Here is a 57,012-nt window from a genome sequence, read left to right as displayed (position 1 = left end):
TGGGCGGTGCGCACATGGCCGATTCACACATGGTCGGTCCGCACATGGGCCGTCCGCATGTGGGCGGTACGCACACAGCCGGTCCGCACATGGCCCGCCCGCACATAGGCGACGCCCCCATAGGCGCCCCGCACGCGGGCGCCCCGCGCGCGATCACCTCGCACGGTCAGCCCGCGCGGTGCACCACCGCGTCGCACATCTCCGCCAGGGCCGCCTTCGCGTACCCCTCGGGCAGCGGCGCCAGCATCGCGCGCGCCTCCTCGGCGTACCGCAGCGTGTCCTGCCGGGCCCGCTCCAGGGCCGGGTGGACCCGCAGCCGGGCGAGGGCCTCGGCGTGCCGGGCGTCGTCGGTCAGGTCGCCGTCGATGAGGGCGAGCAGGTCGAGGTCCTCGGGCCGCCGCTCGGCGGCGGCCGCGGCGCGCAGGTAGAGCACCGGCAGGGTGGGCACGCCCTCGCGGAGGTCGGTGCCCGGGGTCTTGCCGGACTCGTGGGAGTCGGAGGCGATGTCGAGGACGTCGTCGGCGAGCTGGAAGGCGACGCCGAGCCGCTCCCCGTACTGGGTGAGGATCTCGACGGCGGACTCGTCGGCCCCGGCCATCATGGCGCCGAAGCGGCAGGAGACGGCGACGAGCGAACCGGTCTTGCCGCTGAGGACGTCGAGGTAGTGCGCGACCGGGTCGCGGCCCTCCTGCGGGCCGGCGGTCTCCAGGATCTGGCCGGTCACGAGCCGCTCGAACGCCTCGGCCTGGATCCGGACGGCCTCGGGGCCGAGGTCCGCGAGGGTGTGGCTGGCGCGGGCGAAGAGGAAGTCGCCGGTGAGGACGGCCAGCGAGTTGCCCCAGCGGCTGTTGGCGCTGTCGACACCGCGCCGTACGGCCGCCTCGTCCATGACGTCGTCGTGGTAGAGCGTCGCGAGGTGGGTCAGTTCGACGACGACGGCCGAGGGCACGACGCCCGGGGCGTAGGGGTCGCCGAACTGGGCCGCGAGCATCACGAGGAGCGGACGGAACCGCTTGCCGCCCGCCAGCACCAGGTGCTGGGCGGCCTCGGTGATGAACGGCACCTCGCTCTTGGTGGCCTCCAGGAGGCCGGCCTCCACGGCGGCCAGACCGGTCTGGACATCGGCTTCGAGAGCCTGGTCCCGCACGCTAAGACCGAACGGCCCGACGACGGTCACGAGGGGATCTCCTGTCTGCTGAAGCCTGGCTACTGCGCTGTCCGTACGGACGCCGACACTCGCACGTCACCCGGATGGTCACTCGGATTGTCGATGTGTCGGTCGATTCACTCAAGCCAGCGTATCCGGTCATGTTTCGATCACTGTGGGCACCCGCCCGTCGCCCTACATGTCTTTGATCACATAATCTGCCAATAAATGAGCGTTTTGTTCTCACTGCTGCACGGTCGCCGCGCGGACCCGGCGGAGCCGGTACGACGGCCTCCGTTTCCGGCCCTCGGCCCGGGGTGGGACAAGGGCGAGACGGTGGCGCGGCGGGGGTCGGGCGGACAGGGGGGCGGAGCCGCACCAGGGGCCGGACGCGCGGACCGGATCCCCGTCCACGCGGACAAGCCACCCGCGACCCGGCCGAGATCCGTCCACTCTCCTGCGGTACCGGTGTTGACGTACGCGTCCACGGAGCGGCCCACCCGGAGACCGGACGACCCCCGCCCCCATGCCGCCGGCCGTGCGTCGCGAAGAGCGCAGGCATCGCACGCTCGGCACGAACACTGTTCGGATTGCGGTGTCTTGCCCGTCACCCACGGTATGTTCCTGATCATCTGATACGACCAAGAGCACGTATTTTGTCCCGACCGTCAGTCGACCCGAGCCCGAGCCCTGAGTACCGAGTCCTGAGTACCGAGGTGACCCGCCGATGACGAAGATCCGCACCGACTTCCCCTACGACACCCGCCACGAGGATCTCCGGATCCCGCTGCCGGACGGGACCGGGCTGTACGCGCGCGTATGGCGACCGCTCACCGACACCCCCGTACCGGCACTGCTCGAATACCTGCCGTACCGCCTCACCGACCGGACCGCGGCACGGGACTGGCAGCGCCATCCCTGGTACGCGGGCCACGGCTACACCTCCGTACGCGTCGACGTACGCGGCCACGGCAACAGCGAGGGGCTGCCCGGCGACGCGTACGACGCCGTCGAACTCGCCGACGGTGTCGCCGTCGTCGAATGGCTCGCCGCACAGCCCTGGTGCGACGGAAACGTCGGCATGCTGGGCATCGGGTGGGGCGGCTCCAACGCGCTCCGGATCGCCGCCCTCGCGCCCGAGCCGCTGAAGGCGGTCGTCACCGTCTGCTCGACCGACGACCGCTACGACGACGGCACGCACTACCTCGGCGGCTCCGTCCTCGCCGCCGGCATGCCCGCCTGGGCCGCGACGCTGCTCGCCTTCGCCGCCCGCCCGCCGGACCCCCGGTACGCGGGCGAGAAGTGGCGCGCGATGTGGCTCGAACGCCTGGCGGCCCTGCGGCCCTTCCTCCCCACCTGGCTCGCCCACCAGACCCGCGACGCCTACTGGCGGCGCGGCGGCGTCCGCGAGAACCACTCCGCGATCCGGGCCGCCGTGCTCGCCGTCGGCGGCCGGCACGACCCGTACCGCGACACCGTCCTCCGGCTCGTCGAGTACCTGCCCCAGGACCGGGTGCGCGGCATCATCGGGCCCTGGGCGCACCACTATCCGGACCGCGGGCTGCCGCCCGGCCCGGCGATCGGCTTCCTTCAAGAGACGCTGCGCTGGTGGGACCACCACCTCAAGGGCGTGGACAACGACGTGATGGCCGAACCGCTGCTGCGCTCGTGGATCAGCGCGTCGCACCCGCCCGCCACGGTGGACGAAGAGCCGGCGGGTCGCTGGGTCACCGACCCGGCCTGGCCGTCGCCGCACGTCACGCCCGTCGCGTACGCCCTCCGGGGCGTGCCGGTCGTCGTGGACTCGCCGCAGCACACCGGGCTGGACGCGGGCCGCTTCCTCCCCTGCGGCGACGACGGCGACCCGCCGCCCGACCAGCGCGCCGAGGACGCCTACTCGGCCTGCTTCGACTTCCCCGTTCCGGGAGCGGGAGCGGGAGGGGAAGAGGGCGGGGGCGGGGGTGAGGCAGGGGGCGAAGGCGGGGACGGGCGCGGGGCGGCGATCGAGATCCTGGGGCGGCCGGCGGTACGGCTCTCGCTGCGCGCGCACGCGCCGACCGGGCAGGTCGTGGCCCGGCTGTGCGACGTCGCTCCCGACGGCACGTCCACCCTCGTCACCCGCGGCGCGCTCAACCTCTCGGCCCGCTACGGCCGGGACCGGGCCGTCGAGGCGGATGTCGGCGCGTGGGAGGACTACGTCTTCGAACTGAACGGCACCGGCCACGCCTTCCCGCCCGGCCACCGCATCCGGCTGGCCGTCTCCTCCGCGTACTGGCCCTGGCTGTGGCCCCAGCCCGACACGGGTGGTTTCACCCTGGACCCGGCCGGTTCATCGCTCACGCTGCCCCTACGCGCGCGTACGGAGGACGCGGTCGAGTTCGGCGAACCCGAGCAGGCCGCGCCGCTGGGCGTGAGCCGGCCCGCCACCCTGGAGGAGCCCCGGCCGGAGCGGCTGGTGGTGCGGGACGTCGCGAAGGGCGAGTGGCGGCTGGAGGACGGCCCGCGCCGCGGAGGAACCCGGGTCCATCCGGACGGCCTGGAGTTCACGGAGGACGCCGTCGAGACGTACACGATCGACGAGAAGGACCCGCTGTCCGCCCGTACCCGGTCGCGGTGGTCGATCCGGCTGCACCGGCCCGAGACGGCCTGGGACGTACGGATCGAGACCCGGTCGGAGATCGCGTGCGACGCGGACGCGTTCCTGACGTCGGACGAGGTGATCTGCCGGGAGGGCGAAGAGGTCGTGTTCCACCGGACTTGGGAGGAACGGATTCCGCGGACGGCGGGGTGAGCCGGGCGCCGCCCGGCCGAGGGCCCGTGCGGCGGGCGTCATCCACCGCACGGGCCCAGCGCAAAGGGGCTGTTCCGGAATTCCGGAACAGCCCCTCGCGCACTGCTTCAGCTCACCGGCTCTTCACGAGCGCGGGTACGCGCACGAGCCGTTCGCCTCGGTTCGGCGATCAGGCACCCATGCCGGCCTTGCGGCGGCGGACCATCACCATCGCGCCCGCGCCCAGGACCACGGCCGCGCCGCCCGCGAGGGCGAACGGGAGGGCAGACGGGCCGGCGCCGGTGTTGGCGAGGCTGCCGCTGGAGGTGGTGTTCACCGGGGTGGTGGAGGTGCCGCCCTGCGGGGTGCTGTTGCCGTTCCCGCTGTTCGAGCCACCGGTGGAACCGTTGTCGCTGTGACCGCCGTTGGTGCCGTTGTCGTTGCCGGAACCGGGCTTGGCGGGCTTGCCGATCCGGAAGGTGGCCTGGGAGTACTCCGTGGCCTCCCCGCACGAGCCGTCGGCGCTCACTCGCGCTCCGAAGCCCATGACCATGCCCTCGCCAGGCGTGGCCTTCGAGTTGACATCGACCTTCAGCTTGAAGTCGAAGGACTTGCCGCCGGCCAGCTTGGCGCCGCTGCTGAAGAAGCCCCCCTCCTCCTCCTCGTCGCCGAGGACGACCGGCTGCCACTTCGGGCTGTTGACGGAGGACCACGAGACCTTGAGGTCGTCGGACCACACGTCCGTCCGGAACGCGACCGCGCCGCCGCCGACCTCTTCGAAGGTGGTGGTGCCCTTGTTGGTGATCCGGAAGGTGAACACGCCGCTGGAGCCGGGGGCGATCTTGCTCGGACCGGTGAGGGACGTAGAGAGATCCTTGTCCACGACGCAGTCGTCGCCCTCCAGCGCCTTCTCGGCGTCGGCGAGGGCCTTCTTCGCCGTGTCGAGCGCCTTCTTGGCCTCGTCCATGTTCTTCTCGGCGGCCGAGATCGTTTGGAAGGCTGCAGCGCGCGCGTTGGCCAAGTCGGTCTTCGCGGCGGTAGCCGCGGCGGCCTTGGTGTCGGCGGTGACCTTGGCGGCGTCGGCGTCGGTCTTGGCAGCGGCGGCCTTGACCTTGGCGGCGTCGACGGCCTCCTTGGCCTTGGTCGACTCCTCCTCGGTGGCCTCGTCGGACAGTTCGGCCAGCGCCTTCTCGGCGTCGGCCAGCGCCGCGTCCGCGGTGGCCAGAGCCGCGTCTGCGGCGGTCTTCGCGGCGGCCGCGTCCTTGGACGCCTGGAGGGCTTCCTTGGCGGCGACGGCCAGCGGGTGCTTCTCGTCCTTCAGGATGACAAGGGCGTCCGCAGTCGCCTTCGTGTGCGCGGCGACAGCCGCTTCGTACTTGGCCTGAGCGGCCTTGACCGCCAGTTCCAGCTGCTCGATGGGCGCGTCGACGGTCTGGCTCGCACCGGTGGCCGGCTTGGTGTCGGCGAACGCGGGCACGGCGGAAAGGAACAGAGCCGGAGCGGTCACGGCGGCGGCCACGGCGGTCGCGGCAATACGACGAATCTTCACAAGGGACCTCTTCTGGTCGGACGAAGAAAATACGGCCAGTTGTATGTAGGTGACTGCGCCAGCGGGTCAACTCACGCGGCGCGGCGTCCCGGTAATCGTATGACTGGAATAAGGCTGCGAAATAGGCGCATTGAGGCGTGTGGCGCTGGCATATGTCGACACGATGACTTCACTCGAGTCGCATATGCCGCACACCGGGACAGTTGCCCACGGAGGCCGCACTTTCTGTGTGACTCATGTCATCTGCTCCTCGGCGCCGCATCGGCGGCAAGGACGGGCGCTCCCGACACTCCCTCAGCCCTCTGCCGCTGGACGGAACCGCTGGTGGCACTGGAGTGGGCGACAGTCGGGGCATTCGCGCCGGAGTGACGGCCGGGGCCATCTGGGCACGGTCGAGACGTACACGGCCCACGGGACGGACTCGGCGCCCACCCCTGGCCGCTGGAAGCGGAAGGGCCGTATTTCACTCGGCGCGGGAAGAGTCAATTCCACATGCGGTGGGCCGTCGAGTCAAGCGGCTGACCGAAAGTCACTACCGCTCCACAGAAAGAGAATTACATGCATGATCCAACGAGATGAGGGGCCGTCCCGGAATTCCGGAACGGCCCCTTCTGCGCTGCTTCAGCTCAACGGCTCTTCACAAGCCGTCCACATCCGCGCTCAGGCGCTCGTGCCCGCCTTGCGGCGACGGACCATCACCATCGCGCCCGCGCCCAGCACCACGGCCGTACCGCCCGCCAGAGCGAACGGAAGCGTGGAGGTGCCCGCGCCCGTGCTCGCGAGGTTGCCGCCGGTGGAGGTGGTGTTCACCGGGGTGGTGCCGGAACCGCCCTGCGGGGAGCTGCTGCCGTTCCCGTGGCTGCCCGAACCACCGGTGGAACCGTTGGTGTCATGACCACCGTTGGTGCCGTTGCCGTTGCCGTTGCCGTTGCCGGAACCGGGCTTGCCCGCCTTGACGACGTCGAACCAGGCGGACTGGCTGTCGGACCGGCCGCAGGTCGTCTCGTCGTTCCTCCACTCGGCGAACGTGGTGATCGTGCCCTGGTCGAGAGCGGACTTGGCGTCGATCGAGAACTTCAGCTTGAGATCGACGGACTTGCCCGAGGCCAGGGCTCCGATGGAGAACGCCTGCCCCTTTGCCGGAACCGGCTTCCACGCGGAGCTGCCGGCGAACGCCCACTCCATGGGGAGGGCCTCCGTGCGCCCGCCCTCGCGCCCGAAGACGTCGGCGTAGACGGAGACCGCCTTGAAGGAGGTGCTGCCCGCGTTGGTCAGGCGGTAGGTGTACACGGCGCTGGAACCGCGCGCGATCTCCTTGGCCCCGGTGAGGGCGGCGGTGAATTCCCCGCTCTTCCAGGCGCACTCCGGCTGCGGCTCGGGCGGCAGCGTCTCGCCGCCCTCCTCGGCCAAGGCCGAGGCGAGCGCCGCCTTGGCCTCGTCCAGTGCCTTCTCCGCGTCGGCCAGCTTCCGCTCGGCCGCTCCCGCGACCCGGGTGACGGCGACCTGCCAGTCCACGTAAGCATCGCCCGCGACCTCGGCCTCGGCGGCCTTGGTGTCGGCGGTTGCCTTGGCGGCGGCGGCCGTGTCCTTGGCGGTGTCGACGGCCTTCCGGGCCTCGGCCTTCTCCGCCTCGGTGGCATCCTCGGGCAGCGCGGCAAGATCCTGCTCGGCCTTGATGACGGCCGCGTCGGCGGCGGTCTTCGCGGCAGCCGCGTCCTTGGACGCCTGCTTGGCCTTCTCGGAGGCCACGGCCAGCGGCTGGGTCTTGTCCTCCAGGTACGCGATGGCCTCGTCGCTGGTCTTCTTACGGACGACTACCGCCTTGTCGTACTCCGCCTGGGCATCGGCGACCGCCTGCCTCAGCTCCTCGACGGACTTCTGGGCGGTCTGGCTCGCACCGGCGGCCGGCTTGGTGTCGGCGAACGCGGGCGCGGCGGAAAGGAACAGGGCCGGAGCGGTCACGGCGGCGGCCACGGCGGTCGCTGCGATACGACGAATCTTCACAGGGGACCTTTTCTGGTCGGACGAAGAAGCAATAAAGCCAGTTGTCTGAGGGGGGGCCGCACCAGCGGGTCAACTCACGCGGTGCGGCATCGCGTTCATCGTAGGGCGGCGAAATGTTCACAGAAGGGGGGGTGCGGACGCGCGCGGCTCCGGCATATGCCAAGAATCCGGTCAGTTGCCCACGGAGGCCGCACTTTCTGTGTGACACATGCCATTCACCCGCTACGGACCGCCCACACGGCACGAGGCCGCCCCGGCTTCCCGGAACGGCCCCGTGGTCACTGTTTCAGCACGTCACGCGCATGCTCAGGCGCTCGCGCCGGCCTTCCGCCGACGGACCATCACCATCGCGCCCGCGCCCAGCACCACGGCCGTACCGCCCGCCAGAGCGAACGGAAGCGTGGACGAACCGGCACCCGTGCTCGCGAGGTTGCCGCCGGTGGAGGTGGTGTTCACCGGGGTGGTGCCGGAACCGCCCTGCGGGGAGCTGCTGCCGTTCCCGCCGCTGTTCGCGCCACTGTTGGAACCGCTGGAACCGCTGCCGCCCTGACCACCGGTGCCGGAACCGGGCTTGCCAGCCTTGACGACCTTGAAGGTGGGCCAGGTGTCATCGAAGGACTCGACGCAGGACTTGTCGTCGTTCCAGCCCATGACCTCGGTGTAGAGCCAGCCCTTGGTGGCCGTGGTCGTGGCGCCGATCGAGACCTTGAGCTTGAACTCGAACGACTTGCCCGGGGCCAGCCGGGCACCGCTGCGGAGCGGTCCGGTGGGCCGGACCTCCTTCCACGACGGGCTGGTGGAGGAGGACCACTGCAGGGAGAGGTGATCCCCCTTCTTGGCGTGATCCAGGGAAGCGCCGACAAAGCCGCCGACTTCGGCGTACGAGGTGCTGCCCGCGTTGGTCAGGCGGAGCGTGAAGACCCCGCCGGAACCGACGGCGATCTCCTTCGGCCCGGTGAGGGAGGCACGGAAGTTCTTGTCGAGGGAGCACCCCGAGCCTTCCTCGCCTGTCGTGCCCTCGGCGGCCTTGAGCGCCCTCCTGGCCTCGTCGCGCACCGCCTCGGCGGCGTCCCGGTCCTGTTCGGCCAGGTGCATGGCCCGGGCGGCGGCGACGCGCGCGTCGTCGCAGGTCTTCACCGCGGCGGCGGCCTTGGCGGTCGCGGTGGCCTGGGCGGCGGTGGCGGCGGTCTTCGCGTCCGTGACCGCCTGCTCGGCCTGGGCCTTCTGCTCGTCGGTGGCGTCCCCGGGCAGTGCGGCCAGATCCTGCTCGGCCTTGACGACGGCCGCGTCCGCGGCGGTCTTCGCGGCGGACGCGTCCTTGGACGCCTGAACGGCCGCCGCGGCGGCGACCGCCAGCGGGTGGTCGTCCTTGGTGACGGCCTCCACCGCGGCGATGGCCTCTCCGAATGCCTTCTCGGCCTTGTCGTACGCGGCCTGGGCGGCGGCGAGCTCCTGCTTCAGCTCCTCGACGGACTTCTGGGCGGTCCGGCTCGCACCGGCGGCCGGCTTGCCGTCCGCGAACGCGGGCACGGCGGAAAGGAACAGAGCCGGAGCGGTCACGGCGGCGGCCACGGCGGTCGCTGCGATACGACGCATCTTCACTGGGGACCTTTTCTGGTCGGACGAAGAGATTCAGCCTGCGGCGTGGGGGGCCCGCGCCGGCGGAAGGACTCACGCGGCGCGACGCTGCGGCAATCGTATGACCGTAATCAGGGCGTGGAGTAAGGGCGTTACGGCGCGGAAGTGGCATAGGACGACACGACACTCCCGCCGCCCTGGCATATGCCAAGAATCCCGGCAGTTGCTCACAGAGGCCGCACTTTCCGTGTGACACATGTCATCCGCGTCTCGGCGCCGGACCCGTAACGTGTCCCCCAACACACCAGGAAAGCGAGGTCAGCACGATGTCCACGCCGATGCCGAAGCCTGAGCGGAGCCCGCTCGACCTGCCCGAGGGCGACCCCTTCGGCCCGCACAACCTGCCCTACGGCGTGTTCTCCACGGCCGACGAACCCGAGCGACGCCGGCTCGGCGTCCGGATCGGCGGATACGTCCTCGACGCCGGCGCCGCCGCCCACGCGCTCGGCTCCCCGTACTCCACGCTGCTCGACCAGCCCAGCCTCAACCCGCTGCTCGCGGCGGGCCGCACCGCCTGGCGCGACGTGCGCCGCGCGCTCACCGGCTGGGTGACCGTCCCCGCGCACCGGCCCGTCGTGGAGCCGCTGCTGCACCCGCTGGACACGGTCACGCTGCACCTGCCGTACGAGGTCGCCGACTACGTCGACTTCTACGCCAGCGAGCACCACGCCACCAACGTCGGACACATCTTCCGCCCCGACGGCGACGCGCTCACCCCCAACTGGAAGCACCTGCCGATCGGTTACCACGGCCGGGCGGGCACCGTCGTGGTGTCCGGCACCGATGTCGTACGGCCCGCCGGGCAGCGCAAGACGCCCGGCGACCCGGCACCGGTCTTCGGCCCGTCCGTCAAGCTGGACATCGAGGCGGAGGTCGGCTTCCTCGTCGGCACCCCGTCCACGATGGGCAGCCCGGTCGGCCTCGGCGACTTCCGCGAGCACGTCTTCGGTCTGACGCTGCTCAACGACTGGTCGGCGCGCGACATCCAGGCGTGGGAGTACGTGCCGCTCGGCCCGTTCCTCGGCAAGTCCTTCCAGACCTCCGTCTCCGCGTGGGTGACCCCGCTGGAGGCCCTGGACGCGGCCCGGGTCGCGCCGCCGGCCCGGGACTTCGCGCTCCAGCCGTACCTCGACGACTCCGGCGAGGACGAGCCCGGCGGCTTCGACCTGCGGATCTCCGTCGCGATCAACGGTGAGGTGGTGGCCGAGCCGCCGTTCTCCACCATGTACTGGACGGCCGCCCAGCAGCTCGCCCACATGACCGTCAACGGCGCCTCGCTGCGCACCGGCGACCTCTACGGCTCCGGTACGGTCTCCGGCCCCGAGGTCGGCCAGCGCGGCTCGCTGCTCGAACTGACCTGGAACGGGCGCGACCCGATCGACCTGGAGGGCGGCAAGCGCACCTTCCTGGAGGACGGCGACGAGGTCACCCTGACCGCCTGGGCCCCGGGCCCGGACGGCACGCGGGTGGCGCTCGGCGAGGTCACGGGACGGATCGCCCCGAACGCCGGCTGACGGCCCGGGGCCGAGAGGCTGACGACCGCAGGCCGCCAGGCCGCCAGGCCGACGGGCGTACGTGAACGGCCGAGGGCCCGCTCCCGGAAAGGGGGTGGGCCCTCGGCCGTTCTTCCGCGCACGCCCCTCCGCACTCCCCCCGAACGAGGGAAGCCTGGTAGAGGCACCCCGGCCGCGCGGTACATACCCGCGTGTGGCACCCATCCGTGCCGGCCGCGCGGCCACCCGTCCGGATGTGCCCGCGGCACCGAAGACCTCACCAGGAGAACCGATTCATGTTGAGGACCAGCCGTGCCCGGCGCGGGCTCGTCTCCTCCCTCGCCGGCCTCGCCCTGGCCGCCGGCACCGTCACGGGCCTCGGCACGCTGGGGACCACCGCCGCGCACGCGACCACCCCGCCGCCGGCGGCCGGCGCGGCCGACGTACCGCCGTCGGACGCCGTCCCCCTCCCCCACCGGACCGCCGAGACCGCCCTCTACGCCGCGATGCGCCAGCTGTGGGCCCAGCACGTGCACTGGACGTACTCCACCTTCGAGGCCTTCTTCCACAACCCGGCCGCCCTCCAGCCGACGGCGAACCGGCTGCTGCAGAACCAGCACGACATCGGCGACGCGCTCGCCCCGTACTACGGCCGCGCCGCCGCCGACCAGCTGACCGATCTGCTGATCACCCACATCAACGACGCCGTCCCGGTCCTCCAGGCCCTGAAGGACGGCAACGCCACCGCCCTGAAGAACGCGACGGCGGCCTGGTACGCCAACGCCAAGCAGATCGCGGACTTCCTCTCCGCCGCGAACCCCCATCACTGGCCCCGGCCGGTGATGGAAGCGGCGTTCAAGACCCACATCACGCAGACCGGCGTCTACGCCACCGACCTGTTCCGCGCCGACTACACGAAGGCGATCACCGACTTCGACGCGGCGGAGGAACACATGGAGATGGTCTCCGACCTGCTCAGCAAGGGGATCGTGGCCCAGTTCCCGGGCCGCTTCACCCACTAGCCCCCACCACCTCCACCCACCCCGCACCCCCCTCAAGCGGGAGGGGTGCGGGGTGGTGCGCAGACGACGGGCGGGAGCGGGGGACGGGAAGGGGGTCGTGTTCGAAACGTAAAGCGTGATGTGTGGCGCGGAGGAAGGGCGCTTCGCGCACTACACAGGTCATCCGCGCCGTAAATCATGCAGTGCAGAACACGACCCCCGCACCGGCCCACGCGCACCCACCCAGAACCCCAGCGCACCACCCCGCAATCCCGAACGCCCCCCTCCAACACCGCCGGCGTCCACAACATCGAGTGGGGCGGGCACGTCTACCTCTGTACCGGGCCACGCCGCCCCTGGGGTGACATCCGGCCCGGACTGCGGCATGACACGTAGCTCCACGCGCGCGTACGGCCAGACTCGTCGCCATGAGCGGACGAGCGGCCTCCGGAAGCGCGGGGGGACCCACGGCGGGTGGACTCACGACGGCGGCCCCCGTGCCCCCCGTACCGGACCGGCGGCGGATCTGGCCGTTGTACGCGGCCGGGTTCACCACCGCCTTCGGCGCGCACGGCATCGCGGCCAATCTGGGCGCGGACCTGGGTGCGGGCGGCTCCGGCGCGGGCGGCGCGGAGTTGGCGCGGTCGGTGCTGTACCTGGGGGTGCTGCTCGCGCTGTACGACGCGGCGGAGGTCGTCCTCAAGCCGGTGTTCGGCACGCTCGCCGACCGGATCGGGGCCCGGCCGGTGCTGCTGGGCGGGCTCGTCGCGTTCGCCGCCGCGTCGGCGCTGTACGTGGCGGTGCGCGAGCCGGGCTGGCTGTGGGCGGCGCGGCTGGGGCAGGGGGCGGCGGCGTCGGCGTTCTCGCCGGCCGCGTCGGCGCTGCTGGTACGGCTGAACCCGGCGGTCCGGCACGGGCGGGCGTTCGGCTCGTACGGCTTCTGGAAGAGCGCCGGGTTCACGGCGGGGCCGCTGCTCGGCGGCGTGCTGGTGTGGGCGGGCGGGCTGACGCTGCTGTTCGGCGTGATGACGGCGCTGGCCGCGGCGGTCGCGGTGTGGGCCGCGCTCGCCGTACCGGCCGTACCGCCGCTGCCGAGGGCCCGGCAGACGCTCGCGGACCTGGCCCGCCGGCTGGCCGACGGAGCGTTCGTGCGGCCGGTGCTGGCCCTGGCGGCGGCCACCGCCGCGCTGTCGGTCGGCGTCGGGTTCCTGCCGTTGTCCGGGCGGGCGGACGGGCTGTCGCCGGTCGCGACCGGGGCGGCGGTGTCCGCGCTCGCCGCGTGCGCGGCCTTCGTACAGCCGTGGGCCGGGCGGGCCCTGGACGCCGGGCGGCTGACCCTGCGGACCGGGCTGTCCGCCGGGCTCGCCGTGACCGCGTGCGGCATGGCCGCCGCCGTCCTGCCCGGGGTGGCCGGACTGCTCGTCGCCGCCCTCCTGACCGGCGCGGGCACCGGCCTCATCACCCCGCTCGGCTTCGCCGCGCTCGCCGCCACGACCCCCCAAGCGCGGGTCGGGCAGACCATGGGGACGGCCGAGATCGGGCGCGAACTGGGCGACTCCGGCGGCCCGTTGTTCGTCGCCGCGATCGCCACCGGCGCGGGCCTGGCGTGGGGCTTCACGGCGCTCGCGCTGCTCACGGCACTCCTGATCCCGCTGGCCCTGACGACCCCGCGCGCGGCCGTGCCGGCCTGAGCCAGGCCACGGGGGGTGGGTGCGACCGGCCCTGCGCGTCACTGGATCAGATCGATGTGCGGATGCGCGGGAGAGGCCGGGCACACGTAGATCTGCATATTGTCGGTGCTGCCCACCTCGACCGCTGTCGGCTGATCGGGCCTCCGGGCGGCGTAGTAGTCGCCGTAGGCGGCGGCCCGGTCCTCGTACGGCGCCCAGCCGCGCCCCTCGTCACCGTCCCACTCGAAGGAGGCGATGGTCAGCAGGGGCACCATCGTCGTCTCGCAGACGTCGCAGTCCCAGGGGTACGCGTCGGTGCGGCCCCACGGCGGCCAACCCCCGGCCTTCCAGCCCGGGGCGTGGGCCAGAAGCGCGTCGTAGAACTCCACGGGATAGTCCGCGCAGGAGCCGTCCAACTCGACCCCGGCCGCCTGCCATCTGCCCCGGTCCGCCACCAACTCCCGTACCTCTGGGGCGAGATCGAGACTGTCGGGGTACTCGGTGATCGCTTCCGGCGCCAGCAGGCACGGCTCCGGCAGATAGCCCTCCCCGTTCACCTCGTACGGCTCCGGCGGAGCGTCGAGGACATCGACGACCTCGGCGGCCGAGCGCCAGAACAGCGCGGTCGCGGGCTTGGGGTCGGGATCGTGGTCGTAGGGGCACCAGAGGACCTGGAGCACATCGGCGTCGCCGGGCGGCCGCAGCAGGGGCACGTCCCGCACGTACAGCTGGGCCACGGGCAGCAGGGGGACCGGGCACTCCGCAGGCTGCGGGGCGAGGGCGCGGCGCGCCGCGAGTCGCGCGGCGGCGCGTTCCCTGAGCGCCACCTCCTCGGGCGTCGGCTCGACGCCACCGGAATCGGGGTGCCGTCGGGCCCGCAGGCGTCTCTCCAGCCGCACCTCCTCGGGCGACTGGCGGAACCCGCTGTCGATGTGCAGGTGCGAGTCCTGGCAGAGCGGCCACGGCTCCCCGGCGGGCCACAGCAACGGCCCTCCGACCGAACTGTCCCCGACCGTGGGCGATCCCGGGCGGGGATGCAGCCGGATCGCGGGACGCGCCAGCGGAGCCAGCTCGGGAAAGACCTCGGCCACCTCGACGGGCCGCGGCGGAGTCGTACGTACGAAGTCCATGCCGGTGATCCTGACACCGGCCACTGACAGACCCCCGCCCGGCCCTCCGCCTCAACCGGCTTCAGGACGCCTCTGCTTGTTCGCATCGGCGGCGGCTCTACGATCGTGCGTCATGACCTCCGCGCTGATCCTCATCGACCTGATGCCACGCATCATCGACCTTCCTCTCGCCCCGCACACTGGTGACGAAGTACTGGGCCGCTGCCGCGAGTTGGCCGCATCCTTCCGGGCGAGCGGACGACCGGTGGTGCAGGTCCGGGTGGAGCGCCCGAACGTCGACGAGCAGCCGCCGGGCAGCGGCTTCGCCCCCGGCCTCGTCCACGGTGACGACATCGTGGTGGTCAAGCGCACCATCGGCGCGTTCTACGGCACGAATCTGGACGAGCGGCTGCGCGAACGGGGTGTGGACACCGTGGTGATCGCCGGGCTGGTCACCACGATGGGCGTCGAGTCCACCGCGCGGGCAGCGGCGGACCACGGCTACCGGCTGGAGTTCGTGGCCGACGCGATGTCCGGACTCGCCGCGGACGAGCACGAGTTCGCCGTGGAGCGGGTCTTCCCGCGCTTCGGCGAGGTGCGGAAGACCGCCGACTACAGCTGACGCCGCCATACCGGGACCGGCCCGCCGGGCCGGTCCCGAGTGGATCGCCCCGCCCCCGGACGCCACGGCGTCCGGCCCTGGCACGGGAATTCCCCCATAATCGAACACATGTATGAGATGCTGCCGCCGGGGAGCGCCGCGCGCGACGGCATACGGCTGAACCCCGCCCCCCGCACCGGTCACGACACCCGGCGTCCGGCCGGATCCCGGGCCGACCGGCCGATCATGGACGCACCGATGAGATTCTCCGGCGCGGAGAGTCTCACCCCCTGTTGTCCGACGACACGGAGGAACACGTGGCCCAGCTCCTGAAAGTGCAGAACTTCAACGTCTCCAGCGACGGCGTCGCCGCCGGTTTCGACGCGGACCAGAGCCTTCAGAGCCCCTTCGGGATCGACAAGCCCGAGCGGCTGTTCGGCTGGGCCGGCGCCACCGCGAGCTGGCCCAATCGAACCGACCCCGGCGGCAGCCGGGGGCTCGACGACTACCTCACCCGGGACTTCCACCACAACATCGGCGCCGAGATCATGGGCCGCAACAAGTTCGGCCCGCAGCGCGGGCCTTGGGAGAACGAGGACTGGCAGGGCTGGTGGGGCGACAACCCGCCGTTCCACACACCGGTGTTCGTGCTGACCCACCACACCCGGCCGTCGATCACGCTCTCCGACACCACGTTCCACTTCGTCGACGCCGACCCGGCCACGGCGCTCGCCCAGGCCAAGGAGGCGGCGCGGGGCAAGGACGTGCGGCTCGGCGGCGGGGTGAGCACCATCCGGGAGTTCCTCGACGCCGACCTGGTCGACACCCTGCATGTGGCGGTCTCTCCGTTCGCGCTCGGGGAGGGGCAGCGGCTGTGGGACTCCCCCGAGGACCTGCTCGACCGCTTCCACCGGGACGTGGTGCCCAGCCCGAGCGGCGTGACGCACCACCTGTTCTGGCGGAAGTGAACACGTCTGCCCGCCCGGCCTGTTGAAGGCCGGGCGGGCAGATGGACACATCCCGGGGCCGACGTGCGCGCCCCGCGCACACGCCCTACCCGCGCGCCCTCGCGGGCGTCCTCGCGGGTGCCTCGACGCAGTGGTCGTAGCCGGTGCCGTAGTCGGGCTCGCACGGGTACTCGGGCGGCGTCGGCGGCACCGGCGGACCCACCGGGACGACCTCCCACGCCGCATGGATGGTGCCGCTGGTGCCCATCGCGACATTGCCGACCCACGGCGGCATCGCGGCGGAGATGGTGAACTGCGCCGAGCTCTCACCGGGCTGCAGCGTCACGTCATGCCAGCCCTCGAACCCGAGCTCGATGTACGGGGCGATCGTGCCCTCCAGCCACAGACCCTCGAAGAACACCTCCATCGGCCGGTCGGTGTGGTTGACGACGACACCGGTCCAGCTGTCCCGCCAGCCCGGCTGAATGTTGTCGGCCCCCGGCGTGGAGAGCGGGATCTCGATCCCCCCTGTGGCGAGCGGGATCGGCACCATGGTCACCCGGTGCGCGGTCGGCGAGTCGATGCTCACGGTGATGTCGGGTGCGGCGCGCGGCGCGCGGGCGTCGTGTCGGCCACCCTCGGCCGACGCGGTTCCCGCGGCGGCCAGGGTGAGCAGCAAAGACGCCAGGACGCCGCCCAGGGGGCGGAGGATGCGTCGTAGGGTCATGGATTCATGCCCTTTCGGGGGAGGGAGGGGGACCGGGGAGGACCTTGGGAATCCGAGGAAAACCAAGGAAACCCAAGAAAATCGGACGATGGTCGCGTCCTCAGATATACGCGGACCGCCATGACCCCGCCCCGGGGATGGGCCATCCGTGGCGCCCCTCTCCGGCCCCCTCCGACACCCCCCACCCACCCCCGCGCGTGCGTCAGGCCGCGCGCCAGAGGGCCGGGACCGACGGCGGCTCCCAGCCGGGCTGGGCGGTGTGCGCCTGGAGGCAGACGTACGCGCGGCCGCCGTATGTGACGGTGTCGCCCGCGCGGTACGCGGTGCCGACCGCCCAGGTGCCGCCCGGCGCGGTCGCCGTGGGAGTCGGCGTCGGCGTTCCCGGGTCCTGGGGAAGGTCGAGGACGAAGTCGAAGGCCGCCTCCTTCGCACCGCCGCCCGCGTCCCGCACCGTCATCAGCAGCCGCGCGTCGAAGATCGAGTCCGTGTTGTTGCGGGGCTCGCCCGGGAAGTACAGCTGCGTCGTGAGCACCGGGCGGCCCGGCGCCTGCACCTTGACGTGGAGGTGCCGGGTGCGGCCCGGGTAGAGCCCCGGCACGATCGTGGTGAGCTTGAACGCCCCGTCCGCGCCGGTGAATTGATGGCCGCGGAATCTGAATCCGGTGTTGTCGTAGGCGCCGTTGGTGTCGGCCTGCCAGAAGTCCAGCAGCACCCCGGACACCGGCCGGCAGGCACGGCCGAAGACATAGCCGCTGACGGTCAGCGGCACACCCGGCGTTCCGGCCTCCAACAGGCTGGTGCGCAGCGGGGAGTTGGGCTTGAAGTACGGGCCCTCGATCTGCTCGACGGTGGGTCCGTCGCCGTCGTGGCACTCGGGGGTGACCTGCGGCGGGGCGGCCCCCTCGGTGAGGTTGCGGGCCAGCGCGGGAACGCCCATGAGGACGGCGGGCGCGGCCATGCCGGCCGCGAGGGCGGCCCGGAGCACCGTCTTGCGGGTGACGTGCCCGGCGCTCGTACGGCCGCTGCCTATGCCGCCGCCGGCGCCTTCGTTTCCGGTCTCGTCTCGGTTCATGCCTGCTCCTGGGGAGTGGGGGGTGGCTGAACGGAACGAGCAGAAACCTAGGCGGGTCCCGGGCCCGCTTCGATGGACGGAGCGCGGCTGTCGTGGTGCTTTCGGAAGCCGCCGGGACTCATCCCGGTCTCCCGGCGGAAGAAGCGGCAGAAGTACGCGGGGTCGTCGAAGCCGGTCCGGGCGGCGACCTGGCGTACGGACAAGTCGGTGCGGGCCAGCAGGCGTTGGGCCTCGCGGGTGCGTGCCTCGCGGAGCAGGCTGCCGGGGGTACGGCCGACGGCCGCCCGTAACGCCTCGGTGAGATAGCCGGGGGTGAGACCGAGCCGGTCGGCGCACTCCCGTACGGAACCGAGGGCGCCCGGCTCGGTCGCGGCCAGCAGCCGGGCGAACTCCTCGGCGACGGCGTGCCGTCCGGCCCGTACCTCGGCACCCACCACGTCCGAACCCGGCCCCGAACCCGCCCCCGGACCCGGCACCCCGTCCGCCATGCCAGCCGCCGTGCCGCTCGCCGGCCGGTCCGGGAGCCGGGTCATCCGCACCAGCAGGACGCGCAGCAACGAGCGCAGCACCGTGGCGAATCCGGGGTCCCCGTGCCCGTACTCCTCGCTCAGCTCGGCGAGCAGCCGACCGGTGCGGGCGTGCGCGACCGGGTCGAGACGGTGCCAGGGCCGCGCGCCGATCCGGCGCAGCAGATCCGTGTCGCCGCTCTGGCCGACCAGGAAGTCCGGGGTGAACAGGACGACGGAGCCGTCGAGTCCCCGGGTGTCCTCCCAGTGGTGGACCTGCCCGGGCACGATCACCCCCAGATGCGGCGGGCTCAGCTCCCAGCGGTCCAGATCGACGACATGGGTGCCGGTGCCCCGGGTGACATGGACGATCTCGAAGAAGGTGTGCCGGTGCGGGAAGGCGGCCCGGGAGTACGGGCCGATCTCGTCGAAGCTGCCGATGGCGAACGGCACGTCGTCCGGCAGCCGCAGTTCCAGGCGGTGTACGGGCGGGGTGTCGGGTAACCGGGCGGTCCCGCGCATCGGGCGGCTCCCTCCTCGTCGGGGGCTCGCTGAAGACATGGAGACACAGCTCGACGCGATTGGTCGAGACCAATTCGTCACCCCACGATGACACGCCTCACCCCATCGGGTCACCCCCGCGTGGACTCCCCCGGCATGCGCCCACCCCGCCCTAGGGTGACGCTTCTGTCACCCGCGCCCACCCCACCCCCACCCCGCCTCACCGCCCCGCCTCACCGCCCCGTCTCGCCCACGAGGAGCCTCCGCATGCCCCGCCCCCTCCGTACCGCCTCCGGAGCCGCCGTCCTCGCGCTCGCCGCGTCCCTGCTCCTGCCGGGCTCCGCCCGGGCGGCCGACGACGGCTCCGTGGCCCGTGACCTGGGGCGGGCGTACCACGCCACGGCGAAGTACCGATACGAGCCGAACGCGGCCAAGGACGGCTTCCTCCCCGCCGACGACTGCAAGTCGGACCCGGTACTGGGCGGCATGGGCTACCACTACGCCAAGCTCGCCCACCTCGGCTCCACCGACCCGGACCGCCCGACCGCGCTGTTCTACGTCACCGGCGAGGACGGCACACGGCGGCTGGTCGGCGCCGAGTGGATCGTCCCGAGCACCGGGCAGCCGGCGCCGCGGATGTTCGGCCGGAAGTTCGACGGCCCCTTCGACATCGCGGGCCTCGGCCGGGTCTACGACCGCCATGTCTGGCTCTACGAGAAGAACCCGGCCGGTTTCTTCGCCCGTTTCAACCCGCACCTGTCCTGCCCGTAGGCGCCGGGGCGCCACAAAAGACGAGAGGCCCGGCGACAAACGCCGGGCCCCTCTTTCCGAAATCGTGCCTACCGCACGAACACCCCCGCCTGGCTCGCCAGGTCCAGGAAGTACTGCGGCGCGAAGCCCAGCGCCAGCGTCACCACGACACCCGCCGTGATGGCGAACGATGTGAAGCCCGACGGCACGGCAACCGTCGGCCCGTCGGCCTTCGGCTCGCTGAAGAACATCAGCACGATCACCCGGATGTAGAAGAACGCGGCGACCGCCGACGAGATCACACCGACCACGACCAGGCCGCCCGCGCCGCCCTCCGCCGCCGCCTTGAACACCGCGAACTTGCCCGCGAAGCCCGAGGTCAGCGGGATGCCGGCGAAGGCCAGCAGGAACACCGCGAAGACCGCCGCCACCAGCGGCGACCGCCGCCCGAGCCCGGCCCACTTGGACAGGTGCGTCGCCTCACCGCCCGCGTCGCGCACCAGGGTGACGACGGCGAAGGCGCCGATCGTCACGAAGGAGTACGCGGCCAGGTAGAACAGCACGGACGAGACACCGCTCGGGGTCGCCGCGATGACACCGGCCAGGATGAACCCGGCGTGGGCGATCGACGAGTAGGCGAGCAGCCGCTTGATGTCGGTCTGGGTGATGGCGACGATCGCACCGCCCAGCATGGTGACGATGGCGACGCCCCACATGACCGGCCGCCAGTCCCAGGTGAGCCCCGGCAGCACCACGTACAGCAGCCGCAGCAGCGCGCCGAACGCGGCGACCTTCGTCGCGGCGGCCATGAAGCCGGTGACGGGGGTCGGGGCGCCCTGGTAGACGTCCGGGGTCCACATGTGGAACGGGACGGCGCCGACCTTGAAGAGCAGGCCCATGACCACCAGCGCGAAGCCGATGAGCAGCAGGACGTCGTTGCCCATGGTCCCGGCGAGCGCCGGGTCGGCCGAGGTGACGGCGCCGCTGACGACGTCGGCGATGGTGGCGTACGTGACGGAGCCCGCGTAGCCGTACAGCAGTGCCGTGCCGAACAGCAGGAACGCGGAGGAGAACGCGCCGAGGAGGAAGTACTTGACCGCCGCCTCCTGCGAGATCAGCCGCTTGCGGCGGGCGAGCGCGCACAGCAGGTACAGCGGCAGCGAGAAGACTTCCAGGGCGATGAAGAGCGTCAGCAGGTCGTTGGCGGCCGGGAAGACCAGCATGCCGGTGACCGCGAACAGCGCCAGCGGGAAGACCTCGGTGGTGGTGAAGCCGGCCTTGACGGCCGCCTTCTCCTGCTCGCTGCCGGGGACGGCGGCGGCCTCGGCGGCGAACGAGTCGACCTTGTGGCCGTGGTCGGCCGGGTCGAGCCGGCGCTCGGCGAAGGTGAGCACGGCCAGGATCGCGGCCAGCAGAATGGTGCCCTGGAGGAACAGGGCGGGCCCGTCGACGGCGATGGCGCCCATGGCCGCGATGTGCGCCTTGGTGGAGCCGTAGCCGCCGGCGGCGAGGCCGACGACCGCGGCGAACGCGGCGGCGAGCGCGAGGACGCTCAGGAACACCTGGGTGCCGTGCCGGCCCCGGCGTGGTACGAACGCCTCGACGAGGACGCTGAGAACGGCCGCACCGACGACAATGAGCACCGGGGACAGCTGGGTGTACTCGATGTGCGGGGCCGGGATCTTGTCGACCGGCCCGGCCGCCGCCGTCCACAGGCTGTGGACGGCGGGGGCGACGGCGGAGGAACTCACTTGGCCGCCTCCAGGTTCTTAGCGGGAACGGACGGAGCCGGGTCCTTCTGCTGGACGTCGGACATGGTGTGCCGGACCGACGGATTGACGATGTCCGTCAGCGGCTGCGGGAAGACCCCGAGGAAGATCAGTACGGCGATCAGCGGGACGACCACCGCGAGCTCGCGCGGCCGCAGGTCGGGGAGCTTCTTCACCTCCTCCTTCACCGGGCCCGTCATCGTCCGCTGGTAGAGGACGAGGGTGTAGAGCGCGGCGAGGACGATGCCGGTGGTGGCGATGATGCCCGCCACCGGATAGCGCGCGAACGCGCCGACCAGGACCAGGAACTCGCTGACGAACGGGGCGAGTCCGGGCAGCGAGAGGGTCGCGAGACCGCCGATCAGGAAGGTGCCGGCGAGCACCGGGGCGACCTTCTGCACCCCGCCGTAGTCGGCGATGAGCCGCGAGCCACGCCGGGAGATCAGGAAGCCGGCGACGAGCATCAGGGCGGCCGTCGAGATGCCGTGGTTGACCATGTAGAGCGTGGCACCGGACTGGCCCTGGCTGGTCATCGCGAAGATGCCGAGGACGATGAAGCCGAAGTGCGAGATCGACGCGTACGCGATCAGGCGCTTGATGTCGCGCTGGCCGACCGCGAGCAGCGCGCCGTACACGATGCTGACGAGCGCGAGGGCGACGATCACCGGCGTGGCCCACTTCGACGCCTCCGGGAAGAGCCCGAGGCAGAAGCGGAGCATCGCGAAGGTGCCGACCTTGTCGACGATCGCGGTGATGAGGACGGCGACCGGGGCGGTCGCCTCCCCCATCGCGTTCGGCAGCCAGGTGTGCAGCGGCCACAGCGGCGCCTTCACCGCGAAGGCGAAGAAGAAGCCGAGGAACAGCCAGCGCTCGGTGTTGGTCGCCATGTCCAGCGTGCCGTTCGCCCGCGCCGCGATGATCTCGGGGAGCGAGAAGCCGCCGGCGACGACGTACAGACCGATGACGGCGGCCAGCATGATCAGTCCGCCGACCAGGTTGTAGAGCAGGAACTTGACCGCCGCGTACGAGCGCTGGGCCGCCGCGTTGCTGTCGCTGCCCGCGTGGGCACGGTCGCCGAAGCCGCCGATGAGGAAGTACATCGGGATGAGCATGGCTTCGAACAGGATGTAGAAGAGGAAGACGTCGGTGGCCTCGAAGGAGAGGATCACCATCGCCTCCACCATGAGGATCATGGCGAAGAAGCCCTGGGTGGGCCGCCACTTGCTGGAGTGGCCCGTGGCGGAGCCGCTTGTCGACTCGGCCAAGGGGTCGGCGTCGTGCCAGCCGGCGAGCACGATGAACGGGATGAGCAGCGCGGTGAGCGCGATCAGCGCCACCCCGATGCCGTCCACGCCCAGTTCGTAGCGGACGCCGAACTCCCGGATCCAGGAGTGGGATTCGACGAGCTGGTAGCGGGCGCCGCCCGGTTCGAAGCGGGCGAAGACGACCGCGGCGCACGCGAGCGTGGCGAGCGAGACGAGGAGCGCCAGCCATTTGGCGGCGGTACGGCGGGCCGCAGGCACGGCGGCGGTGAGGATCGCACCGGCCGCCGGTACCGCTGCCGTCACCGTCAGGAGCGGGAAGGACATCGGGGATTACACCGCCCTCATCAGCAGGGTCACGGCGATGAGCACCGCCGCGCCTCCGAACATGGAGACCGCGTACGACCGCGCGTAGCCGTTCTGGAGCTTGCGCAGCCGGCCGGAAAGCCCCCCGACCGAGGCCGCGGTGCCGTTGACCACTCCGTCCACGAGGGTGTGGTCGACGTAGACGAGGGAGCGGGTCAGATGGGTGCCGCCGGTCACGAAGACGGCGTGGTTCAGGTCGTCCTGGAGCAGATCGCGGCGGGCGGCCCGGGTGAGCAGCGAGCCGCGCGGGGCAACCGCGGGGACCTCGGCGCGCCCGTAGTGGAGATAGGCGAGGCCGACGCCGAGGAGCATCACCACGATGGTGGCGGTGGTGACGACTCCGGCGCTGATCGGCGGGTGGCCGTGGCTGAAGCCGGTGACCGGCTCCAGCCACTCCGTGAAGCCGCTGAACTCGAAGACCGCGCCGCCGGCCACCGAGCCGACCGCGAGCAGGATCATCGGCAGCGTCATGGAGCGGGGCGACTCGTGCGGGTGCGGCAGCTCGCCCTTTTCGTCGGGCTGCCAGCGCTTCTTGCCGAAGAAGGTCATCAGCATCACGCGGGTCATGTAGTACGCGGTGATGGCCGCGCCGAGCAGGGTGACCGAGCCGAGGATCCAGCCCTCGGTGCCGCCCTGCGCGAACGCCGCCTCGATGATCTTGTCCTTGGAGAAGAAGCCGGAAAGCCCGGGGAAGCCGATGATCGCCAGATAGCCGAGGCCGAAGGTGACGAAGGTGACCGGCATGTACGTGCGCAGGCCGCCGAACTTCCGCATGTCGACCTCGTCGTTCATGCCGTGCATGACCGAACCGGCGCCGAGGAAGAGCCCGGCCTTGAAGAAGCCGTGCGTGACCAGGTGCATGATCGCGAAGACGTAGCCGATCGGTCCGAGACCGGCCGCGAGGATCATGTAGCCGATCTGCGACATCGTGGAGCCGGCGAGCGCCTTCTTGATGTCGTCCTTCGCGCAACCGACGATCGCACCGAAGAGCAGGGTGACCGCGCCGACGATGGTGACGACGAGCCGGGCGTCCGGCGCCGCGTTGAAGATGTCGGCGGAACGGACGATCAGATAGACGCCGGCGGTGACCATGGTGGCGGCGTGGATGAGGGCCGAGACCGGGGTCGGGCCCTCCATCGCGTCACCGAGCCAGGACTGCAGCGGCACCTGGGCCGACTTGCCGCACGCGGCGAGCAGCAGCATCAGACCGATCGCGGTCAGCTTGCCCTCGGTGGCACCGCCCGCGGCCTCCAGGACCGGCTTGAAGGCGAAGGTCCCGAAGGTGGTGAACATCAGCATGATCGCGATCGACAGGCCCATGTCGCCGACCCGGTTGACCAGGAACGCCTTCTTCGCGGCGGTCGCCGCGCTGGGCTTGTGCTGCCAGAATCCGATGAGGAGGTACGAGGCGAGGCCGACGCCCTCCCAGCCGAAGTACAGCAGCAGGTAGTTGTCGGCGAGGACGAGCAGGAGCATCGCCGCGACGAACAGGTTCAGATATCCGAAGAAGCGGCGGCGGCGCTCGTCGTGCTCCATGTACCCGATCGAGTACACGTGGATGAGCGTGCCGACGCCGGTGATCAGCAGCACGAAGGTCATCGACAGCTGGTCGAGCTGGAAGGCCATGTCCGCCTGGAAGCCCTCGACCGGGATCCAGGTGAACAGCAGCTGGTGCAGGGCCCGGTCGTCGGCGCTCTTGGAGAGCATGTCGGCGAACAGGACGACGCCGATGACGAACGAGACGCCGGCCAGCGCCGTACCGAGCAGATGCCCGATCTTGTCGAGCCGGCGGCCGCCGCACAGCAGGACGGCCGCTCCGAGCAGGGGCGCCGCGACGAGCAGCGCAATCAGGTTGTCCACGGTCAGCCCCTCACAGCTTCATCAGGCTGGCGTCGTCGACCGAGGCCGAGTGACGGGCACGGAAGACGGACACGATGATGGCGAGTCCGACGACGACCTCCGCGGCGGCGACGACCATCGTGAAGAACGCGATGACCTGACCGTCGAGATTGCCGTGCAGACGGGAGAAGGTGACGAACGCGAGGTTGCAGGCGTTGAGCATCAGCTCCACGCACATGAAGAGCACGATCGCGTTGCGCCGGATGAGCACCCCGACACCGCCGATGGTGAACAGCAGGGCGGAGAGATACAGGTAGTTGACGGGGTTCACCGGGTGGCCTCCTCTTCGTCCCGGACCAGGTCCCGGCCCTCGGCGCCGTCCCGGCCGCCGAGGTCGCCGCGGCCACCGAGGTCATCCCGACCGCCTCGGCCGAGCCGCTCCGCCGAGCGCTGTTCCAGCGCCTTCAGGTCGGCCATCGCCTCGCGGGACACGTCCCGGATCTGGCCCCGCTTGCGCAGGGTCGAGATCACGGTCAGTTCGGCCGGGGTGCCGTCGGGCAGCAGACCGGCGATGTCCACCGCGTTGTGCCGGGCGTAGACACCGGGCGCGGGCAGCGGCGGCAGGTGCGCGCCCTCGCGGACCCGCTGCTCGGACAACTCGCGCTGGGTGCGGGCGCGTTCGGTGCGCTCGCGGTGGGTGAGGACCATCGCGCCGACCGCCGAGGTGATGAGCAGCGCGCCGGTGATCTCGAAGGCGAAGACGTACTTGGTGAAGACGAGGGCGGCCAGGCCCTCGACGTTCCCGCCGTAGGCCGCGTTCGCCGCGCCGAGGCCGGTGAAGTCCTTCAGGGAGGCGTGCGCGATACCCGCGATCAACAGGATCCCGAAGCCGAGCCCGCACAGGGCGGCCCACCAGCGCTGCCCCTTGATGGTCTCCTTCACCGAGTCGGCGGCGGTGACGCCGACCAGCATGACGACGAAGAGGAACAGCATCATGATCGCGCCGGTGTAGACGACGATCTGGACGATGCCGAGGAAGTACGCGCCGTTGGCCAGGTAGAAGACCGCCAGGACGATCATGGTGCCGGCGAGGCAGAGCGCCGAGTGGACGGCCTTGCGCAGCAGGATCGTGCCGAGGGCGCCGAGGACGGCGACGACTCCGAGGACCCAGAACTGGAACGCCTCGCCCGTGGAGGTCGTGTAAGCGGCGGCCAGCGGAGCGGCCGCGAGATCGAGGTGCGCGCTCACGCGTCCACCTCCTCGTGCTCGCCCTTCTCGCCCTTCTCGCCCTTCTCGCCCTTCTCGCCCTTCTCACGCATCTCGCCCTGCTCGCCCGTCTCGCCCTTGGAGACGGCGACCTGGCGGACGGTGCCGGGCGCGGCCTCCGTCACCAGGCCCCGGTAGTAGTCCTGCTCGTCCATGCCCGGGTAGATGGCGTGGGGGGTGTCGACCATGACGTCGTCGAGCCCCGCGAGCAGCTGCTCCTTGGTGTAGATCAGGTTCTCGCGGGAGGAGTCGGCCAGTTCGAACTCGTTGGTCATCGTCAGCGCGCGCGTGGGGCACGCCTCGATGCACAGGCCGCACAGGATGCAGCGGGCGTAGTTGATCTGGTAGACCCGCCCGTACCGCTCGCCCGGGGAGTAGCGCTCCTCGTCGGTGTTGTCCGCGCCCTCCACGTAGATGGCGTCGGCCGGACAGGCCCACGCGCACAACTCGCAGCCGACGCACTTCTCCAGACCGTCGGGGTGACGGTTGAGCTGGTGCCGGCCGTGGAAGCGGGGCGCCGTGGTCTTCTGCTGCTCCGGGTACTGCTCGGTCAGCCGCTTCTTGAACATGGCCTTGAAGGTCACGCCGAAACCGGCCACCGGATTCTGGAAGTCAGACACCGTCCGTCTCCTTTCCCTCACTCGCAGTAGCAGTATCGGGGCCACCACTGACAATCAGCTCCCGCTCCTGGCGGGACCGGCGCCTCGGTACGGGCGGCAGGGACTGTCCGGGCTTGGGCGGTACGGGGAATCCGCCCGCCATCGGGTCGAAGGGCGTCTCGCGGTCGGCCCCGGCGTCCGCCTTGGCCTTCTTGTCGCGGAAGACGTCCACGACGAAGGAGAGCAGGAGCACTCCGAGGACGGCTCCGGCGACGGACAGCACGATGGTCCGGAAGTCGTAGCCCTCGTTGCCGAGCGCCCGGACGGTGGCGACCATCATCAGCCACACCACGGAGACCGGGATGAGGATCTTCCAGCCGAGCTTCATCAGCTGGTCGTAGCGGACGCGGGGCAGGGTGCCGCGCAGCCAGATGAAGAAGAACAGCAGCAGCTGCACCTTGAGGACGAACCACAGCATCGGCCACCAGCCGTGGTTGGCGCCCTCCCAGAAGCCCGAGATCGGCCACGGGGCCCGCCAGCCGCCCAGGAAGAGGGTGGTCGCGACGGCCGAGACGGTCACCATGTTGACGTACTCGGCGAGCATGAACATCGCGAACTTGATGGACGAGTACTCGGTGTTGAAGCCGCCGACCAGGTCACCCTCGGACTCCGGCATGTCGAAGGGGGCGCGGTTGGTCTCGCCGACCATCGTGACGATGTAGATGATGAACGAGACCGGCAGCAGCACGATGTACCAGCGGTCGGCCTGCGCCTCCACGATCTTCGAGGTCGACATCGACCCGGAGTAGAGGAAGACGGAGGCGAACGCGGCGCCCATCGCGATCTCGTACGAGATCATCTGCGCGGCCGAGCGCAGTCCGCCGAGCAGCGGGTACGTCGAGCCGGAGGACCAGCCCGCGAGGACGATGCCGTAGATGCCGACGGACGCGACCGCGAGGACGTACAGCATCGCGATCGGCAGGTCGGTCAGCTGCATCGTGGTGCGCTGGCCGAAGATCGACACCTCGTTGCCGGCCGGGCCGAACGGGATCACGGCGATGGCCATGAACGCGGGGATGGCGGCGACGATCGGGGCGAGGACGTAGACGACCTTGTCCGCCCGTTTGACGATCACGTCCTCCTTCAGCATCAGTTTGATGCCGTCCGCGAGGGACTGGAGGAGGCCCCAGGGGCCGTGCCGGTTGGGGCCGACGCGCAGCTGCATCCAGGCCACGACCTTGCGCTCCCACACGATGGAGAAGAGCACGGTCACCATCAGGAACGCGAAGCAGAAGACGGCCTTGACGACGACGAGCCACCAGGGGTCCGTGCCGAACAGGGAGAGGTCTTCGGCGGCGAGCGGCGTGTTCACACCTGCACCTCCGTCGGGGTGGCGGCCGGGGCGGCCGGGCCGATCCGGACCAGGTCGCCGGGGCGGGCGCCGGTGTCGGCGAGGACGCCGCGGCCGCCCGAGTTCAGCGGGAGCCAGACCACCCGGTCGGGCATCTCGGTGACGGCCAGCGGCAGTTCGGTGGACCCGGCGGGGCCGGTGACGGCGAGGACGTCGCCGTCCTTGACGCCGGTGGCCTCGGCGGTCGCGGCGGACAGCCGGGCGACGGCGGCGTGCCGGGTGCCGGCCAGGGCCTCGTCGCCCTCCTGGAGCCGGCCGAGGTCGAGCAGCAGCCGATGGCCGGCGAGCACCGCCTCGCCCTCGCCCGGACGGGCCGCGGACCGGCCCGGCTCCGAGGGGCCGGAGGCCCGCTCGCCGCTCCAGCCGCCCAGCCGGTCCAGCTCGCGCCGGATCGACACCAGGTCGGGCAGGGCGAGATGGACGTCGAGCGCGTCGGCGAGCATGTGCAGCACGCGCGCGTCGGTCGGCGCGAGCGCGCGGGTCATCTGCTCCGGCTTCAGCGCGGCCTCGAACGGCCGGGCCCGGCCCTCCCAGTCGAGGAACGTGCCGGCCTTCTCCGCGACCGCCGCGACCGGCAGCACCACGTCGGCCCGCTCGGTGACCGCGCCCGGGCGCAGCTCCAGGGAGACGACGAAGGTCGCTTCCAGCGCCTCACGCGCGCGTAGCGGGTCCGGCAGGTCGTCCACGTCGACACCGGCGACGAGCAGCGCGGCGAGTTCGCCGCTCGCGGCGCCCTCCACGATGTGGCCGGTGTCGCGGCCGAAGCCGGTGGGCAGTTCGCGTACGCCCCAGGCGGCGGCGACTTCCTCACGCGCGCGGGGGTCGGTCGCGGGCCGGCCGCCGGGCAGCAGCGTCGGCAGGGCGCCCGCCTCGACGGCGCCGCGCTCGCCCGCCCTGCGCGGGATCCACACCAGGGACGCGCCGGTGGCGGTGGCGGCCCGGACGGCGGCGGTGAGCGCGCCGGGGACGGCGGCGAGCCGCTCGCCGACCGCGATCACGGCGCCCTTCTCCCGCAGCGCCTCGGCGGCGGCGAAACCGCTCTGCGAGAGGCCGACACGGGAGGTGAGGGCGTCCAGCCACTCGGTCTCGGTGCCGGGCGCGGCGGCGAGCAGGGTGCCGCCCGCCTTCTCCAGACCACGAGTGGCATATGCCGCGATGGAGTAGGTCCTCTGCCCCTTCTTCCGCCATGCCTTGCGCAGCCGCAGGAAGACGCCGGGCGCCTCCTCCTCGGCCTCCAGGCCGACCAGGAGCACCGCCGGGGCGGCTTCGAGCGAGCTGTACGTGACGCCGCTGCCGTCCAGGTCCCGGCCCCGTCCGGCGACAGTGGCGGCCAGGAAGTCGGCCTCCTCGCCGGAGTGGACCCGGGCCCGGAAGTCGACGTCGTTGGTGTCGAGGGCGACCCGCGCGAACTTGGCGTAGGCGTACGCGTCCTCGACGGTCAGCCGGCCGCCGGTCAGGACACCCGAACGCCCGCGCACCAGACCGCGGGCCGCCGCCTCCAGGGCCTCCGGCCAGGACACGGGTTCGAGCACGCCGTCCTTGTTACGGACCAGGGGCGTCGTCAGCCGGTCGCGCTGCTGCCCGTACCGGAAACCGAACCGCCCCTTGTCGCAGATCCACTCCTCGTTGACCTCGGGGTCCTCGGCGGCGAGCCGCCGCATGACCTTGCCGCGCCGGTGGTCGGTACGGGTCGCGCAGCCGCCCGCGCAGTGCTCGCACACGCTCGGCGACGACACCAGGTCGAAGGGGCGGGAGCGGAAGCGGTACGCGGCGGAGGTGAGCGCGCCGACCGGGCAGATCTGGATCGTGTTGCCGGAGAAGTACGACTCGAACGGGTCGCCCTCGCCGGTGCCGACCTGCTGGAGCGCACCGCGCTCGATCAGCTCGATCATCGGGTCGCCCGCGACCTGGTTCGAGAAGCGGGTGCAGCGCGCGCACAGCACACAGCGCTCGCGGTCGAGCAGCACCTGGCTGGAGATCGCGACCGGCTTCTCGTACGTCCGCTTGCGGCCCTCGAAGCGGGACTCGGCCTGACCGTGCGACATCGCCTGGTTCTGCAGCGGGCACTCGCCGCCCTTGTCGCAGACCGGGCAGTCCAGCGGGTGGTTGATGAGCAGCAGCTCCATCACCCCGTGCTGGGCCTTCTCGGCGACCTTCGACGTCAGCTGGGTGCGCACCACCATGCCGTCGGTGCAGGTGATGGTGCACGAGGCCATCGGCTTGCGCTGGCCCTCGACCTCGACGATGCACTGGCGGCAGGCGCCGGCCGGATCGAGCAGCGGGTGGTCGCAGAACCGGGGGATCTCGATGCCGAGCTGCTCGGCGGCGCGGATCACCAGGGTCCCCTTGGGGACGGAGATCCCGGCGCCGTCGATGGTCAGCGTGACATGGTCCTCGGGCACTGCCTCGGCGCCGCTCCCGGAGGCGGCGGACGTGCTGACGGTCATGCGTTCACCTCCCGGTTCCTGTCGGCCCAGGCGGTCGACTTGGCGGGGTCGAAGGGGCAGCCCTTGCCCCTGATGTGCTGCTCGTACTCGTCGCGGAAGTACTTCAGGGACGAGAAGATCGGCGAGGCGGCGCCGTCGCCGAGGGCGCAGAAGGACTTGCCGTTGATGTTGTCGGCGATGTCGTTCAGCTTGTCGAGATCCGACATCACGCCCTTGCCGGCCTCGATATCGCGCATCAACTGGACGAGCCAGTAGGTGCCTTCCCGGCAGGGCGTGCACTTGCCGCAGGACTCGTGCGCGTAGAACTCGGTCCAGCGGGTGACGGCGCGCACCACACAGGTGGTCTCGTCGAAGCACTGGAGCGCCTTGGTGCCGAGCATGGAGCCGGCGGCGCCGACGCCCTCGTAGTCGAGCGGGACGTCGAGGTGCTCGTCGGTGAACATCGGGGTGGACGAGCCGCCCGGGGTCCAGAACTTCAGCCGGTGGCCGGGCCGCATCCCGCCGCTCATGTCGAGCAGTTGGCGCAGGGTGATGCCGAGCGGGGCCTCGTACTGGCCGGGCGAGGCGACATGGCCGCTGAGCGAGTAGAGCGTGAAGCCCGGGGACTTCTCGGTGCCCATCGACGTGAACCAGTCCTTGCCCCGGTTCAGGATCGCGGGAACAGAGGCGATGGACTCGACGTTGTTCACCACAGTGGGGCACGCGTACAGACCGGCGACCGCGGGGAAGGGGGGTCGCAGCCGGGGCTGGCCGCGCCGTCCTTCCAGCGAGTCGAGCAGGGCGGTCTCCTCGCCGCAGATGTACGCGCCGGCGCCGGCGTGCACGGTGAGGTCGAGGTCGAGACCGCTGCCCAGGATGTCCCGGCCGAGGTAACCCGCCGCGTACGCCTCCCGCACGGCCTCGTGCAGCCGGCGCAGCACGGGCACGACCTCGCCACGCAGATAGATGAAGGCGTGGCTGGACCGGATCGCGTAACAGGCGATCACGATGCCCTCGATGAGGGAGTGCGGGTTGGCGAAGAGAAGGGGGATGTCCTTGCAGGTGCCGGGCTCCGACTCGTCCGCGTTGACGACCAGATAGTGCGGCTTTCCATCTCCCTGCGGGATGAACTGCCACTTCATGCCGGTGGGGAAGCCGGCGCCGCCGCGTCCGCGCAGACCGGACGCCTTGACGTACGCGATGAGGTCGTCGGGCGACATCGCGAGGGCCTTGCGCAGACCCTCGTAGCCCTCGTGCCGCCGGTAGGTCTCCAGGGTCCAGGAATCGGGCTGGTCCCAGAAGGCCGACAGGACGGGTGAGAGCAGTTTCTCGGGGCTGCTGTTGTTGATCTCGGCCGCCAAGGTCATCACTCCCCCTCCTCACTGGCTGCCTCGCCGCGCGGGCCCACGACCCGGGCCTGCGACTGCTGCTGTTCCTGCTGCTGGGCCCGCTGCTTGTCTTGGCGCGTGGCCTGGCGGGCGGCCTGCCGCGTGGCCTGCTGCGGGGTCTCGCCCTTGGCGAGCCGCAGTCCGACCAGCGAGGCCGGGCCCGCGCCGCCGCTCTCCGCGACGGCGCCGGGGCGCTCGTCGGGGAAGCCGGCCAGTATCCGAGCGGTGTCCTTGAAAGTGCACAGCCGCGCGCCGCGGGTGGGCGAGACGGGGCGGCCGGCGCGCAGGTCGTCGACGAGCGCGGTGGCCGACTCGGGCGTCTGGTTGTCGAAGAACTCCCAGTTGACCATCACCACGGGCGCGAAGTCGCAGGCCGCGTTGCACTCGATGTGTTCGAGGGTGACCTTGCCGTCCTCGGTCGTCTCGTCGTTCTCGACGTCGAGATGTTCCTTCAGCGTCTCGAAGATCGCGTCGCCGCCCATCACCGCGCACAGGGTGTTGGTGCAGACGCCGACCTGGTAGTCGCCGGACGGCTTGCGCCGGTACATCGTGTAGAAGGTCGCGACGGCGGTGACCTCGGCCGTGGTCAGGCCGAGCAGTTCGGCGCAGAACCGCATGCCCGTACGGGTCACGTAGCCCTCCTCCGCCTGCACCAGGTGCAGCAGCGGCAGGAGCGCGGAACGGGAGTCCGGGTAGCGGGCGATGATCTCCTTGCCGTCCGCCTCCAGCCGGGCGCGGACCTCGGCCGGGTAGTCGGGCGCGGGCAGCTGGGGCATGCCGAGACTGGTCTGGCCGGGGATCGGACCGGGCTGGCCGGCCGCGGGGCGGGCGGGGGTCCCGTCTGTCATCGGTCGACGCCTCCCATCACGGGGTCGATGGACGCGACGGCGACGATGACGTCGGCGACCTGGCCGCCTTCGCACATCGCGGCCATGGCCTGGAGGTTGGTGAAGGACGGGTCGCGGAAGTGGACCCGGTAGGGACGGGTGCCGCCGTCGGAGACGACATGCACGCCGAGTTCGCCCTTGGGCGACTCGACCGCCGCGTACGCCTGCCCGGCCGGGACCCGGAAGCCCTCGGTGACCAGCTTGAAGTGGTGGATCAGGGCCTCCATGGAGGTGCCCATGATCTTCTTGATGTGGTCGAGGGAGTTGCCGAGACCGTCGGGGCCGAGGGCGAGCTGCGCGGGCCAGGCGATCTTCTTGTCGCCGACCATGACCGGGCCGGGCTCCAGCCGGTCCAGACACTGCTCGACGATCCGCAGCGACTGGCGCATCTCCTCCAGGCGGATGAGGAAACGGCCGTACGCGTCGCAGGTGTCGGTGGTCGGGACGTCGAACTCGTAGTTCTCGTAGCCGCAGTACGGGTCGGTCTTGCGCAGGTCGTGCGGGAGGCCCGCCGAGCGCAGGATCGGTCCGGTGGCGCCGAGCGCCATGCAGCCGGTGAGGTCGAGATAGCCGACGTCCTGCATGCGGGCCTTGAAGATGGGGTTGCCGGTGGCGAGCTTGTCGTACTCCGGCAGGTTCTTCTTCAGGGTCTTCACGCACTCGCGGACGGCGTCGACGGCGCCGGGCGGCAGATCCTGGGCGAGGCCGCCGGGCCGGATGAACGCGTGGTTCATGCGCAGGCCGGTGATCAGCTCGTACAGGTCCAGGATCAGCTCGCGGTCCCGGAAGCCGTAGATCATGATCGTGGTGGCGCCCAGCTCCATGCCGCCGGTGGCGATGCACACCAGGTGCGAGGAGAGCCGGTTCAGTTCCATCAGCAGGACGCGGATGACGCTGGCGCGGTCCGGGACCTGGTCGGTGATGCCGAGCAGCTTCTCCACGCCGAGGCAGTACGCCGTCTCGTTGTAGAACGAGGTGAGGTAGTCCATGCGCGTGACGAAGGTGGTGCCCTGCGTCCAGGTCCGGTATTCGAGGTTCTTCTCGATGCCGGTGTGGAGATAGCCGATGCCGCAGCGGGCCTCGGTGACGGTCTCGCCGTCGATCTCCAGGATGAGCCGGAGCACACCGTGGGTGGACGGGTGCTGCGGACCCATGTTGACGACGATGCGCTCGTCGTCGGCCTTCGCCGCGGAGCGGACGACCTCGTCCCAGTCGCCGCCGGTGACGGTGTAGACCGTGCCCTCCGTCGTCTCGCGCGCGGACGAGGCGTCGGGGGTGGCGTCGGGATCGGCATCGGGGGTGGTGCCGGGGGTGCTGTGGCTGGTGGTCACGAGTACGACCTCCGCTGGTCCGGAGCCGGGATCTGGGCGCCCTTGTACTCGACGGCGATGCCGCCGAGCGGGTAGTCCTTGCGCTGCGGGTGGCCCTGCCAGTCGTCCGGCATCATGATCCGGGTGAGGGCGGGATGGCCGTCGAAGACGATGCCGAAGAAGTCGTACGTCTCGCGCTCGTGCCAGTCGTTGGTCGGATAGACCGACACGATCGACGGGATCCTCGGGTCGGCGCCGGGCGCCGAGACCTCCAGCCGGATCGTCCGGCCGTGGGTGAGCGACCGCAGGTGGTAGACGGCGTGCAGCTCGCGGCCCTTGTCGCCGGGATAGTGGACGCCGGAGACGCCCATGCACAGTTCGAACCGGAGCGCCGGGTCGTCGCGCAGGGTGCGGGCGACGCGGACCAGGTGCTCGCGCTCGATGTGGAGGGTCAGCTCGCCCCGGTCGATCACCGTCTTGTCGATGGCGTTCTCGGGGACCAGGCCCTGTTCCTCCAGGGCGCCCTCCAGTTCGTCGGCGAGCTCGTCGAACCAGCCGCCGTACGGGCGGGAGGCCGGCCCCGGCAGTCGTACGGGACGGACGAGCCCTCCGTAACCGGAGGTGTCGCCACCATTGTTGGCGCCGAACATCCCGCGCTGGACGCGGACCTCCTCGCCGTGGTCGCCACGCTGACCGGGAAGGTTCTGACTGCTCAGATCCTTCTCCGGATTCGGAGTCTCGTCACTCAACGGAGAAGGCCCTTCATCTCGATCGTCGGCAGCGCCTTCAGCGCCGCTTCCTCCGCCTCACGGGCCGCCTCCCGCGCGTTCACGCCGAGCTTGGAGGTCTGGATCTTCTGGTGCAGCTTGAGAATCGCGTCCATCAGCATCTCCGGGCGCGGCGGGCAGCCCGGCAGATAGATGTCGACCGGGACGACGTGGTCGACGCCCTGCACCACCGCGTAGTTGTTGAACATGCCGCCCGAGGACGCGCACACGCCCATGGAGATGACCCACTTGGGGTTCGGCATCTGGTCGTACACCTGCCGCAGCACGGGCGCCATCTTCTGGCTGACCCGGCCGGCCACGATCATCAGGTCCGCCTGACGCGGGGAACCGCGGAACACCTCCATGCCGAACCGGGCCAGGTCGTAACGGCCCGCGCCGGTCGTCATCATCTCGATGGCGCAGCACGCCAGGCCGAAGGTGGCGGGGAAGACGGAGGACTTCCGTACCCAGCCCGAGGCCTGTTCGACGGTGGTCAGCAGAAACCCGCTCGGCAGCTTCTCTTCGAGTCCCATGAGTGCTCCTAAAGCCCCTCAGTCCCATTCCAGGCCGCCGCGCCGCCACACGTACGCGTAGGCGACGAAGACGGTGAGCACGAAGAGCAGCATCTCCACGAGCCCGAAAATCCCCAGGGCGTCGAAGGTGACCGCCCAGGGGTAGAGGAAGACGATCTCGATGTCGAAGACGATGAAGAGCATCGCCGTCAGGTAGTACTTGATCGGAAAGCGACCGCCTCCGGCCGGCGTAGGAGTGGGCTCGATGCCGCACTCGTACGCCTCAAGTTTCGCCCTGTTGTACCGCTTTGGCCCGATAAGCGTGGCCATGACCACGGAGAAGATCGCAAACCCCGCTCCCAGGGCACCGAGCACGAGGATGGGCGCGTACGCATTCACGCTCCTCGCTCCTTCCAGTCGTCCTTGACCGTTGGACCGCACTGCCGGGTCGCGGAGCTTCGGGGAGCCTCGCGGAAGATCGCCACCATGTGAGGCAGTTCACAAGCCCGACGTCCGCGTATCTTAAGCCTGACCTTCTGTGATCTGCGACACGGGGTACGCCAACAGCTTTGTGATCTTCACCACCTGACGAACGATCATGAAGCCATATGAGTGGTGATCTTGTCGCGTCCAGCGCGCAAGTGATCACTAGAGGTGAGATTCACGCTCGAATTCGCTGGTCGGAAGGGGTGTCGCTCTATCAAGAGGTGGGGAGTGCACGCAAATTGGCGACGAGACGGGCCCGGATGATAAAGAACCGGCCATCGCCCGGTCGGGGGGCTCGCCGGACCGAGGTGGACGCGAAGGCTCCGGGGCGACCAAGATCGTGACCTGCGTCACACGCCTGTCGGGGCCTCAAGAACGGGGCTTGGCCATCGAAGTGAAGAGATGGTAAGTGGCGGGCAATTCGGACTTTTCATTGAAAGTGCGTGATCAAGAGCCTCTGAGGCCGTGCCCGTTTTGCCCGTTACGCCGTCAATAAGACGCCGGAAGAAGCGGATTCAGCCCCTCCAAGGGCAACTGTGGCGCAGACCACGTTTCTTGAAGGGAACCCTGATGCCCTGATAGCGGTTGTTCCCATGTCCCACACCACCGCTCACATACCCAGCCACCGGAAGCCCCGCCGCAGCGCTTCGAAGCTCTCGCTGCGCGCCGGAGTCGCCGGTGGCGTGCTCAGCACCATCGCGGTGGCCGGCGCCGCCACCCCGGCGTCCGCCGAAACGGTGACCGAGACGACCCTGGAGATGCCCACCCTGGCCTCCATCGACGTCGACATCGCCAGCGCGGTCTCCGCCTCCGTCGAGGCGAGCCAGCAGGAGGCCCTGCACCAGGACCTCGCGGCGCGGGAGGACGCGGCCCTCCAGAAGGCCGCGAAGGACGCCAAGAAGGCCAAGGCCGAGGCCGAGCGCAAGGCCGAGGCGGAGCGCGCCGAGAAGGCCCGCGCGGAGAAGGAGGCCAAGGCCCGCGCCGACGCCGAGGCCCGCGCCTCCCGCGACGCCCAGCGCACCGCGCTCGCGCAGACGGCCTCGTACTCCGCGGGCTCGACGGTCTCCTCCACCCCGACCTCCAACGGGACTTCGGCCGGCTCCAGCTCCAGCAGCTCGCAGGTCGCCACCGGTTCCGCCGCCGCGATCGTGGCCTTCGCCCGCGCGCAGATCGGCGACGCCTACGTCTCCGGCGGCACCGGCCCCAACTCCTGGGACTGCTCCGGCCTCGTCCAGGCCGCCTACCGCCAGGCCGGCATCGACCTGCCGCGCGTCTCCAGCTCGCAGTCGATGCGGGGCACCGAGGTCTCCCTGAGCAACCTTCAGCCGGGCGACATCCTCTACTGGGGCGGCCGCAGCAGCTCGTACCACGTCGCCATCTACGTCGGCGGCGGCAACTTCGTCGGCGCGCAGAACTCCTCGACCGGCGTCGTCGAGCGCCCGCTGAGCTACGACCCGCCGTCGGGCGCGGTCCGGATCTTCTGATCCAGCGGAGCTCGGGCGCGGTCCGGATCCGCTGATCCGGCGCTGCTCGCGCGGACGCACGCACGCATACGTTCGTACGGCGAAGGGCCGTCGCTCCTTGAGGGGAGCGGCGGCCCTTCGGCGTGCCGGGAGCTGCCACGGTCCCTCCCCGCGGTGAACTGTCCCCGCGGCCAGTAGGCACACCGGCATCGGCGGTGTTCGTATGAGACCCGGCCCGCTCCGGGCCGCAGCGGACACATCGGCACCAGCTACCGGAAGGCCACGCCATGCAGCACATCGCACTCCGCCGTATCGCCGGCACCGTCGTCGCCCTCGCCGCACTCGGCGCGGGCGCGCTCGTCACCGCCGGCTCCGCCTCCGCCGCCACCGGGAAGAACGGGGTGTTGGAGAGCGGCGAGATGGGGTTCTTCTGTTCCTCTGATTCCGTCTTCGACCTGTACACCTCGGACAGCAACTTCGGAGACGACCAATTCGTCGCCGGAACCTGCAAGGGCAAGCCGGTGCAGGGCAACATCACGTCGCTCTGGAACCGGGACAGCGCCACCTGGTGGGTCTACACCGGCGCCGACGCGGGCGGCATCGAGGGCGGCATTCCGGCTGGCTACAGCGGCAACACATCGTCGACCTTCAAAAACGCGATCTCCTCCGCGTACTACTACAAGGCCCGCTGATCCTCGCGGCCTTCGGGCACGCGGGTGCCCCGCCGCCTCGTGGAGGTGGCGGGGCACCCGCGTATCCGAGGGCGGCCGGGGCGAGGGATGCCGGGGTGACGGTGGGGGCTCAGCGGCGCAGCGCCTCCGCCGGTTCGATGCGCGAGGCCCGCCAGGCCGGGTACAGACCTGCGACGACCCCCGTGACGAGGCCGACGACCGGGGCCGCGGCCACCATCCCGGTGTGCATGACCGGGGTCCAGTCCCGTACGAGCGCCACCACGATCACCGTCGACACCCCGAGCGCCGTGCCGACGAGACCGCCCACCGCGCCCAGCGCCCCCGATTCCGTGAGGAACTGGACGGTGATGTGCCGGCCTCGGGCGCCGAGGGCGCGTCTCAGGCCGATCTCCCCGGTCCGTTCGAGGACCGCGACGAGCGTGGTGTTGGCGATGCCGACCGCGCCGATCACCAGACAGATCGCCGCGAGCAGCAGGAACAGCTGGTCGAGGTCCCCGGTCACACCCGCGCGCAGCGTCTTCGGATCCGGCGGCGGGATGGCCTTCAGATACTCCGGGTGGTCCGGGCGCAGCGCGACCGGCGCCTCGTGGGCGATCTGGGTCGCGGCGCCCGTCGCCGTCGTGATCAGCATCTTCGCCTCGCCCGGGTCCGGCGTGCCCCACAGCTTCTCGGCGGTGGTCCTCGGCACGGTCACCGACATCAGGACGTCGGCCCGGCGCTTCACGTCGTCGATGATCCCGGCGACCGTGAAGGGCTCGTCGCCGATGAACACCGCCGGCCGGGTCTCCAGGGTCGTGATGCCGAGCCGGGCCGCGACCGACTTGCCGAGCACCGCGACCGGCTGCCCGGTCCGGGACGTGAACTCGTCGTACAGACGCCCCTGGGAGAGGGTCGGCGACGCCGCCCGCAGCACCCCGGGGGACGCGGCGACGACATCGATCTGCTCGCCGCCCTGGCTGTCGCCGACCGGCGCCGAACGGACGGCCGTGCCGGGATCCAGCCGGACGGTCCAGTAGACCCCGGCGGCCTCGACCCCGCCGAGCCGCCCGATCCGGGCGTCCGCGTCCGCCGGGAAGGCGGGTCCGGCGAACTCGTTCTGGTCCTGGGCGACGTCCTCGACGCTCACCTCGGTGGCCGTCAGCAGGTTGAACCGCGCGTCGATCTGCGAGGACGTGGTCGCGGTCAGCCCGAGGATCGCCACGAACGTCCCGACGCCGAGGACGGTGCCGAGCGCGGTGAGCACCGAGCGGCCGGGCCGCTGGAGCATTCCGGCGACGGCCTCGGCGAGGACGTCGCGGGTGGTCAGCCGCGAGGGCTCGACGATCCGGTGCCGCCGGCGGCCGGCCTTCCAGCGGGGGCCGGCCTTCTTACGGGGGCCGACGTCCTCGGGGGTGTCGTCTTCCTCGGGGGTGTCGTCTTCCTCGCGGGGGCCTTCGTCGGGTCGGCCGTCGTCCTGACCCAAGAGGTCGTCCAGAAGGGGGCGTTCTTCCTTGCGGGTTCGTCTCATTCCCGTACCTCCCTCGCCGCCGTCTCACCCAACTGCGCACCGGACAAGCCGTGTTCACCCGGCCCCGACCCGCCCGACCCGCCCGCTCCCCCCGACTCGCTCAGCATGCCGTCGCGGATCGTCACCGTGCGCTCGCCGCGCTCCGCCACCTCCGAGTCGTGGGTGATCACCACGATCGTCATGCCGGAGGCGTGCAGTTCGCCGAGCAGGTCGAGGACCGAACCGGCGTTGTCCGAATCGAGGTTGCCGGTCGGCTCGTCGCACAGCAGCAGCGAGGGCCGGCCGGCCAGGGCGCGGGCGATGGCCACCCGCTGGCGTTCGCCGCCGGACAGCCGGCCGGGCTGCGCTTCGGCCCGGTGGGCGAGGCCCACCCGTTCGAGAGCGGTACGGGCCCGGACCCGGCGTTCGGCGCGCGGCACCGCCGAGTACACCATCGAGAGCATCACGTTCTCGGTGGCGCTGCGGTGCGGCAGGAGGTGGAAGGACTGGAAGACGAAGCCGATCCGTCGCCCGCGCAGGGCCGTCCGCTCGCCGTCGCGCAGCGCCGCCGTGTCGATGCCGTCCAGGAGATACGTACCGCCGGTGGGCATGTCGAGCAGTCCCGCGACATTCAGGAAGGTCGACTTGCCCGAGCCGGACGGACCGACGACGGTGATGAACTCGCCTTTCCGTACGGTCAGTTCGCACGGCCGCAAGGCGGCGACGGGCGGCGGGCCCGGGTAGGTCAGGCTCACCCCTCGGAACTCGATGACGGGGACGTCCCGGTCGCCGGCGGCCCCGCTCACGACGACCCCTTGGAGTTCCCCGCCGCTCCGGCCGATCCCGCTGCCCCCGACGAACCCGCCGAACCCGCCGAACCGGCCCCCGCAGCGCCCGGGTTCACCCCGGTGACCACCTTGTCGCCCTCCTTGAGGACGCCCCCGGTGCGCGGGACGACCTCGACGTAGCCGTCGCCGGTGGTGCCGGTGCGCACCTCGATCCGGGTCTGCCGGCCGGTGCCGTCGACCGTGGTGACGACCGTCTTGCCGTCGACTCCGGCGGAGACCGCCGTGATCGGGACGACCAGTGCCTTGCCGTCGGTGGAGGCGGCCTCGATGGTAAGGCGCACCTCCTGCCCGGCGAGGCCGGAGGGGAGTTCGCGGGAGGGGTCGACGGTGAAGAGATAGCCGGTGGCGCCGTTGCCCTGGGCGCTGTCCCCTCCCCCGCCGCCCGTGCCGTTGCCCCCGGATCCCGAGTCCTGCGGGGCGGACTGCTGGTCCTGCCGGGTGGGGTCGTTCGCGACCGACACCACCCGGCCGGCCGTCTCCCGCCCCGTCGACTCGTCGACGATCCGCACCTTCTGCCCGGAACGGACCATGCCCTTCTGGTAGTCCTGGAGATAGCCCTGGGCCATCAGCTTGCCGGAGGAGAGCGTCATCGCCGTGCCGGAGACCTGCGAGCCCGGCCGGGCCGACACCCCGGCGACCCGGGCCGGGAAGGCCCGGACGAAGACGACCTCGGCCGCCGGGACCATCGGTCCGGCGGCAGCCTCCGCCTTCGCGAGCGCCAGGCGCGCGGTGCCGAGGTCCTCGATGGCCCGGTCGCGGGCCTTCTTCAGCGGCTTGTCCTGGGTCTCGTCCGTGTTGGCCGCGAGCGCGTCGCGGGCGTCGACGACCGCTCGTTCGGCGCCGGTGACGGACGCCTGGGCGCCGGTCACGGCCGCGCCGTCGTCGTCGACGGCGGGCCTGGGGTCGTAGCCGATGGCGGAGTAGTACGCCCTGACCGCGCTCTTCGTACCGGGGCCGAAGGTGCCGGCGGCGTCGCCGCCCCGGCCGTGGCCGAGGCCGGCGAGCGCGTCCTGGAGCTGGCGCACGTCGTCGCCGCTGGCACCGGGCTTGAGGTCCCGGTACACCGGCAGGCTGCCGGGCAGGACGAAGACGGGACGGCCGGAGACCTCCATGAGGACCTTGCCCGCGCGCACCGCCTCCCCGCTCTTGACCGACACCTTGGTGACCACGGGAGCGGCACCGCCCTCGCCGCCGGCGGCGACGGGGGCGACCTGGACGGACTGGCCCGCCACGACCGAGCCGCGCAGTACGACGGTCTCCGCGAGGACCCGGTTCTCGACCCGCGCGATGAGCACGTCCTGCGGCGGCGGTTCGGCGTCCGCCGCGACCTGTGCGGGCGACCGGATCAGCGCGGTCGCCGCCACTCCGGCGCCGGTCAGGACGACCGCCCCCGCGACGAGGGCGACGACCCAGACGCGGCGCCGGGACATCCGGGCACCCCCGGCGTCGCCGCCGGGGGTGCCGGAGGTGCCGGGGGCCCCCGAGGCCCCGGGTGTCCCCGGGGTCTCGGGAGCCTTCGCCGTAGCGGGCGGAGTGTCGTCAGCCACCGACGACCGTCCCGCCGGAACCCACGGCGGTGGGGCTGCACGCCTTCAGCGCGGCGATCACCTTCGGATCGCTCTTCATCCGGGTGGCGAGGTCACCGCTGAGCGGGACGTCACCGGTCGCCGGATCGGGGTCCGGGTAGTCCGTGACGCCCTTCTCGCGCACGCAGGCGGACACCTTCTTCGCCGCTTCCAGGCTCGCGGAGTCGGGCTTCGCGGGCCCGGGCATCTTCGCGGCGCACTGCTTCTCCGCCGCGGCGATGGCCTCGTTCGTGTTGGCGTCCTTGTCGACGTGCTTCTCGCCGTGCTTGTCCTGGAGCTTGAGGCCCTGGGCGCCGAGGCAGTCGTAGTACGCGGCCCAGGCCGCGGTGTCCGGCGAGGCGCCCGCGGAGGGAGCCGCCGACGTTTCGGCGGGGGCGGCGGAGGTCTTGTCCGTGTTCGGCGCGGACCGGGGTGCGCCATCCCCGTCGCTCGAACACCCCCCGAGCCCGAGGGCGAGGATCAGCACGGGAACAGCCATGAGGCGTCTCATCAGAAACGGTCCTTCCAACGGGAGATCACCCGTCACGGGGCATCATGGGAACGCGCGGGAGGGGGCCGACGCGACGTTGCGCTACGCCACGTACAAGGCCCCTGCGCGAATGGCCGGGCGCCCGGAAGGCGCCCCGACCATGCCGAGGATAGACCCGCCCGCCTCACCCCGGTAACTGTCTCAACGGACAGTAGCGTCCGCCGAGTTGGCGATGGTCGTATGTGAACGGCCCGATCGGGCCCCAGCATTCACTCCATCACCAGCCAGGGAAAGGCAACGACATGCAGCGCACTGCACTTCGTCGGATCGCCGCCACGACCGTCGCGCTCGCCGCGCTCGGCGCCGGCGCGCTCGCCACCGCCGGCTCCGCCTCCGCCGCCACCGGGAAGAACGGCGTTCTGGAGACCGGCGAGTTCGGCCTGTACTACAACTCGAACCAGGGCGGGGCCGTCTTCGACCTCTTCCTCTCGGACGCCAACTTCATCAACGACTACTTCGCGGGCCCGGGCAACGGCGCAGGCCAGAACGTGAACGACAACACCGCCTCGTACAAGAACCGTGACAGCAACACGTGGTGGGTCTACACCAACGCCGACGCGGGCGGCATCGAGGGCAGCATCCCGGCCGGCTACAGCGGCAACGCCTCGACCACCTTCAAGAACGAGATCTCGTCCGCGTACTACTACAAGGCCCGTTGATCCTGACGGTCGGCTTCGTCGCCGCGCCGTCGGGGTAGCCTCGCTCCCTTGACGTACGTGGCACGCAACACGCAGCACCACAGCAGCCGTTGCTCCGCCCGAATGAGGCGGGCAGAGCAACGGCTGCTCCCATGGTAGACACGCACACGCCCTTGGAGCACCCATGCGTCCCTTCGCCGCTCGCGCGACCGTCCTCTTCCTGAGTGCCGCGCTCCTCACCGCCTGTTCCTCCGACCCCGGTGACAAGGGCGGCGACACCACGAAGGAACCCGCGATCGGGACGATTCCCAAGCTGCTGTCGGCGGCCGACCTCTCGTACCCGCTCGACAGCTACATGGCCACCACCGAGCAGAACCGCAAGCTGGAGCAGGCCCAGGCCCGGGTGACCAGCGACTGCATGGCGCGCTTCGGCTTCACCTACACCATGCGGCAGACGCCCCCTTCCGGCCGCTCCGGCAACGAGGGCCGCTACGGACTCACCGACGCCACGGCCGCGGCCCGCTACGGCTACACCCCGAACCGGGGCGTGGCGCCGCCCGCCAAGCCGCTCAACCCGAAGCTCAGCGCGAGCGGCGAACTCGCCCTCGGCGGACCGGACTACAAGGGTGCCCAGCCGATGAGCCTGGAGGAGTCGGAGGCCACGGACAGCGGCAAGACGCTGGGCGGGAAGAAGGTGCCCATCGGCGGCTGCATCCGGGAGGGCTACCTGAAGATCTACGCGCCGAAGAAGGGCGCCCAGGACATCATGTTCGTCACCAACATGGCGGGGGACGCCTTCTCCCGTGCCCACGACGACTCCCGGGTCAGCGCCGCCATCAAGGCGTGGTCCGCCTGTATGGCGGAGAAGGGCTACAAGACCGGCGATCCGGTCAGTCCGCAGCACGATCTCGGCCTCGACCCCAACACGTACGGAAGTCCCCGGGCCATCGCCGCCGCCCGGCAGGACATCGCCTGTAAGGAACGGGCCAACCTTGTCGGCATCTGGTACACCGTCGAAACCGCCTACCAGAAGCGGAACATGGAGCAGAACGCGGAAGCCCTGAACCAGGCGAAGACCGAGCTCGACGAGCGGTTGAAGCTCGCCGCCACACTGGCCGGCTGAGTTCCGGGGCGCCGAGACGGGGCGGTCCACCCGCCCCGTTCCGCACTGCGGCGAAACCGTATCCGGCCACGGGAACGTCCCGAAAACATCTCGGTCTGTCGATATGGGCAATCTTTCGCGACGCGATCCGGTTACCGTTCCGTAAGGAGCCACGCCGGTCGACTCCGTCGCGCCGGTGTCCACGAACGCCGTCTCTGGGGGGAGACACATGCTTCGTTGCTGCCCGTATTGCGGTCCCAATCCAGCTCAGCCGGACACCCGATCCGCCCGGATCAACCCGGTCACCCGTGCGTTACGCCACCTCGACTCGCTCACCGAACGCGAGGTCGAGGTCCTGTCCGCGATGCCCGGCGGCGAGTCCAACACGGATCTCGCCGAGTACCTCGGCATCACCGAGCGCACCGTCAAATTCCATGTCACCAACATGCGGGAGAAACTGGGGGGTCTGTCCCGCGCCCAGCTCCATCTGCTCGCCCTGCTCACCGAGGCGGTCTGGCCGTGCCAGACCTGCCGCCAGAGGGTGCCGGAAAAGGTCCTGAGCGGAGCCCCGGCCATGGCCGCCGAGCTGCGCGTTCCCGTACAGCGGGCCCCAGGGTCCCTGCTGCTCGCCGGCTGACCCCGCGTACGAGCCGGCGCCCCACACGCCGGCCGTCCTGCCACCTCCGCCGACTCGGCGCCCCGGGCCACTCGGCCCGCCCGCCGTACCGGCCCGCCGGTCGCACCGGCCCGCCGTCGTAGACCCTCGCGTCGAATCGCCGAGCCCGCCGTACCGGCCCGCCGGTCCGCCACCCCGCCCAACGCCAGTGGCCCGCCACCATGCCCGCCAGCGACGGAGCACAGTGACGGGCCACGGTCACGTACCAGAGCGACCGGCCAGAGCGACCGGCCCGAGCGACAGGCCGGAGCCCCGCCCCAGCGGCGCCTACGCCTTCGGCGCCACCTTCGACAGACCGTTGATGATGCGGTCCATCGCGTCGCCGCCCGTCGGGTCGGTCAGGTTGGCCAGCATCTTCAGCGTGAACTTCATCAGCAGCGGGTGCGTCAGACCGCGCTGGGTCGCGATCTTCATGATCTTCGGGTTGCCGATGAGCTTCACGAAGGCGCGGCCCAGCGTGTAGTAGCCGCCGTAAGTGTCCTTGAGGATCTGCGGGTAGTTGCGCAGCGCCAGTTCGCGCTGGGCCGGGGTCGAGCGGGCGTGCGCCTGGACGATGACGTCGGCCGCGATCTGGCCGGACTCCATGGCGTACGCGATGCCCTCGCCGTTGAACGGGTTGACCAGACCGCCCGCGTCGCCGACGAGCAGCAGACCGCGGGTGTAGTGCGGCTGCCGGTTGAAGGCCATCGGCAGCGCGGCGCCGCGGATCGGGGTGGTCATGTTGTCCGGGGTGAAACCCCAGTCCTCCGGCATGGACGCGCACCACGCCTTCAGCACCTCGCGCCAGTCCAGCTCGCGGAAGGCGGAGGAGGAGTCGAGGATGCCGAGGCCCACGTTGGAGGTGCCGTCGCCCATGCCGAAGATCCAGCCGTAGCCGGGCAGCAGCCGGTCCTCGGCGCCGCGCCGGTCCCACAGCTCCAGCCAGGACTCCAGGTAGTCGTCCTGGTGGCGCGGGGTGGTGAAGTACGTCCGGACGGCGACGCCCATCGGCCGGTCCTCGCGCCGGTGCAGGCCCATCGCGAGCGACAGCCGCGTCGAGTTGCCGTCGGCGGCGACGACCAGCGGCGCGCTGAAGGTGACCTGGCGCTTCTCCTCGCCGAGCTTCGCGGTCACACCGGTGATCCGGCCCGTGCGCTGGTCGATGACGGGGCCGCTGACGTTGCAGCGCTCGTACAGCCGCGCGCCGGCCTTCTGCGCCTGCCGGGCGAGCAGCTCGTCGAAGTCGTCGCGCTTGCGGACGAGTCCGTAGTCCGGGTACGAGGCGAGGTCCGGCCAGTCCAGCTCCAGCCGGACGCCGCCGCCGATGATCCGCAGGCCCTTGTTGCGCAGCCAGCCGGCCTCTTCGGAGATGTCGATGCCCATCGACACGAGCTGCTTGGTGGCGCGCGGGGTGAGACCGTCGCCGCAGACCTTCTCGCGCGGGAACGCGGTCTTCTCCAGGAGCAGGACGTCGAGTCCGGCCTTGGCCAGGTAGTACGCGGTGGTCGAGCCCGCCGGGCCCGCCCCGACGACGATCACGTCCGCGGTGTGCTCGGACAGGGGCTGCGCGGTCACGGCAGAGTCTCCCGGAGAGGTCGAAGGAACAAAGGAACGAAGAAAAACGAAGGAAAAGCGAAGAAAAAGGGACCCGAGGATCAGGAGATCCGGGATCAAGGCCCCAGGATCGAAGAACCCAAGGATCAGAGGATCGAGGATCAAGGGGCCTGCGGTCGCGCGATCGCGGCGATCGCAGTCTATTGCGGCGGTTTACGCCTTGAAGCCCCGGTGCATGGCGACGATCCCGCCGGTCAGGTTCCGCCACGCCACCTTCGACCAGCCCGCCTTCGTCATCTTGCCCGCGAGGGTCGGCTGGTCGGGCCAGTCCTGGATGGACTCGGCGAGGTAGACGTACGCGTCGGGGTTGGACGACACGGCGCGCGCGACCGGCGGCAGCGCGCGCATCAGGTACTCCTCGTACACGACCCGGAACGGCTTCCACGTCGCGTGCGAGAACTCGCAGATCACGACCCGTCCGCCGGGCTTCGTCACCCGGTACAGCTCGCGCAGCGCGGCGTCCGTGTCCTGGATGTTGCGCAGGCCGAAGGAGATCGTCACCGCGTCGAAGACGTCGTCCTTGAACGGCAGCCGCATGCCGTCGCCGGCGGTGAACGGCATCCACGGGTGGCGCTGCTTGCCGACCCGGAGCATGCCGATCGAGAAGTCGCAGGGCACGACGTACGCCCCGGCGCGGACGAACGGCTGCGAGGAGGTCGCCGTCCCGGCCGCCAGGTCGAGGACCTTCTGCGCGGGCCGCGCGTCGACCGCCTTCGCGACCTCCTTGCGCCAGCGCCGGTCCTGCCCGAGGGAGAGCACGTCATTGGTGAGGTCGTAGTTCGCCGCGACGTCGTCGAACATCGAGGCGACTTCGTGCGGCTGCTTGTCCAGGGATGCTCGGCTCACCAGCCCATTGTGGCAGCCGCTCCCCGTGCGGGCGGGGACGGGCCCCGGGCCCGGCACTCCCGCCGTAAAAAAATCTCGCGAACCGCTTCAACCTTTCCCCCGCGAGCGTGCTCAAGGAGGGGTGACAGTGCAGACGAAGGGAGCGAGATGCCGTCACCGCTTGGCACGGAGGCCGGGTTCGAGGAGTTCGCCCGCTCCGCGCAGACGCGGCTGTACCGCACCGCATACCTGCTGTGCGGGGACGCGGAGACCGCCCGCGACCTCACGCAGACGACCCTCGCCAAACTCTTCCAGCACTGGCGGCGGGCCACGGCGGCGGACCACCCGCACGCCTACGCCAAGACCGTGCTCACCCGCACGTTCCTCGCCGAACGGCGACGCCGCCTGCGCGATCTGCTCGCCTTCACCAAGACCGGCGGGCTCGGCCCGGCGCGGACCACCGAGCAGCCCGACCTCCGGGTCACGCTGCTCGCCGCGCTGGCCGAGCTCCCGCCCAGAGCCCGCGCCATGGTCGTCCTGCGGTACTGGGAGGACTTGAGTGTGGAGACCGTCGCCTCGCTCCTGCGCTGCAGCGAGGCGACGGTCAAAAGCCAGTGTTCGCGCTCACTGGCCAGGCTCCGGGAACACCTTGGTGAGGCCGAGCTCTACACCTCCGCCGACACCCGACTCGACCAGCACCACGGCCACCACGGCCACCACGGCCACCACCGCCACCCCATCGGAAGCTGAGGAGCCCGAATGGACGACATCGACGTCATGATGCTCCGACGTGCCATGGACCGCACGACCGACGAGCTTCCCCCGCTTCCCGACCTCACGCCCGTCGCGGTGCGGCTGGGCCGCAAACGCCGCGCGCGGGCCCGGATCGCCACCGTCGGCGGGGTCTTCGGCACGGTGACCGCCGCCACGCTCGGCTTCTCCCTGCTGTCCGGGGGCGACCCCGGCGGCGCGGCGCCCGCGGCCCCGCCCGCCGTCTTCCCCTCCGCCTACCACACGCCCGTCCAGATCCGCCCGTCCCCGGGCCAGACCGCGCCCGAGAAGCTCCCGGAAGGGGAACGCACCCGGCAGGACCAGTTCCAGCAGCAGGTGTCGGCCCTCCTCGACGAACTGCTCCCGGCGTCCGTCACGGACATCCGGCCGGTCGCGGGCGAGGTGTCGGACTACCGGATCACGGTGGACGGCACGGCGTTCCCGGTGAAGCTGTCCATCCGGCCGGCCGAGGGCGAGCGGCTTCAGGACTGCCTGAACTCCCCGCAGAAGAAGACCACTTGCGAGGTCGTCGACCTGGAGGGCGACCGGACCGCGCAGGTGTGGGCGATGCCCGTGAACAAGACCGAGACGCGGGGGGCGATGGTCGTCACCGCGTACGGCAGGAGCCATGTGCTGCTCTCCGTCGGCCCGTCGGAGAACGTCTCGGCGCCGGTGACGCCGGCGCAACTGCTCGCGGTGGTACGCGATCAGCGCTTCACCGAGCTGCTGCACTACGCGGACGAGTATCCGGTGCAGCGGAAGGGGGAGCCGGTCGGGGGCGGGTGAGCCGGTCGGGCGAGCCGGTCAGGGGCGGGTGAGCCGGTCAGGGGCGGGGCGAGCCGGACTTCCGGCGGTACGTCGACGCCCCGCACCCGCTACCTCCGGCGGAAGACCAGCCGCCCGTCGAGGACGGTGGCCAGACACGTCCCCGCACCCCGCGCCGTCAGTTCCGCCTCGTCGGATACGCCGAAGACGGCGAACCGGGCGTGGTTTCCCGGCACCAGATAATGGAGGTGAATCGCCAAAGCGCCGTTCGGCGCGTACAGATCGAGCGACGGCACCCCCGGCGTGACGGTGGCACGCGCCCCCGTCACCAGGCCGGACCGGCGCAGTGCCTCCCGGACCGCCGGACGTACCGGCCCCTCGCGGGGAAAGGCGACCGCGACCGTGCCGTGCGCCAGCATCCGCTGGAGGCCGCGCCGCGCGCTCGCGCCCCAGCGGGCGTCGTCGAGAGCGAGCCGTTCCAGGGCCTCGCCCGTCACCGGCTCGATGCCGTGCTCGAAGTCGTCGGCCTCGCGCGGGTCCGGGTGGTACGCCCGTTCCAGCAGCTCGGGCCCGTACGGGTTCACCAGACCGGGCGTCAGCACGCCCGGCCAGCGGCGCACTCGCGCCGTCGGATGAGCCGCAGCCAGTTCCTCGTACGGGCCGACGGCCGCGATCTTGGCGTCCCGTACGAGGACGGCGCCGTCACGTACCGGGGGCCGGTCCCCGCCCGGCAGCAGCAGATCGGCCGCGTGCAGCGTCAGCATGGTCGCGTCACTCCGAGGTCGGTGTCCGTGTCCGGGGCCGTGTCTGGGGCCGTGCCCGGGGCCGTGCCCATGCCCGGGGCCGTATCCGTGCCCGTGCCCGGGTCAGTTCGTCGTGTCGAGGAGCTTCAGCTCGGGGTGGGCGGTGCCGCCCTCGATCGCGATGGACGAGATGTGCGAGACCACGCGCTCGTCGACCGGGTCGTTCGCCGGGTCCTCGTGCACGACGAGGTGCTCGTACGTCGTGGAGCGCTGGGCCGGGACGCGGCCGGCCTTGCGGATGAGGTCGATGATCTCCAGGCGGTTCGAGCGGTGCTTGGCACCGGCCGAGGAGACCACGTTCTCCTCCAGCATGATCGAACCGAGGTCGTCCGCGCCGTAGTGCAGGGACAGCTGGCCGACCTCCTTGCCGGTGGTGAGCCAGGAGCCCTGGATGTGGGCCACGTTGTCGAGGAAGATGCGCGCGATGGCGATCATGCGCAGGTACTCGAAGAGGGTCGCCTGGGTGCGGCCCTTCAGGTGGTTGTTCTCCGGCTGGTACGTATAGGGGATGAAGGCCCGGAAGCCGCCCGTCCGGTCCTGCGTGTCGCGGATCATCCGCAGGTGCTCGATGCGCTCGGCGTTGGTCTCGCCGGTGCCCATGAGCATGGTGGAGGTGGACTCGACGCCCAGCTTGTGGGCGATCTCGCTGATCTCCAGCCAGCGCTCGCCGCTCTCCTTCAGCGGGGCGATCGCCTTGCGCGGACGCTCGGGCAGGAGCTCGGCGCCGGCGCCGGCGAAGGAGTCGAGACCGGCCGCGTGGATCCGGGTGATGGCCTCCTCGACGGAGACACCGGAGATCCGGGCCATGTGCTCGACCTCGGACGCGCCGAGGGAGTGGATGACGAGCTGCGGGAACTCCTTCTTGATGGCCGAGAAGTGCCGCTCGTAGTACTCGACGCCGTAGTCCGGGTGGTGGCCGCCCTGGAACATGATCTGGGTGCCGCCCAGCTCGACGGTCTCCGCGCAGCGGCGCAGGATGTCGTCGAGGTCGCGGGTCCAGCCCTTCTTGGTGTCCTTCGGCGCGGCGTAGAAGGCGCAGAACCGGCACGCCGTCACACAGACGTTCGTGTAGTTGATGTTGCGCTCGATGATGTACGTCGCGATGTGCTCGGTGCCCGCGTACCGGCGGCGGCGCACGGCGTCGGCGGCGGAGCCGAGGGCGTGCAGCGGAGCCGAACGGTAGAGGTCGAGCGCCTCCTCGGGAGTGATCCGGCCACCCGCGGCGGCGCGGTCGAGAACGGACTGGAGTTCGGCCTTCTCGGTCACCGGGCGTGTCCCTTTCGGAGGAGTACGGAGGAGTGCGGATGCGTACGGAACGAACCGAACCAGCCTACGCCAGCGCCCCGCGCGGATTCGGGCCGGTCCCGCGCGGCCGGATCGGGGGGTTGCGGCCGATCGGGGGGACTCGGAGGGGGGGGTCGGGACGAGCGGAGGGGGTCGGGACGAGCGAGGGAGGGTGACGGCGGGATCCGGCCGGATCCCGCGAGTCCGGCCGGATCCGGTGGGTCCGCGGGGGCGGGGCGGGCGGCTTCACCGATTTCCCGCTCCGTAAACGGCCCCATCGGCGTTAGGTAGGAAGAGCACACCTCGCGCCAGCGCCACCACAAGCCGACGCGGACGTACGGACGTACGTCCGCACGCACCGCCGGAGCAGCCATGTCACGCCGTCGCCCCGTCCGCAGCCGGTACGCCTCCCCCGCCTCCCCCGCCTCGCGTACCCCGCGCGCCTCCCGTACCTCCCGTACCTCCCGCGCCTTCCGCACCACCGCCCTCGTGATCACCTTCGCCCTGCCGGCCACCGCCCTCGCCGGGTGCGCGACGCCGGACACCGTCGTCCCGCCGCGGGCCGGTCTGCACCCGAGCAGGACCGCGGCGCCCCGGACGCTCTTCCCGACCGGCCCGGCGGCGAGCTTCACGACCGTCACCACCCTCGCCGACGGCACCAAGATCCGGGTCACGGACCTGCACGGCGCCAAGTCCGGATTCACCGGAAAGGTGTGGGTGTGGACGCCGAAGCAGTATTCCGATCCGGCGTACGCGAAGAGCGGCTTCCCGGTGCTGATCTCGCTGCCCGGAAGTTACGGCTATCCGGCGAATTACTGGAAGAGCACCCACCTCGGCTTCGAATCGAACGTCGCCCGCTGGTCGGAGCAGGGGAAGAGTGTTCCGTTCATCGTCGTGATGCCTGTACTCAATCCGAACAACAAGCATTATTACGACGGCAGCGATATCCCGGGGCAGCCGAAAATGGGCACCTGGCTGACCGAGGACGTGCCGGATTTCGTCCGGACGAATTTCCGTACATTCCAGTCCCGGGACGGCTGGGCCTTCATGGGCTCGTCCTCCGGCGGCTTCGCCGCGCTCAAGTCCGTGCTGCAGAAACCGGACAAGTTCAAGGCGGCCATCGCCTCGGGCCCGGACACCGTCCCGGACTCGCCCCTGTGGAAGGGGTACGAGGAGGAGCGGGAGGCCAACGACCCGGAGGAGCTGGCCACCGCCCTGGCCCGGAAGCCCGACATCCCCGCCAACCGGGTGTACCTGGCCTTCCAGATCGGCACCCAGGAGACCGGGATCATGGAGTCGCTGAAGGACTTCATCCGCACCTATACGAACAAGGGTCCGGTGAAATCCCACCTCCAGGTGATCGAGGGCGGCGCGCACAACGCCCGCAGCTATATGAAGGGGATGGACGAGGGCACGATCGCCTGGATCAGCCAGTACCTCCAGGGCCCGATCCCGGCCTCGTCCTGACCCGGCCCCGGCCCGGCCCCGTACCCCCGCGCCCCTGCCCGGACGACCCCGGGGCACGCAGGAGGGGCGGGGCCTTGTCGGCCCCGCCCCTGTCTCCAGCTCTCGTGCTCTTCAGCTCTCCGGCTCTCCGGTCGCCGGAGAGGCGGTGTCCTCCTGCTGCCGGGTAACCGCTCGCCGGCCTACTGCTCGCCGAGCAGCTCGACCCGTACGTCCGCCGGGAAGCCGGTCGTCGGACCGACCCGGCGCGCGAACTCGCGCACGCCCACCAGCTGGTCCGGACCGAAGCGGAAGTCGAGCGTCCGGAAGTACCGCTCCAGCAGCTCGGCGTCGAAGGACTCCCAGCGCGCCGCCTGCTCGGCCACCTTGGTGACCTCCTCCAGGGACAGATCGCGGCTGGCCAGGAAGGCCTTGTGCGCCTCGCGGACGGTCTCCGGCTCGCGCGCGAGGAAGTCCTTGCGGACGGCCCAGACGGCGAAGACGAACGGCAGCCCCGTCCACTCCTTCCACATCAGGCCGAGGTCGTGGACCTCCAGGCCGAGCCTCGGCGCGTCGTGCAGCGAGGCGCGCAGCGCCGCGTCGCCGATCAGCACCGCCGCGTCGGCCTCCTGCATCATCAGGCCGAGGTCGGGCGGGCAGGTGTAGTAGTCCGGCGTCACGCCGTGCACCTCGGCGAGCAGGAGCTGCGCGAGCCGTACGGAGGTGCGCGAGGTCGAGCCGAGCGCGACCCGTGCCCCGTCCAGCTGGTTCAGGGGCCGCTGGGAGACGATCACGCACGACATCACGGGGCCGTCGCAGCCGACGGCGATGTCCGGCAGCGCGACGAGCTCGTCGGCGTGCCGCAGGAACTCGACGACGGTGACGGGAGCGATGTCGAGGTCGCCGCGCACCAGCTGCTCGCTGAGCTTCTCCGGGGTGTCCTTCGTCAGCTCCAGATCGAGGAGCGTCCCGGTGCGGGCGAGGCCCCAATAGAGGGGCAGGCAGTTCAGGAACTGGATGTGTCCGACTCGTGGCCGGCTGCTCTGGTGGTCATCGGTTGCATTGTCCACAACGCGAGGCTAGACCCGTCCCGCGCGCCGGGCAGCGCCGGGTCGTACGTCAGCCGTACGCCAGTCGTACGTCAGCGGCGGGGAGGCGCGTCAAACATGCGAGTGACGTGATCCTTCCCTCTACCCTTTCGCGGATGTCGCGTGCTAGGCTCAGCGCAAGTTGCAGTTTGGTTTCCCTTGCAGTACAGAGCCTGCGGAGCATGTAACCCGCAGGCTTTTGTAGTTTTCAGACTTGTTTGCAGGTTCTGGAGCAGGGCGACCCTTTGGCCCATAGGAGGGCTCATGGCTACCGGAACCGTGAAGTGGTTCAACGCTGAAAAGGGCTTCGGCTTCATCGCCCAGGAAGGCGGCGGCCCGGATGTCTTCGTCCACTACTCCGCGATCAACGCGAACGGCTTCCGTTCCCTCGAGGAGAACCAGGCCGTGACCTTCGACGTCACGCAGGGCCCGAAGGGTCCGCAGGCGGAGAACGTCACCCCGGCCTAAGGCCGCTGGGACGATCGCAGACTTTCTATAGCAGTACCCAAGGAGCCCCACTCCGTTGCGCGATGCGCACGAGTGGGGCTCCTGCCCTTTTCGGGCGCCGGCGGAGAAAGATCAACAGGGCCGGATCAGTGGGCCCGGATCAGCGGGTGGGGATCAGCGGGTGGGGATCAGCAGGTGGGAATCACCGCTCCGCTGTTGTCCCGGGCCTCGTCGTTGCCCCAGCGGGACAGGTAGTACGCGGAGACGTACGCCCCGCGCCCGTTCTTGCCCGCGTAGACCGTGTCCAGGTCGGTCTTGAGCCACCAGTGGTTGAAGCTCCCGGAGCTCCCGCGGACCTCCTGACCCCAGACCTTGCAGGAGACGTAGTTCGTGCCGGCGTTCAGCACACCCTGGGCGTCGTTCGTGTTGGCCTGGGCGTAGCCGATGGCGTTGGCGTAGGTGTCCACCCAGTACTTCCCACCACCGCCGCCCGAGCAGCCGTTGTCGCTGGTCAGCGACTTCGAGCCGTAGGAGCCGGGGTACGGCGCGAGGGAGGTCCCGTTGATCACGATGTTCTGGCCGGCGCCGTTGTAGAGCTGCTCGTAGTGGATGTGGGCGCCGGAGCTGTTGCCGGTCGAGCCGGTGACCCCGATCTGCTGCCCCTGACTGACCGAGGCGCCGTCGGCGACGGAGTACGCGCTGAGGTGGAAGTAGTACGTCATCCAGCCTCCGCCGTGGTCGATGGCGATGTAGTTCCCGGCGCCGCTGGGCTGCGAGTAGCGGTAGGCGGTGCCGGCGGCGGAGGCCAGCACCGGGGTTCCGGCGGTGGTCCCGCCGTCGTTCCGTATGAAGTCGAGCGCCAGCCGGACCTCGGCCGAGTGGTGGCTGTACGTCCAGTTCTGGCCGCAGGGGAACGGCGCCTTGAAGAGCGGCGCGGCCTGCGCGGGGGCGGCGGCAAGGACGGTGAGCAGTCCGGCGAGCAGGGCGAACAGGCCGCCGAGGGCGGTGGTGCGGGTGATGTTGCCTGGAGTGGGGATGGTTCTGGAACGCATGCGTGGCTCCCATGGGGATTGAGAAGGTTGACGCGCGTTGAACAGAGCCCGGCCCCGAAGGCGGAAAGGTGTTCGAGGCCGGCCAGGACAGGGTGCCGGAAGATCAGGTGCCACGACAGACCCTGGAGCGGATCGCCGGAACTCCCTACGCTGGAGTCATGACGAAGCGCAAGCCGCCCGGAGTCGACTTCGAATCGTTCGTGGACAAGCAGATCCGCGAGGCCACCGAGCGAGGGGAGTTCGCCCGGCTGTCCGGCTTCGGCAAGCCGCTCGCCGGCGACGACGCGCCGTACGACGAACTGTGGTGGGTCAAGCAGAAGATGCACCGCGAGGGCTTCGCCGCGCTGCCGCCGGCCCTGGCCCTGCGCAAGGCGGCCGAGGACGCCGCCGAGGCCGCCCGTACGGCCGCCTCCGAGTCCCAACTGCGGCGCATCCTGGGCGAGATCAACACCCGTATCGCCGAGGCCCTGGCCCGGCCCCCGGCGGGCCCGCCGCTGAACCTGAAGCCTTTCGACGTCGGGGCGGCGGTGGCCGAGTGGCGCCGTGACCACCCTGGGCGCCGCTGAATCAGCCCGGCCGCCCGGCCGCCCCGCAGCTCGGGCTCGGGCTCGGCTCGGCTCGGCTCGGCTCGGCTCGGCTCGGCTCGGCTCGGCTCGGCTCGGCTCGGCTCGGCTGAACGGCGTAACCGCGGTACGACGGGCCCGGCGGGCCGCCCGCCCTCGTCGTACCGTGGCCGCAGAGCCGTGACGGACGGCGTCGGCCCCCGGCGGTCCGTCGTAGGGCGGGCTGTGCCACGGACCGCCATGTGACGGACCGGACCGCCACGGACCGGACCGCGACGAGGAGGCCGGAGGGCCCATGAAGAGCTCCGAGCTGCTGCTGGACGCCTTCGGCAGGATCCAGGAGGCGGTACACGAGGCCGTCGAGGGCCTGTCGGTCGAGGAGCTGACCGTACGGGTCGACCCCGACGCCAACTCCATCGCCTGGCTGGTCTGGCATCTGACCCGGGTCACGGACGACCACTTCGCCGACGCGTTCGGCACCGAACAGGCATGGACCGCCGAGGGCTGGTCCGGCCGGTTCAAACTGCCTTTCGCGGACGGGGACATCGGCTTCGGCCACGAGAAGGAGCAGGTCGCCGCCGTCCGCGCCGACGCGGAGCTGCTTCTCGGCTATCACGACGCCGTGCACGCCCGCGCCCTCGACCACGTCGGCGGCCTCACCGTCGCCGACCTGGACCGGGTCGTCGACACCCGCTGGACCCCGCATGTCACCCTCGGCCCGCGCCTGATCAGCCTCGTCGCCGAGGGCAACCAGCATGCGGGCCAGGCAGCGTACGTGCGCGGCATCGTGGAACGGCGCCACTGACCCCGTAGCCCCCGGACACCCTTCCGGGTCCTCCCCCGGCCGTCAGTCGTCGTCCGGCGGTCAGTCGTCGTCCGGCTCGACGTCGCCGAACAGGGCCTGGAGGGCGTCGACCGCGCTGCCGTCGTGATCGCTGCCCGCCGTACTGCCGCTGCTGCCGGACTGCACGTTCGCCGTACGGTCGACCTCCAGGATCGAGTCGGCGTCGCGGTTGTCGACCACGGTGACGAGGCTGCCGTCGGCGAGGGCAGGCGCCGTCCCGGTGGCCAGCGCCGCCGCCGCGAGCCCGAGCACGGCGAACGGCCGCACCACCCGCCGGGGACGGCCGGGGCTGCCGGGACTCCCGGGGCGGCCCGTACCCCAGGGGCCCCTCGGGTCCCTCACGCTCCCACCCGCGCCCGCGCCGGCTGCTCCTGGTTGCGGGCGATGTTGCGTTCCAGGAGCCGGGTGGAGGCGGCGACCCCGACGCCAGCGGCCGCGTCGAAGACGGGCAGTCGGCCGTCGGCCCGCTTCAGTTCGGACAGCGCCGAGTCCATGGCCACGTGCGCGGCGAAGAGGCACGGCGTGCTGTAGATCGCGACGGCCACGCCGAGTTCGGACAGCTCGCCGAGCGACAGGCGGGGGGACTTGCCGCCCGCGATCTGGTTGAACAGCAGCGGCTTGCCGTCGACGACCTCGTGGATCCGCCGGATCCACTCCACGCTCCGTACGCCGTCCACGAGCACGACATCCGCGTCGGTGGCGGCGAGGCGCTCCGCGCGGTGCAGGATGTCGTCCTCGTCC

Annotated in this window: 52 protein-coding genes (1 of these 52 only partly in view); 18 read left to right on the top strand and 34 right to left on the bottom strand. The window is 71.0% G+C overall.

From position 1 onward, the window contains the following. Positions 1-166: 166 nt before the first annotated feature. Complete coding sequence (locus ABZ990_RS07885) at positions 167-1,177, bottom strand: polyprenyl synthetase family protein (protein WP_361226953.1); 1,011 nt, start codon at positions 1,175-1,177, stop codon at positions 167-169. A 697-nt stretch (positions 1,178-1,874) separates the two neighbouring features. Here ABZ990_RS07885 and ABZ990_RS07880 point away from each other — a divergent pair. Further along, positions 1,875-3,938, top strand: coding sequence for a CocE/NonD family hydrolase (locus ABZ990_RS07880; RefSeq protein WP_361226950.1), 2,064 nt, complete (start codon positions 1,875-1,877; stop codon positions 3,936-3,938). A gap of 169 nt (positions 3,939-4,107) precedes the next feature. Here ABZ990_RS07880 and ABZ990_RS07875 read toward each other — a convergent pair whose 3' ends face one another. The 3 genes from ABZ990_RS07875 to ABZ990_RS07865 all read right to left on the bottom strand — a co-directional run bounded on the left by ABZ990_RS07875 (position 4,108) and on the right by ABZ990_RS07865 (position 9,066). After that, positions 4,108-5,466, bottom strand: a complete 1,359-nt coding sequence (locus ABZ990_RS07875) for a peptidase (protein ID WP_361226947.1) — start codon at positions 5,464-5,466, stop codon at positions 4,108-4,110. 660 nt (positions 5,467-6,126) lie between these two features. Beyond that, positions 6,127-7,470 carry an LPXTG cell wall anchor domain-containing protein gene (locus ABZ990_RS07870; RefSeq protein WP_361226944.1) on the bottom strand — a complete coding sequence of 448 codons (1,344 nt, stop codon included), beginning with the start codon at positions 7,468-7,470 and terminating at the stop codon, positions 6,127-6,129. A gap of 306 nt (positions 7,471-7,776) precedes the next feature. After that, positions 7,777-9,066 (bottom strand): LPXTG cell wall anchor domain-containing protein, encoded by a 1,290-nt coding sequence (locus tag ABZ990_RS07865; protein ID WP_361226941.1) that lies wholly within the window; start codon positions 9,064-9,066, stop codon positions 7,777-7,779. Positions 9,067-9,386: 320 nt separating this feature from the next. Between ABZ990_RS07865 and fahA the strand changes: the two genes are divergently transcribed. The 3 genes from fahA (at position 9,387) to ABZ990_RS07850 (ending at position 13,293) form a co-directional block, all read left to right on the top strand. Continuing rightward, positions 9,387-10,622 carry a fumarylacetoacetase gene (gene fahA, locus ABZ990_RS07860; RefSeq protein ID WP_361226938.1) on the top strand — a complete coding sequence of 412 codons (1,236 nt, stop codon included), beginning with the start codon at positions 9,387-9,389 and terminating at the stop codon, positions 10,620-10,622. A 275-nt stretch (positions 10,623-10,897) separates the two neighbouring features. After that, positions 10,898-11,623 carry a hypothetical protein gene (locus ABZ990_RS07855; RefSeq protein WP_361226936.1) on the top strand — a complete coding sequence of 242 codons (726 nt, stop codon included), beginning with the start codon at positions 10,898-10,900 and terminating at the stop codon, positions 11,621-11,623. 503 nt (positions 11,624-12,126) lie between these two features. Continuing rightward, entirely contained in the window at positions 12,127-13,293 is a 1,167-nt protein-coding gene (locus ABZ990_RS07850; protein WP_361227018.1) for an MFS transporter, read from the top strand. A gap of 38 nt (positions 13,294-13,331) precedes the next feature. Here the strand turns inward: ABZ990_RS07850 and ABZ990_RS07845 are convergent, their stop codons facing one another. Next, positions 13,332-14,402, bottom strand: a complete 1,071-nt coding sequence (locus ABZ990_RS07845; RefSeq protein ID WP_361226933.1) for a hypothetical protein — start codon at positions 14,400-14,402, stop codon at positions 13,332-13,334. 112 nt (positions 14,403-14,514) lie between these two features. On the opposite strand from ABZ990_RS07845, the gene ABZ990_RS07840 reads away from it, so the two are divergent. Together ABZ990_RS07840 and ABZ990_RS07835 are read left to right on the top strand one after the other, a co-directional pair. Continuing rightward, positions 14,515-15,003 carry an isochorismatase family protein gene (locus ABZ990_RS07840; RefSeq protein WP_361226930.1) on the top strand — a complete coding sequence of 163 codons (489 nt, stop codon included), beginning with the start codon at positions 14,515-14,517 and terminating at the stop codon, positions 15,001-15,003. 296 nt (positions 15,004-15,299) lie between these two features. Next, a complete protein-coding gene (locus tag ABZ990_RS07835) occupies positions 15,300-15,950 on the top strand; it encodes a dihydrofolate reductase family protein (RefSeq protein ID WP_361226927.1) in 651 nt (216 codons plus the stop codon). Between the two features lie 85 nt (positions 15,951-16,035). On the opposite strand, the gene ABZ990_RS07830 is transcribed toward ABZ990_RS07835, so the two are convergent. The 3 genes from ABZ990_RS07830 to ABZ990_RS07820 form a co-directional block, all read right to left on the bottom strand. Beyond that, positions 16,036-16,656, bottom strand: coding sequence for a hypothetical protein (locus ABZ990_RS07830; protein WP_361226924.1), 621 nt, complete (start codon positions 16,654-16,656; stop codon positions 16,036-16,038). A gap of 202 nt (positions 16,657-16,858) precedes the next feature. Then, the gene (locus tag ABZ990_RS07825; RefSeq protein ID WP_361227015.1) at positions 16,859-17,614 is read right to left on the bottom strand and encodes a carbohydrate-binding protein; all 756 of its coding nucleotides are present in this window, start codon (positions 17,612-17,614) and stop codon (positions 16,859-16,861) included. 161 nt (positions 17,615-17,775) lie between these two features. Beyond that, complete coding sequence (locus ABZ990_RS07820; RefSeq protein ID WP_361226921.1) at positions 17,776-18,756, bottom strand: AraC family transcriptional regulator; 981 nt, start codon at positions 18,754-18,756, stop codon at positions 17,776-17,778. A 246-nt stretch (positions 18,757-19,002) separates the two neighbouring features. Between ABZ990_RS07820 and ABZ990_RS07815 the strand changes: the two genes are divergently transcribed. Beyond that, on the top strand, positions 19,003-19,506 hold the full coding sequence (locus ABZ990_RS07815; protein ID WP_361226919.1) for a hypothetical protein: 504 nt from the start codon (positions 19,003-19,005) through the stop codon (positions 19,504-19,506). Between the two features lie 68 nt (positions 19,507-19,574). Here ABZ990_RS07815 and nuoN read toward each other — a convergent pair whose 3' ends face one another. From nuoN to ABZ990_RS07745, 14 genes are all read right to left on the bottom strand, one after another. Next, on the bottom strand, positions 19,575-21,236 hold the full coding sequence (nuoN, locus tag ABZ990_RS07810; protein ID WP_361226916.1) for an NADH-quinone oxidoreductase subunit NuoN: 1,662 nt from the start codon (positions 21,234-21,236) through the stop codon (positions 19,575-19,577). Next, positions 21,233-22,843: an NADH-quinone oxidoreductase subunit M gene (locus ABZ990_RS07805; protein WP_361226913.1), complete on the bottom strand. Its 1,611-nt coding sequence runs from the start codon at positions 22,841-22,843 to the stop codon at positions 21,233-21,235. Before ABZ990_RS07805 ends, nuoN begins: the two co-directional genes overlap by 4 nt. Positions 22,844-22,849: 6 nt before the next feature. Next, a complete protein-coding gene (nuoL, locus tag ABZ990_RS07800; RefSeq protein WP_361226910.1) occupies positions 22,850-24,742 on the bottom strand; it encodes an NADH-quinone oxidoreductase subunit L in 1,893 nt (630 codons plus the stop codon). A 10-nt stretch (positions 24,743-24,752) separates the two neighbouring features. Next, positions 24,753-25,052 carry an NADH-quinone oxidoreductase subunit NuoK gene (nuoK, locus tag ABZ990_RS07795; RefSeq protein ID WP_361226907.1) on the bottom strand — a complete coding sequence of 100 codons (300 nt, stop codon included), beginning with the start codon at positions 25,050-25,052 and terminating at the stop codon, positions 24,753-24,755. Continuing rightward, complete coding sequence (locus ABZ990_RS07790; protein WP_361226904.1) at positions 25,049-25,969, bottom strand: NADH-quinone oxidoreductase subunit J; 921 nt, start codon at positions 25,967-25,969, stop codon at positions 25,049-25,051. Before ABZ990_RS07790 ends, nuoK begins: the two co-directional genes overlap by 4 nt. Further along, a complete protein-coding gene (gene nuoI / locus ABZ990_RS07785; RefSeq protein ID WP_361226901.1) occupies positions 25,966-26,607 on the bottom strand; it encodes an NADH-quinone oxidoreductase subunit NuoI in 642 nt (213 codons plus the stop codon). The genes ABZ990_RS07790 and nuoI overlap by 4 nt, the downstream gene beginning before the upstream one ends. Beyond that, positions 26,600-27,958, bottom strand: a complete 1,359-nt coding sequence (gene nuoH, locus ABZ990_RS07780; protein WP_361226898.1) for an NADH-quinone oxidoreductase subunit NuoH — start codon at positions 27,956-27,958, stop codon at positions 26,600-26,602. Before nuoH ends, nuoI begins: the two co-directional genes overlap by 8 nt. Continuing rightward, complete coding sequence (locus ABZ990_RS07775) at positions 27,955-30,444, bottom strand: NADH-quinone oxidoreductase subunit G (protein WP_361226895.1); 2,490 nt, start codon at positions 30,442-30,444, stop codon at positions 27,955-27,957. The genes nuoH and ABZ990_RS07775 overlap by 4 nt, the downstream gene beginning before the upstream one ends. Beyond that, positions 30,441-31,793 carry an NADH-quinone oxidoreductase subunit NuoF gene (gene nuoF / locus ABZ990_RS07770; protein WP_361226892.1) on the bottom strand — a complete coding sequence of 451 codons (1,353 nt, stop codon included), beginning with the start codon at positions 31,791-31,793 and terminating at the stop codon, positions 30,441-30,443. The genes ABZ990_RS07775 and nuoF overlap by 4 nt, the downstream gene beginning before the upstream one ends. Beyond that, on the bottom strand, positions 31,790-32,587 hold the full coding sequence (gene nuoE, locus ABZ990_RS07765) for an NADH-quinone oxidoreductase subunit NuoE (protein WP_361227012.1): 798 nt from the start codon (positions 32,585-32,587) through the stop codon (positions 31,790-31,792). The genes nuoF and nuoE overlap by 4 nt, the downstream gene beginning before the upstream one ends. 68 nt (positions 32,588-32,655) lie before the next feature. Then, positions 32,656-34,029, bottom strand: coding sequence for an NADH-quinone oxidoreductase subunit D (locus tag ABZ990_RS07760; protein WP_361226889.1), 1,374 nt, complete (start codon positions 34,027-34,029; stop codon positions 32,656-32,658). After that, the gene (locus ABZ990_RS07755) at positions 34,026-34,757 is read right to left on the bottom strand and encodes an NADH-quinone oxidoreductase subunit C (RefSeq protein WP_361226887.1); all 732 of its coding nucleotides are present in this window, start codon (positions 34,755-34,757) and stop codon (positions 34,026-34,028) included. The genes ABZ990_RS07760 and ABZ990_RS07755 overlap by 4 nt, the downstream gene beginning before the upstream one ends. Next, entirely contained in the window at positions 34,754-35,308 is a 555-nt protein-coding gene (locus ABZ990_RS07750) for an NADH-quinone oxidoreductase subunit B family protein (protein ID WP_361226884.1), read from the bottom strand. The genes ABZ990_RS07755 and ABZ990_RS07750 overlap by 4 nt, the downstream gene beginning before the upstream one ends. Before the next feature lie 18 nt (positions 35,309-35,326). Next, positions 35,327-35,686, bottom strand: a complete 360-nt coding sequence (locus tag ABZ990_RS07745; protein WP_003992243.1) for an NADH-quinone oxidoreductase subunit A — start codon at positions 35,684-35,686, stop codon at positions 35,327-35,329. Between the two features lie 680 nt (positions 35,687-36,366). Here ABZ990_RS07745 and ABZ990_RS07740 point away from each other — a divergent pair. Both ABZ990_RS07740 and ABZ990_RS07735 read left to right on the top strand, forming a co-directional pair. Further along, positions 36,367-37,257 carry a C40 family peptidase gene (locus ABZ990_RS07740; protein WP_361226882.1) on the top strand — a complete coding sequence of 297 codons (891 nt, stop codon included), beginning with the start codon at positions 36,367-36,369 and terminating at the stop codon, positions 37,255-37,257. Between the two features lie 266 nt (positions 37,258-37,523). Continuing rightward, the gene (locus tag ABZ990_RS07735; protein WP_361226879.1) at positions 37,524-37,928 is read left to right on the top strand and encodes a hypothetical protein; all 405 of its coding nucleotides are present in this window, start codon (positions 37,524-37,526) and stop codon (positions 37,926-37,928) included. Positions 37,929-38,037: 109 nt separating this feature from the next. On the opposite strand, the gene ABZ990_RS07730 is transcribed toward ABZ990_RS07735, so the two are convergent. Genes ABZ990_RS07730 through ABZ990_RS07715 form a run of 4 tightly spaced genes read right to left on the bottom strand, consistent with a single transcriptional unit; the run spans position 38,038 to position 42,326 of the window. Further along, positions 38,038-39,435, bottom strand: coding sequence for an ABC transporter permease (locus ABZ990_RS07730; RefSeq protein ID WP_361226876.1), 1,398 nt, complete (start codon positions 39,433-39,435; stop codon positions 38,038-38,040). Next, entirely contained in the window at positions 39,432-40,220 is a 789-nt protein-coding gene (locus ABZ990_RS07725; RefSeq protein WP_361226873.1) for an ABC transporter ATP-binding protein, read from the bottom strand. The genes ABZ990_RS07730 and ABZ990_RS07725 overlap by 4 nt, the downstream gene beginning before the upstream one ends. Beyond that, on the bottom strand, positions 40,217-41,809 hold the full coding sequence (locus ABZ990_RS07720) for a peptidoglycan-binding protein (protein ID WP_361226870.1): 1,593 nt from the start codon (positions 41,807-41,809) through the stop codon (positions 40,217-40,219). The genes ABZ990_RS07725 and ABZ990_RS07720 overlap by 4 nt, the downstream gene beginning before the upstream one ends. Further along, complete coding sequence (locus ABZ990_RS07715) at positions 41,802-42,326, bottom strand: hypothetical protein (RefSeq protein ID WP_361226867.1); 525 nt, start codon at positions 42,324-42,326, stop codon at positions 41,802-41,804. Before ABZ990_RS07715 ends, ABZ990_RS07720 begins: the two co-directional genes overlap by 8 nt. Positions 42,327-42,619: 293 nt before the next feature. On the opposite strand from ABZ990_RS07715, the gene ABZ990_RS07710 reads away from it, so the two are divergent. The 3 genes from ABZ990_RS07710 (at position 42,620) to ABZ990_RS07700 (ending at position 44,754) form a co-directional block, all read left to right on the top strand. After that, positions 42,620-43,036 (top strand): peptidase inhibitor family I36 protein, encoded by a 417-nt coding sequence (locus ABZ990_RS07710; protein ID WP_361226864.1) that lies wholly within the window; start codon positions 42,620-42,622, stop codon positions 43,034-43,036. A 163-nt stretch (positions 43,037-43,199) separates the two neighbouring features. Then, positions 43,200-44,138, top strand: coding sequence for a hypothetical protein (locus ABZ990_RS07705; protein ID WP_361226861.1), 939 nt, complete (start codon positions 43,200-43,202; stop codon positions 44,136-44,138). Positions 44,139-44,346: 208 nt separating this feature from the next. Next, positions 44,347-44,754, top strand: a complete 408-nt coding sequence (locus ABZ990_RS07700) for a helix-turn-helix transcriptional regulator (RefSeq protein ID WP_361226858.1) — start codon at positions 44,347-44,349, stop codon at positions 44,752-44,754. 306 nt (positions 44,755-45,060) lie between these two features. On the opposite strand, the gene ABZ990_RS07695 is transcribed toward ABZ990_RS07700, so the two are convergent. Continuing rightward, the gene (locus ABZ990_RS07695) at positions 45,061-46,347 is read right to left on the bottom strand and encodes a geranylgeranyl reductase family protein (RefSeq protein WP_361226855.1); all 1,287 of its coding nucleotides are present in this window, start codon (positions 46,345-46,347) and stop codon (positions 45,061-45,063) included. A gap of 192 nt (positions 46,348-46,539) precedes the next feature. Then, complete coding sequence (locus ABZ990_RS07690) at positions 46,540-47,232, bottom strand: demethylmenaquinone methyltransferase (protein ID WP_361226852.1); 693 nt, start codon at positions 47,230-47,232, stop codon at positions 46,540-46,542. A gap of 147 nt (positions 47,233-47,379) precedes the next feature. On the opposite strand from ABZ990_RS07690, the gene ABZ990_RS07685 reads away from it, so the two are divergent. Together ABZ990_RS07685 and ABZ990_RS07680 are read left to right on the top strand one after the other, a co-directional pair. After that, positions 47,380-47,961, top strand: a complete 582-nt coding sequence (locus ABZ990_RS07685) for a SigE family RNA polymerase sigma factor (protein ID WP_361226849.1) — start codon at positions 47,380-47,382, stop codon at positions 47,959-47,961. Positions 47,962-47,970: 9 nt separating this feature from the next. After that, positions 47,971-48,768, top strand: coding sequence for a hypothetical protein (locus ABZ990_RS07680; RefSeq protein ID WP_361226846.1), 798 nt, complete (start codon positions 47,971-47,973; stop codon positions 48,766-48,768). Between the two features lie 89 nt (positions 48,769-48,857). Here ABZ990_RS07680 and ABZ990_RS07675 read toward each other — a convergent pair whose 3' ends face one another. Both ABZ990_RS07675 and mqnC read right to left on the bottom strand, forming a co-directional pair. After that, positions 48,858-49,511 carry a hypothetical protein gene (locus ABZ990_RS07675; RefSeq protein ID WP_361226843.1) on the bottom strand — a complete coding sequence of 218 codons (654 nt, stop codon included), beginning with the start codon at positions 49,509-49,511 and terminating at the stop codon, positions 48,858-48,860. 102 nt (positions 49,512-49,613) lie between these two features. Next, positions 49,614-50,816 carry a cyclic dehypoxanthinyl futalosine synthase gene (gene mqnC / locus ABZ990_RS07670; RefSeq protein ID WP_361226840.1) on the bottom strand — a complete coding sequence of 401 codons (1,203 nt, stop codon included), beginning with the start codon at positions 50,814-50,816 and terminating at the stop codon, positions 49,614-49,616. A gap of 390 nt (positions 50,817-51,206) precedes the next feature. Here mqnC and ABZ990_RS07665 point away from each other — a divergent pair, with 390 nt between their 5' ends. Further along, positions 51,207-52,301 carry an alpha/beta hydrolase-fold protein gene (locus ABZ990_RS07665; protein ID WP_361226837.1) on the top strand — a complete coding sequence of 365 codons (1,095 nt, stop codon included), beginning with the start codon at positions 51,207-51,209 and terminating at the stop codon, positions 52,299-52,301. Positions 52,302-52,480: 179 nt separating this feature from the next. Here the strand turns inward: ABZ990_RS07665 and ABZ990_RS07660 are convergent, their stop codons facing one another. Then, complete coding sequence (locus ABZ990_RS07660; RefSeq protein WP_361226834.1) at positions 52,481-53,347, bottom strand: menaquinone biosynthesis protein; 867 nt, start codon at positions 53,345-53,347, stop codon at positions 52,481-52,483. A gap of 282 nt (positions 53,348-53,629) precedes the next feature. Here ABZ990_RS07660 and ABZ990_RS07655 point away from each other — a divergent pair, with 282 nt between their 5' ends. Further along, positions 53,630-53,833, top strand: coding sequence for a cold-shock protein (locus tag ABZ990_RS07655; protein ID WP_003948780.1), 204 nt, complete (start codon positions 53,630-53,632; stop codon positions 53,831-53,833). 167 nt (positions 53,834-54,000) lie between these two features. Here ABZ990_RS07655 and ABZ990_RS07650 read toward each other — a convergent pair whose 3' ends face one another. Next, entirely contained in the window at positions 54,001-54,864 is an 864-nt protein-coding gene (locus tag ABZ990_RS07650; RefSeq protein ID WP_361226831.1) for a M23 family metallopeptidase, read from the bottom strand. Positions 54,865-55,022: 158 nt separating this feature from the next. Here ABZ990_RS07650 and ABZ990_RS07645 point away from each other — a divergent pair, with 158 nt between their 5' ends. Together ABZ990_RS07645 and ABZ990_RS07640 are read left to right on the top strand one after the other, a co-directional pair. Further along, positions 55,023-55,430 carry a DUF1992 domain-containing protein gene (locus ABZ990_RS07645; RefSeq protein ID WP_361226828.1) on the top strand — a complete coding sequence of 136 codons (408 nt, stop codon included), beginning with the start codon at positions 55,023-55,025 and terminating at the stop codon, positions 55,428-55,430. Between the two features lie 292 nt (positions 55,431-55,722). Further along, on the top strand, positions 55,723-56,232 hold the full coding sequence (locus ABZ990_RS07640) for a DUF664 domain-containing protein (RefSeq protein WP_361226826.1): 510 nt from the start codon (positions 55,723-55,725) through the stop codon (positions 56,230-56,232). Positions 56,233-56,292: 60 nt separating this feature from the next. Here ABZ990_RS07640 and ABZ990_RS07635 read toward each other — a convergent pair whose 3' ends face one another. Together ABZ990_RS07635 and ABZ990_RS07630 are read right to left on the bottom strand one after the other, a co-directional pair. Further along, positions 56,293-56,613: a hypothetical protein gene (locus tag ABZ990_RS07635; protein WP_361226823.1), complete on the bottom strand. Its 321-nt coding sequence runs from the start codon at positions 56,611-56,613 to the stop codon at positions 56,293-56,295. After that, positions 56,610-57,012, bottom strand: the final stretch of a protein-coding gene (locus ABZ990_RS07630) for an isocitrate lyase/PEP mutase family protein (RefSeq protein WP_361226819.1). Its footprint extends 467 nt past the window's final position; the window shows 403 of its 870 coding nt (coding positions 468-870); the start codon falls outside the window, past its right edge; it ends in the stop codon at positions 56,610-56,612. Before ABZ990_RS07630 ends, ABZ990_RS07635 begins: the two co-directional genes overlap by 4 nt.

Source organism: Streptomyces sp. NPDC046203, from assembly GCF_040646255.1.
In the GTDB taxonomy this organism is placed as follows: Bacteria; Actinomycetota; Actinomycetes; order Streptomycetales; family Streptomycetaceae; genus Streptomyces.
The sequence above is the reverse complement of the archived record's forward strand: the minus strand, read 5'-3'. Positions and strand labels throughout refer to the sequence as shown.

Excerpts from the sequence above, each read along its gene's own strand:
- ABZ990_RS07880 (WP_361226950.1), top strand. The coding sequence starts at position 1,875 with ATGACGAAGATCCGCACCGACTTCCCCTACGACACCCGCCACGAGGAT.
- ABZ990_RS07865 (WP_361226941.1), bottom strand. The coding sequence starts at position 9,066 with ATGCGTCGTATCGCAGCGACCGCCGTGGCCGCCGCCGTGACCGCTCCG.
- fahA (WP_361226938.1), top strand. The coding sequence starts at position 9,387 with ATGCCGAAGCCTGAGCGGAGCCCGCTCGACCTGCCCGAGGGCGACCCC.
- ABZ990_RS07855 (WP_361226936.1), top strand. The coding sequence starts at position 10,898 with ATGTTGAGGACCAGCCGTGCCCGGCGCGGGCTCGTCTCCTCCCTCGCC.
- ABZ990_RS07845 (WP_361226933.1), bottom strand. The coding sequence starts at position 14,402 with ATGGACTTCGTACGTACGACTCCGCCGCGGCCCGTCGAGGTGGCCGAG.
- ABZ990_RS07840 (WP_361226930.1), top strand. The coding sequence starts at position 14,515 with ATGACCTCCGCGCTGATCCTCATCGACCTGATGCCACGCATCATCGAC.
- ABZ990_RS07830 (WP_361226924.1), bottom strand. The coding sequence starts at position 16,656 with ATGACCCTACGACGCATCCTCCGCCCCCTGGGCGGCGTCCTGGCGTCT.
- ABZ990_RS07825 (WP_361227015.1), bottom strand. The coding sequence starts at position 17,614 with ATGGCCGCGCCCGCCGTCCTCATGGGCGTTCCCGCGCTGGCCCGCAAC.
- ABZ990_RS07820 (WP_361226921.1), bottom strand. The coding sequence starts at position 18,756 with ATGCGCGGGACCGCCCGGTTACCCGACACCCCGCCCGTACACCGCCTG.
- ABZ990_RS07815 (WP_361226919.1), top strand. The coding sequence starts at position 19,003 with ATGCCCCGCCCCCTCCGTACCGCCTCCGGAGCCGCCGTCCTCGCGCTC.
- ABZ990_RS07805 (WP_361226913.1), bottom strand. The coding sequence starts at position 22,843 with ATGTCCTTCCCGCTCCTGACGGTGACGGCAGCGGTACCGGCGGCCGGT.
- ABZ990_RS07775 (WP_361226895.1), bottom strand. The coding sequence starts at position 30,444 with ATGACCGTCAGCACGTCCGCCGCCTCCGGGAGCGGCGCCGAGGCAGTG.
- nuoE (WP_361227012.1), bottom strand. The coding sequence starts at position 32,587 with ATGCCCCAGCTGCCCGCGCCCGACTACCCGGCCGAGGTCCGCGCCCGG.
- ABZ990_RS07750 (WP_361226884.1), bottom strand. The coding sequence starts at position 35,308 with ATGGGACTCGAAGAGAAGCTGCCGAGCGGGTTTCTGCTGACCACCGTC.
- ABZ990_RS07740 (WP_361226882.1), top strand. The coding sequence starts at position 36,367 with ATGTCCCACACCACCGCTCACATACCCAGCCACCGGAAGCCCCGCCGC.
- ABZ990_RS07735 (WP_361226879.1), top strand. The coding sequence starts at position 37,524 with ATGCAGCACATCGCACTCCGCCGTATCGCCGGCACCGTCGTCGCCCTC.
- ABZ990_RS07730 (WP_361226876.1), bottom strand. The coding sequence starts at position 39,435 with ATGAGACGAACCCGCAAGGAAGAACGCCCCCTTCTGGACGACCTCTTG.
- ABZ990_RS07715 (WP_361226867.1), bottom strand. The coding sequence starts at position 42,326 with ATGGCTGTTCCCGTGCTGATCCTCGCCCTCGGGCTCGGGGGGTGTTCG.
- ABZ990_RS07710 (WP_361226864.1), top strand. The coding sequence starts at position 42,620 with ATGCAGCGCACTGCACTTCGTCGGATCGCCGCCACGACCGTCGCGCTC.
- ABZ990_RS07705 (WP_361226861.1), top strand. The coding sequence starts at position 43,200 with ATGCGTCCCTTCGCCGCTCGCGCGACCGTCCTCTTCCTGAGTGCCGCG.
- ABZ990_RS07700 (WP_361226858.1), top strand. The coding sequence starts at position 44,347 with ATGCTTCGTTGCTGCCCGTATTGCGGTCCCAATCCAGCTCAGCCGGAC.
- ABZ990_RS07685 (WP_361226849.1), top strand. The coding sequence starts at position 47,380 with ATGCCGTCACCGCTTGGCACGGAGGCCGGGTTCGAGGAGTTCGCCCGC.
- ABZ990_RS07680 (WP_361226846.1), top strand. The coding sequence starts at position 47,971 with ATGGACGACATCGACGTCATGATGCTCCGACGTGCCATGGACCGCACG.
- ABZ990_RS07675 (WP_361226843.1), bottom strand. The coding sequence starts at position 49,511 with ATGCTGACGCTGCACGCGGCCGATCTGCTGCTGCCGGGCGGGGACCGG.
- ABZ990_RS07665 (WP_361226837.1), top strand. The coding sequence starts at position 51,207 with ATGTCACGCCGTCGCCCCGTCCGCAGCCGGTACGCCTCCCCCGCCTCC.
- ABZ990_RS07655 (WP_003948780.1), top strand. The coding sequence starts at position 53,630 with ATGGCTACCGGAACCGTGAAGTGGTTCAACGCTGAAAAGGGCTTCGGC.
- ABZ990_RS07650 (WP_361226831.1), bottom strand. The coding sequence starts at position 54,864 with ATGCGTTCCAGAACCATCCCCACTCCAGGCAACATCACCCGCACCACC.
- ABZ990_RS07645 (WP_361226828.1), top strand. The coding sequence starts at position 55,023 with ATGACGAAGCGCAAGCCGCCCGGAGTCGACTTCGAATCGTTCGTGGAC.
- ABZ990_RS07640 (WP_361226826.1), top strand. The coding sequence starts at position 55,723 with ATGAAGAGCTCCGAGCTGCTGCTGGACGCCTTCGGCAGGATCCAGGAG.